This window comes from Streptomyces sp. 3214.6, assembly GCF_900129855.1.
Taxonomy (GTDB): domain Bacteria; phylum Actinomycetota; class Actinomycetes; order Streptomycetales; family Streptomycetaceae; genus Streptomyces; species Streptomyces soliscabiei.
In genome coordinates, this window is sequence record NZ_LT670819.1 from 8,058,019 (window position 1) to 8,115,689 (window position 57,671).

At 70.6% G+C, this 57,671-nt stretch carries 51 protein-coding genes, 1 tRNA gene and 1 pseudogene (2 of these 53 only partly in view); 45 read left to right on the top strand and 8 right to left on the bottom strand.

Features of this window, described 5'->3' with window-relative positions:
- Positions 1 to 1,944: the 3' portion of an exo-rhamnogalacturonan lyase family protein gene (locus B5557_RS36435; RefSeq protein WP_079663479.1), read on the top strand. 792 nt of this gene lie to the left of the window's left edge; only the last 1,944 of its 2,736 coding nucleotides appear in the window; its start codon lies beyond the left edge, outside the window; the stop codon is at positions 1,942 to 1,944.
- 7 nt (positions 1,945 to 1,951) lie between these two features.
- Here the strand turns inward: B5557_RS36435 and B5557_RS36440 are convergent, their stop codons facing one another.
- On the bottom strand, positions 1,952 to 4,357 hold the full coding sequence (locus B5557_RS36440; RefSeq protein ID WP_099937703.1) for an SCO7613 C-terminal domain-containing membrane protein: 2,406 nt from the start codon (positions 4,355 to 4,357) through the stop codon (positions 1,952 to 1,954).
- 66 nt (positions 4,358 to 4,423) lie between these two features.
- Here B5557_RS36440 and B5557_RS36445 point away from each other — a divergent pair, with 66 nt between their 5' ends.
- Together B5557_RS36445 and B5557_RS36450 are read left to right on the top strand one after the other, a co-directional pair.
- Positions 4,424 to 4,870, top strand: coding sequence for an SRPBCC family protein (locus B5557_RS36445; protein WP_079663481.1), 447 nt, complete (start codon positions 4,424 to 4,426; stop codon positions 4,868 to 4,870).
- 39 nt (positions 4,871 to 4,909) lie between these two features.
- Positions 4,910 to 4,981, top strand: a tRNA-Val gene (locus B5557_RS36450).
- A gap of 55 nt (positions 4,982 to 5,036) precedes the next feature.
- Here the strand turns inward: B5557_RS36450 and B5557_RS36455 are convergent.
- Entirely contained in the window at positions 5,037 to 5,762 is a 726-nt protein-coding gene (locus B5557_RS36455) for a 3'-5' exonuclease (protein ID WP_079663482.1), read from the bottom strand.
- A 168-nt stretch (positions 5,763 to 5,930) separates the two neighbouring features.
- On the opposite strand from B5557_RS36455, the gene B5557_RS36460 reads away from it, so the two are divergent.
- The 3 genes from B5557_RS36460 (at position 5,931) to thrS (ending at position 9,787) form a co-directional block, all read left to right on the top strand.
- Complete coding sequence (locus B5557_RS36460) at positions 5,931 to 6,497, top strand: DUF4365 domain-containing protein (RefSeq protein WP_079663483.1); 567 nt, start codon at positions 5,931 to 5,933, stop codon at positions 6,495 to 6,497.
- Positions 6,494 to 7,711, top strand: coding sequence for a hypothetical protein (locus tag B5557_RS36465; RefSeq protein WP_079663484.1), 1,218 nt, complete (start codon positions 6,494 to 6,496; stop codon positions 7,709 to 7,711). Before B5557_RS36460 ends, B5557_RS36465 begins: the two co-directional genes overlap by 4 nt.
- Before the next feature lie 99 nt (positions 7,712 to 7,810).
- Positions 7,811 to 9,787, top strand: coding sequence for a threonine--tRNA ligase (gene thrS, locus B5557_RS36470; RefSeq protein ID WP_079663485.1), 1,977 nt, complete (start codon positions 7,811 to 7,813; stop codon positions 9,785 to 9,787).
- Between the two features lie 75 nt (positions 9,788 to 9,862).
- On the opposite strand, the gene B5557_RS36475 is transcribed toward thrS, so the two are convergent.
- Positions 9,863 to 10,531, bottom strand: coding sequence for a potassium channel family protein (locus B5557_RS36475; RefSeq protein ID WP_079663486.1), 669 nt, complete (start codon positions 10,529 to 10,531; stop codon positions 9,863 to 9,865).
- A 67-nt stretch (positions 10,532 to 10,598) separates the two neighbouring features.
- On the opposite strand from B5557_RS36475, the gene B5557_RS36480 reads away from it, so the two are divergent.
- Positions 10,599 to 11,162, top strand: a complete 564-nt coding sequence (locus tag B5557_RS36480) for an HIT family protein (RefSeq protein WP_079663487.1) — start codon at positions 10,599 to 10,601, stop codon at positions 11,160 to 11,162.
- Between the two features lie 152 nt (positions 11,163 to 11,314).
- On the opposite strand, the gene B5557_RS36485 is transcribed toward B5557_RS36480, so the two are convergent.
- Positions 11,315 to 12,967 (bottom strand): hypothetical protein, encoded by a 1,653-nt coding sequence (locus B5557_RS36485; RefSeq protein WP_079663488.1) that lies wholly within the window; start codon positions 12,965 to 12,967, stop codon positions 11,315 to 11,317.
- Between the two features lie 186 nt (positions 12,968 to 13,153).
- Positions 13,154 to 15,349, bottom strand: a complete 2,196-nt coding sequence (locus tag B5557_RS36490) for an elongation factor G-like protein EF-G2 (protein WP_079663489.1) — start codon at positions 15,347 to 15,349, stop codon at positions 13,154 to 13,156.
- A 232-nt stretch (positions 15,350 to 15,581) separates the two neighbouring features.
- Here B5557_RS36490 and pgsA point away from each other — a divergent pair.
- The 15 genes and pseudogenes from pgsA (at position 15,582) to B5557_RS36570 (ending at position 30,953) form a co-directional block, all read left to right on the top strand.
- A pseudogene (gene pgsA / locus B5557_RS36495) lies at positions 15,582 to 16,341 on the top strand (phosphatidylinositol phosphate synthase).
- Positions 16,338 to 17,255: a phosphatidylinositol mannoside acyltransferase gene (locus B5557_RS36500; RefSeq protein ID WP_079663491.1), complete on the top strand. Its 918-nt coding sequence runs from the start codon at positions 16,338 to 16,340 to the stop codon at positions 17,253 to 17,255. Before pgsA ends, B5557_RS36500 begins: the two are co-directional and overlap by 4 nt.
- A complete protein-coding gene (locus tag B5557_RS36505; RefSeq protein WP_079663492.1) occupies positions 17,252 to 18,430 on the top strand; it encodes a glycosyltransferase family 4 protein in 1,179 nt (392 codons plus the stop codon). The genes B5557_RS36500 and B5557_RS36505 overlap by 4 nt, the downstream gene beginning before the upstream one ends.
- A 44-nt stretch (positions 18,431 to 18,474) precedes the next feature.
- Positions 18,475 to 19,017 (top strand): hypothetical protein, encoded by a 543-nt coding sequence (locus B5557_RS36510; RefSeq protein WP_079663493.1) that lies wholly within the window; start codon positions 18,475 to 18,477, stop codon positions 19,015 to 19,017.
- A 161-nt stretch (positions 19,018 to 19,178) separates the two neighbouring features.
- A complete protein-coding gene (gene pdxS / locus B5557_RS36515; RefSeq protein WP_079663494.1) occupies positions 19,179 to 20,090 on the top strand; it encodes a pyridoxal 5'-phosphate synthase lyase subunit PdxS in 912 nt (303 codons plus the stop codon).
- A gap of 8 nt (positions 20,091 to 20,098) precedes the next feature.
- Complete coding sequence (pdxT, locus tag B5557_RS36520) at positions 20,099 to 20,710, top strand: pyridoxal 5'-phosphate synthase glutaminase subunit PdxT (RefSeq protein ID WP_079663495.1); 612 nt, start codon at positions 20,099 to 20,101, stop codon at positions 20,708 to 20,710.
- Positions 20,711 to 20,758: 48 nt separating this feature from the next.
- A complete protein-coding gene (locus B5557_RS36525) occupies positions 20,759 to 21,511 on the top strand; it encodes a YebC/PmpR family DNA-binding transcriptional regulator (protein WP_079663496.1) in 753 nt (250 codons plus the stop codon).
- A gap of 126 nt (positions 21,512 to 21,637) precedes the next feature.
- A complete protein-coding gene (ruvC, locus tag B5557_RS36530) occupies positions 21,638 to 22,186 on the top strand; it encodes a crossover junction endodeoxyribonuclease RuvC (RefSeq protein ID WP_079663497.1) in 549 nt (182 codons plus the stop codon).
- Positions 22,183 to 22,788: a Holliday junction branch migration protein RuvA gene (gene ruvA, locus B5557_RS36535; RefSeq protein ID WP_079663498.1), complete on the top strand. Its 606-nt coding sequence runs from the start codon at positions 22,183 to 22,185 to the stop codon at positions 22,786 to 22,788. The genes ruvC and ruvA overlap by 4 nt, the downstream gene beginning before the upstream one ends.
- 10 nt (positions 22,789 to 22,798) lie before the next feature.
- Positions 22,799 to 23,893 (top strand): Holliday junction branch migration DNA helicase RuvB, encoded by a 1,095-nt coding sequence (ruvB, locus tag B5557_RS36540; RefSeq protein WP_079663499.1) that lies wholly within the window; start codon positions 22,799 to 22,801, stop codon positions 23,891 to 23,893.
- A 177-nt stretch (positions 23,894 to 24,070) separates the two neighbouring features.
- Positions 24,071 to 24,565, top strand: a complete 495-nt coding sequence (gene yajC / locus B5557_RS36545) for a preprotein translocase subunit YajC (protein WP_079663500.1) — start codon at positions 24,071 to 24,073, stop codon at positions 24,563 to 24,565.
- A gap of 136 nt (positions 24,566 to 24,701) precedes the next feature.
- Positions 24,702 to 26,504 carry a protein translocase subunit SecD gene (gene secD, locus B5557_RS36550; RefSeq protein WP_173877777.1) on the top strand — a complete coding sequence of 601 codons (1,803 nt, stop codon included), beginning with the start codon at positions 24,702 to 24,704 and terminating at the stop codon, positions 26,502 to 26,504.
- A gap of 2 nt (positions 26,505 to 26,506) precedes the next feature.
- On the top strand, positions 26,507 to 27,619 hold the full coding sequence (gene secF, locus B5557_RS36555) for a protein translocase subunit SecF (protein ID WP_079663501.1): 1,113 nt from the start codon (positions 26,507 to 26,509) through the stop codon (positions 27,617 to 27,619).
- Entirely contained in the window at positions 27,616 to 28,164 is a 549-nt protein-coding gene (locus tag B5557_RS36560; RefSeq protein ID WP_079663502.1) for an adenine phosphoribosyltransferase, read from the top strand. Before secF ends, B5557_RS36560 begins: the two co-directional genes overlap by 4 nt.
- Before the next feature lie 272 nt (positions 28,165 to 28,436).
- On the top strand, positions 28,437 to 30,953 hold the full coding sequence (locus B5557_RS36570; RefSeq protein WP_079663503.1) for a RelA/SpoT family protein: 2,517 nt from the start codon (positions 28,437 to 28,439) through the stop codon (positions 30,951 to 30,953).
- A 102-nt stretch (positions 30,954 to 31,055) separates the two neighbouring features.
- On the opposite strand, the gene B5557_RS36575 is transcribed toward B5557_RS36570, so the two are convergent.
- Positions 31,056 to 32,285 carry a DUF349 domain-containing protein gene (locus B5557_RS36575; RefSeq protein ID WP_079663504.1) on the bottom strand — a complete coding sequence of 410 codons (1,230 nt, stop codon included), beginning with the start codon at positions 32,283 to 32,285 and terminating at the stop codon, positions 31,056 to 31,058.
- 190 nt (positions 32,286 to 32,475) lie between these two features.
- On the bottom strand, positions 32,476 to 33,291 hold the full coding sequence (locus B5557_RS36580) for a peptidylprolyl isomerase (RefSeq protein WP_079663505.1): 816 nt from the start codon (positions 33,289 to 33,291) through the stop codon (positions 32,476 to 32,478).
- Positions 33,292 to 33,470: 179 nt separating this feature from the next.
- Here B5557_RS36580 and B5557_RS36585 point away from each other — a divergent pair, with 179 nt between their 5' ends.
- The 19 genes from B5557_RS36585 (at position 33,471) to B5557_RS36680 (ending at position 53,472) form a co-directional block, all read left to right on the top strand.
- Positions 33,471 to 34,187 carry an MBL fold metallo-hydrolase gene (locus tag B5557_RS36585; protein WP_079663506.1) on the top strand — a complete coding sequence of 239 codons (717 nt, stop codon included), beginning with the start codon at positions 33,471 to 33,473 and terminating at the stop codon, positions 34,185 to 34,187.
- A gap of 12 nt (positions 34,188 to 34,199) precedes the next feature.
- Positions 34,200 to 35,462, top strand: a complete 1,263-nt coding sequence (hisS, locus tag B5557_RS36590; protein WP_079663507.1) for a histidine--tRNA ligase — start codon at positions 34,200 to 34,202, stop codon at positions 35,460 to 35,462.
- Between the two features lie 201 nt (positions 35,463 to 35,663).
- Positions 35,664 to 36,323, top strand: a complete 660-nt coding sequence (locus tag B5557_RS36595; RefSeq protein WP_079663508.1) for a vitamin K epoxide reductase family protein — start codon at positions 35,664 to 35,666, stop codon at positions 36,321 to 36,323.
- A gap of 71 nt (positions 36,324 to 36,394) precedes the next feature.
- Positions 36,395 to 37,750, top strand: a complete 1,356-nt coding sequence (locus B5557_RS36600; protein WP_079663509.1) for a replication-associated recombination protein A — start codon at positions 36,395 to 36,397, stop codon at positions 37,748 to 37,750.
- Between the two features lie 311 nt (positions 37,751 to 38,061).
- On the top strand, positions 38,062 to 38,676 hold the full coding sequence (gene rpsD / locus B5557_RS36605; RefSeq protein ID WP_079663510.1) for a 30S ribosomal protein S4: 615 nt from the start codon (positions 38,062 to 38,064) through the stop codon (positions 38,674 to 38,676).
- 181 nt (positions 38,677 to 38,857) lie between these two features.
- Positions 38,858 to 39,298, top strand: coding sequence for a DUF948 domain-containing protein (locus B5557_RS36610; protein ID WP_079663511.1), 441 nt, complete (start codon positions 38,858 to 38,860; stop codon positions 39,296 to 39,298).
- A 9-nt stretch (positions 39,299 to 39,307) separates the two neighbouring features.
- Positions 39,308 to 39,661 carry a hypothetical protein gene (locus tag B5557_RS36615; protein ID WP_079663512.1) on the top strand — a complete coding sequence of 118 codons (354 nt, stop codon included), beginning with the start codon at positions 39,308 to 39,310 and terminating at the stop codon, positions 39,659 to 39,661.
- On the top strand, positions 39,661 to 42,333 hold the full coding sequence (gene alaS, locus B5557_RS36620) for an alanine--tRNA ligase (RefSeq protein WP_079663513.1): 2,673 nt from the start codon (positions 39,661 to 39,663) through the stop codon (positions 42,331 to 42,333). The genes B5557_RS36615 and alaS overlap by 1 nt, the downstream gene beginning before the upstream one ends.
- A gap of 8 nt (positions 42,334 to 42,341) precedes the next feature.
- A complete protein-coding gene (ruvX, locus tag B5557_RS36625; protein WP_079665190.1) occupies positions 42,342 to 42,806 on the top strand; it encodes a Holliday junction resolvase RuvX in 465 nt (154 codons plus the stop codon).
- Between the two features lie 123 nt (positions 42,807 to 42,929).
- Complete coding sequence (mltG, locus tag B5557_RS36635) at positions 42,930 to 44,696, top strand: endolytic transglycosylase MltG (RefSeq protein ID WP_079663515.1); 1,767 nt, start codon at positions 42,930 to 42,932, stop codon at positions 44,694 to 44,696.
- On the top strand, positions 44,677 to 45,534 hold the full coding sequence (locus B5557_RS36640) for a shikimate dehydrogenase (protein ID WP_079663516.1): 858 nt from the start codon (positions 44,677 to 44,679) through the stop codon (positions 45,532 to 45,534). Before mltG ends, B5557_RS36640 begins: the two co-directional genes overlap by 20 nt.
- A gap of 170 nt (positions 45,535 to 45,704) precedes the next feature.
- Entirely contained in the window at positions 45,705 to 46,889 is a 1,185-nt protein-coding gene (gene aroC / locus B5557_RS36645; RefSeq protein ID WP_079663517.1) for a chorismate synthase, read from the top strand.
- Positions 46,886 to 47,401 (top strand): shikimate kinase, encoded by a 516-nt coding sequence (locus tag B5557_RS36650; protein ID WP_079663518.1) that lies wholly within the window; start codon positions 46,886 to 46,888, stop codon positions 47,399 to 47,401. Before aroC ends, B5557_RS36650 begins: the two co-directional genes overlap by 4 nt.
- Complete coding sequence (gene aroB / locus B5557_RS36655; RefSeq protein WP_079663519.1) at positions 47,398 to 48,492, top strand: 3-dehydroquinate synthase; 1,095 nt, start codon at positions 47,398 to 47,400, stop codon at positions 48,490 to 48,492. The genes B5557_RS36650 and aroB overlap by 4 nt, the downstream gene beginning before the upstream one ends.
- 207 nt (positions 48,493 to 48,699) lie before the next feature.
- The gene (locus tag B5557_RS36660; RefSeq protein ID WP_079663520.1) at positions 48,700 to 49,599 is read left to right on the top strand and encodes a Pro-rich N-terminal domain-containing protein; all 900 of its coding nucleotides are present in this window, start codon (positions 48,700 to 48,702) and stop codon (positions 49,597 to 49,599) included.
- Positions 49,600 to 49,660: 61 nt separating this feature from the next.
- Complete coding sequence (locus B5557_RS36665; protein WP_079663521.1) at positions 49,661 to 50,767, top strand: aminopeptidase P family protein; 1,107 nt, start codon at positions 49,661 to 49,663, stop codon at positions 50,765 to 50,767.
- 51 nt (positions 50,768 to 50,818) lie between these two features.
- Positions 50,819 to 51,385 carry an elongation factor P gene (efp, locus tag B5557_RS36670; protein ID WP_020117452.1) on the top strand — a complete coding sequence of 189 codons (567 nt, stop codon included), beginning with the start codon at positions 50,819 to 50,821 and terminating at the stop codon, positions 51,383 to 51,385.
- A 2-nt stretch (positions 51,386 to 51,387) separates the two neighbouring features.
- Positions 51,388 to 51,822: a transcription antitermination factor NusB gene (nusB, locus tag B5557_RS36675; protein WP_079663522.1), complete on the top strand. Its 435-nt coding sequence runs from the start codon at positions 51,388 to 51,390 to the stop codon at positions 51,820 to 51,822.
- Between the two features lie 69 nt (positions 51,823 to 51,891).
- Positions 51,892 to 53,472 carry an IS1182 family transposase gene (locus tag B5557_RS36680; RefSeq protein ID WP_079657897.1) on the top strand — a complete coding sequence of 527 codons (1,581 nt, stop codon included), beginning with the start codon at positions 51,892 to 51,894 and terminating at the stop codon, positions 53,470 to 53,472.
- A 328-nt stretch (positions 53,473 to 53,800) separates the two neighbouring features.
- Here the strand turns inward: B5557_RS36680 and bldD are convergent, their stop codons facing one another.
- Positions 53,801 to 54,301 carry a transcriptional regulator BldD gene (bldD, locus tag B5557_RS36685; RefSeq protein ID WP_009313753.1) on the bottom strand — a complete coding sequence of 167 codons (501 nt, stop codon included), beginning with the start codon at positions 54,299 to 54,301 and terminating at the stop codon, positions 53,801 to 53,803.
- Positions 54,302 to 54,542: 241 nt separating this feature from the next.
- Here bldD and pyrR point away from each other — a divergent pair, with 241 nt between their 5' ends.
- From pyrR to B5557_RS36705, 4 genes are all read left to right on the top strand, one after another.
- Positions 54,543 to 55,127, top strand: coding sequence for a bifunctional pyr operon transcriptional regulator/uracil phosphoribosyltransferase PyrR (gene pyrR, locus B5557_RS36690; RefSeq protein WP_079663523.1), 585 nt, complete (start codon positions 54,543 to 54,545; stop codon positions 55,125 to 55,127).
- A gap of 94 nt (positions 55,128 to 55,221) precedes the next feature.
- Positions 55,222 to 56,220, top strand: coding sequence for an aspartate carbamoyltransferase catalytic subunit (locus B5557_RS36695; RefSeq protein ID WP_079663524.1), 999 nt, complete (start codon positions 55,222 to 55,224; stop codon positions 56,218 to 56,220).
- A 4-nt stretch (positions 56,221 to 56,224) separates the two neighbouring features.
- Positions 56,225 to 57,511: a dihydroorotase gene (locus tag B5557_RS36700; RefSeq protein WP_079663525.1), complete on the top strand. Its 1,287-nt coding sequence runs from the start codon at positions 56,225 to 56,227 to the stop codon at positions 57,509 to 57,511.
- Positions 57,508 to 57,671, top strand: partial view of a PH-like domain-containing protein gene (locus B5557_RS36705; protein WP_079663526.1) — the start only. The gene runs 415 nt beyond the window's last position; 164 of the gene's 579 nt are visible here — the first part of the coding sequence; its start codon is at positions 57,508 to 57,510; the stop codon falls past the right edge of the window. Before B5557_RS36700 ends, B5557_RS36705 begins: the two co-directional genes overlap by 4 nt.

Genomic DNA, 57,671 nt, shown 5'->3' on the forward strand with positions numbered 1-57,671 from the left:
TTCATCCGGGGCCTCGGCGTCCGCTTCACCGTCCCGATGCGCGACGAGTCCTACGACCGTCACATCCGCATCGGCGGCGAGGGCACCGGCCTGCTGCGCGAGGCCGTCAAGGGCATCACAGGACTGCGCCGCGACCCCGGCGCGGCAGTGCAGGCCGCCCAGTACGCGGGCCAGAAGCTGCCCGACCCGGCCACCTGGGACCAGCGGGTCACCACCCGCCTCCAATACATCCCCGAGTGGGGCGACTACACCCTCTCCCAGCTCTCCGCCGACGGCTTCACCCTGCGCAAGCGCACCAAGAAGGGCTACGGCTGGATCGGCGCAGGAGGCGGCAAGCGGGCCTCGGGCTTCGGCTACGTCGGCGGGGTCAGCGGCGGATTCTCCTTCGGCCTGCGGGACTTCTGGGAGAAGCACCCGAGCCAGCTCGACATCCGTGACGCCCACACCGACGAGGCCGAGGTCACCCTCTGGCTCTGGTCGCCCGAGGCACAGCCCATGGACCTGCGCTTCTACCACGACGGCATGGGCCAGGACACCTTCCCCGAGCAGCTCGAAGGCCTCAACATCACCTACGAGGACTACGAGCCCGGCTTCGGCACCCCCTACGGGATCGCCCGTACCTCCGAACTCCTCTTCTGGGCCAACGAGTCGACACCCGCCCCCGAGAAACTCGCCGAACAGGTCGAGGCCGTCCGGGTGCTGCCGCAGCTCGCCGCCCCGCCCAAGCAGCTCATCAAGGCCAAGGTCTTCGGCCCCGGCCTGTACTCCGAGCCCGACCGCTCCACCCCGGCCAAGGCGAAGATCGAGGACCACCTCGACTTCCTCTTCACCTACTACAAGGACCAGGTGGAGCAGCGCCGCTGGTACGGCTTCTGGGACTACGGCGACATCATGCACACCTACGACACCGTCCGGCACCAGTGGCGCTACGACATCGGCGGCTATGCCTGGGACAACTCCGAGCTGTCGCCCGACCTGTGGCTGTGGTTCGCCTACCTGCGCTCCGGCCGCTCGGACATCTTCCGCTTCGCCGAGGCGATGACCCGGCACACCGGCGAGGTCGACGTCTACCACCTCGGCCAGTGGGCGGGCCTGGGCACCCGGCACGGCGTCCAGCACTACGCCGACAGCGCCAAGCAGCAGCGCATCGCCAACACCACCTACCGCCGCTACTACTACTTCCTCACCGGCGACGAGCGGGTCGGCGACCTCATGCACGCCAACGTCGACTCCGACGAGACGTTCCTCGCCCTGGACCCGCTGCGCAAGATCCGCACCGAGCCCTACACACCCGACCGGCACGCCCTGTCGATCGGCTTCGGCACCGACTGGAGCGGTCTGGTGTCGGCGTGGCTGACCGAGTGGGAGCGCAAGGGCCCCAAGTGGGAGAAGGCCAAGGCCCGCGTCCTGTCCACCATGGAGACCATCGGCGCCCAGCCCAACGGCTTCGTACAGGGCAGTGGCCTGTACGACCTCGACACCGGCAGGTTCGCGGTTGCTTCCGGGCCCGTCGTCGGCGTCTCGCACCTGTCCGCCGTCTTCGGCCTCAACGAGCTGTGCGCCGAGCTCATCCACCTGGTCGACATGCCGAAGTTCAAGGAGGCCTACCTCGACTACTGCCGCTACTTCAACGCCACCAAGGCGGAACAGGCGGCCCGCTACGGCACCAACTTCGGCACCCTGCTGCTCTTCCAGGGCCACTCGCGCCTCGACGCGTACGCCGCCGTCCAGACCGGCGACGCTTCGCTCGCCAAGCGGGCGTGGACGAAGTTCTACAGCTCCGACGGCTACACGGAGTCCTCGCCGTGGAAGACGGAGAAGCTGAGCGGCCCCGCCACCCTGGTCGCGGGCAGCGAGGCCGCCTGGGTGTCCACCAACGACACCGCGCTCTACGGCCTCGCCGCCATCGAGAACCTCGCCCTCCTCGGCGACAAGATGCCGTAGCCGACCGTCAGTTCATCCTCCCCAGGACCTCCCGTGCCCTGCGGACGTTCCGCAGCCGCTGCTCGTACGTCGCCCCGAGTGCGAGCAGCAGCAGTCCGGCGAGGGCGGGAGGCACCCAGCGGGGGAGCGCGTCGGTCACCTGGACGAGATACGGGGCGAGCTCGTGCAGCGTGTCCAGGGTGAGCACCGAGCCGCCGAGCACGAGCGGCGCCTGCAGCCGGCGCCGGGCGCCCACCAGGGTGAGCAGCAGTGCGGCCGTCCCCAGCAGCAGGGGGCGGATCCACTCCGGGTCGCCCCAGGCCGCGGCGAGGCTCGGCAGGAGCGTGGCGGTGAGCCCGGGGCCGTACGCCGTCCAGGACGACGCGGCCGGGTCCCGCCGCCGGCGCAGGGCTCCGACGAGCAGCGCCGGCACCGTCACCGGCAGGGTGTACGCCTCCGGGACCCCGACGCGCCAGGCCGCCAGGCGCACCCACGCGGCCAGCACGAAGAGGGCGACGGCCACGTAGCCGACAGTGCGGCGTTTCGGGCGCAGCGCCGTGCCCGCGGCGATCACCGCGCACAGGGACAGCACCAGGGCGAGCAGCGGCAGGTCGAAGACCGCCAGGCCGATGGCGACCAGACCCGCCGCGGCTCCGGTCGCCTCGACCGCGATCGTCGTCGCGGGGTCGCCGACCACGGGCGCGACCAGGGCCGCCGCCACCGGAACCACCAGCACCAGCAGCGCGATGTGCTCCGGCCGCCAGCCGGCGGAGGCGCCGATGGCGCAGGCCAGGGCCGTGGCGTAGCCGAGAGCGGCGGCCGCCGACGCCGGTGCCAGGCGCTCACGCAGGGCCGCCACCGCGCACACCACGGTCAGCGCGGCGAGGACGGTCAGGGTGGCCGGTTCGGTGGCCAGGGAGAGGAAGGCGAGGCCGAGGGAGGTGGCCAGGGCGAGCCCGGTGGCCGCCCGCGACACCGGCACCAGGAGCGCCACCGTCGCCAGCCCCTGCACCCACAGGCCTACCGTGTAAGGGAGTTGCAGCGCCGTTGGGGTGACGAGGACCCCGGCCCAGGTCAAAGTCAGCGCGGCGGTCAGCGCCTGCGGGCGCCACTCCTCGTTCCGGACCGTCGTCGCGAGCACCGCGGCCACGGCGACGAGGATCAGGGGAGCCGTGACGGCGTACGGCGGCCAGAAGGCGTCCATCGTCGCCGCGGCGCGGGCGTCGGCCGGAACCCCGGACCACGGGTGCCGGAGCCATGCCGCCGGACCCAGCAGCGTGACACCGACGGCCGGCACCGCCCACAGCACCGCACCCGCCTGGACGGCGCCGGAGGCCCAGAGGACACCCCGGCGCGCCGCCTCCTGCCCCCGCACGGCGGCCAACAGGGCGATCCCGCACGCCAGATACGCCGGTACCGCCCAGTCGCCGGGCACCAGGACCCGCAGGACACCGCCGACGCCGACGACCATGCACAGGGCGCCGGCCGCGGCCGTCCCCGTCGCGAGCTCCGGGCGGAACCGGCCCGCGCCCAGGGCGATCGCCGCGGCGAGGGCGAGGAGCGCCGCCGCACGGGCGGCGGCGCCCGGACCGTCCGCGTTCACGGAGAGCAGGCCGGCCGTCAGCACACCCCAGCCGCCCGTGCCGAACGCGCACACCACGGCGACGAGCCGCACCGGCCGGTCGGCCGCCCGCAGCGCGACCGCCGCGTCGAACGCCGCCGTCGACAGCACCGCGGCCGTGACCGTGTACGCCCCGCCGCCGACCGCGATCGTCCAGAGCAGCAGCGGGAGTTGAGCGACCGTCAGGGCGGCCGGGCGGGGGAGCCGTACCGTGGCCGAGCCCGGCAGCGCGGCGAGCGCCGTGCCGTACGCGGCCCACAACACCGCCAACGCCGTCGACCCGGCCGCCGCGTACGTCGTACCGTCCGCCGCCGTGAACGCCACCTCGTACAAGGCGTACGCGTCCAGCACCGTCAGCGCGAGACCGAGACCGGCGACCGACTCGGCCGTCGACCGCAGCCCGCGCCGCAGCAGCGCCACCGGCGCCCCGAGCACCGCCAGCGTGACCGCGCCCAGCACCAGGGACCGGCCGACGATGCCCAGATGACCCCAGCTGACCAGCGTGAACACCATCGCCGCGATGGTGAGCAGCAGGCCACCGAGCAGGAGAAGGACGTTCTGCACGCCGGGCGCGGTCGCCTCGGGACGGGGGGACGGCGCCGAAGGCATCGGCGTCGGCCGGCTCGGCCACGCCGGCGGGGCCTGCCGTACCGCCTGCTGAAGCGCGGCGACCAGCCAGGCGCGGCGGGCCAGCAACTGGGCCCGGCGGGCGTCCAGTTGCTGTAGCTCGGTGTCGAGGAGGCGCAGCTCCTCGGCCGGGGACGGAAAATGCGTCATGTTCCGGAGTGTGGTTCGCGTCACGTGCGACGACATGAGCGCACATACTCAGAACGTACTCAAATGCCGCCGCCCGGACGCCCGTGCGGGCACACTCGGCCCATGGACTGGACCCGGTACCGCTTCCGCACCCTGTGGGACCTGCCCGCACCCCCCGCCCGCGTGTACGACACCCTGGAGCAGGCCGAGGACTACCCGCGCTGGTGGCCCCAGGTACGCGAGGTGAACCGGGTCGACGACACGAGCGGCGTCGTCCGCATCCGCTCCCTCCTCCCGTACGACCTGACCTTCACCGCACGGGAGGTGCGGCGCGATCCGGCCGCAGGCGTGCTGGAGATCGCGATGACGGGCGACCTCGACGGCTGGGCGCGCTGGACCCTCACCGCCCACGGCTCCGGCACCCTCGCCCGCTACGACCAGGTGGTCCAGGTGAACAAGCCGCTGCTGCGCCGGTTCGCCGTCCCCGGACGGCCGGTGTTCCGCCTGAACCACCGGCTGATGATGAGGTCCGGACGGCGCGGCCTCATGGCCCACCTGCAAGCGGTTTGAAGGAAGCGCGGGGGGACCTGTATGGTTCAGTGCGTTCCCGGGCGATTAGCTCAGTGGGAGAGCGCTTCGTTCACACCGAAGAGGTCACTGGTTCGAACCCAGTATCGCCCACCGGGAGAGGCCGGTCCGCAGCACGCGGACCGGCTTTTTCGTGTCCGCGCTCGCCTCAGGCCGCCGCCGGCAGTTCCGGGCGCAGGGGCCACGAGGTGTCCACCGTCTCCGGAGTGCCGCTGCGCGCGAACCAGGCCTGGAGCCCCCGCGCCTGAGCCGCGTGCCAGGCCGTCTGCAGGGCGTGCAGATCGGCCGGGGTCAGCCGCTCCAGACGCGTTGCGAACCGTCGGCCGAGCGCCCGGACGACCTCCAGCGCGGCCAGCGCGTCCGCCGCCGCGTCGTGCGCCTCGGACAGCGTCACGCCGTAGTGCGCGCACAGGTCGGTGAGCGTGCGCCGGCCCTTGCGGTAGCGGTCCAGGTGCTTGTCCAGGACCCGGGGGTCCAGCACCCGCAGCGGCGCCGCCTCCAGCCAGTGCTCCAGCGCCGAGGCGCGGTGCCTGCGCAGCTCACGGTCGAGCAGCGTCAGGTCGAACGGCGCGTTCATCACCACCAACGGGCGTGCCGCGGCGGCCTGCTCCGCGAGCAGCTCGGCTATCTCGAACATCACCGGCGACGGCCAACGGCCGTTGCGCTGCAGATGTTCGTCGGTCAGCCCGTGCACCTCCGTCGCCCCGGCCGGCACCGGCACGCCCGGGTTCACCAGCCAGCGGCTCACCCGCGGCCGCACCCCCGGCGCGTCCTGGACGACGAGGGCGGCCGACACGATCCGGTCGGTCTCCACGTCGACGCCCGTCGTCTCCGTGTCAAATGCGGCCAGCGGCCCCTCGTACCAGTACGTCATCCCTACCCAACCCCTCGTTCACCCATGGCAGCTGACGCACCGTCTTCTGCCTGTTTGGTGATACCCGGGCTGTTTGCGCCGTACGCCGGAAGGACACAACACGGGTACGGGTCTTTGCAGTTCAGCGGCCCGTCACGGGGACTGGCTTTGCGTGGAAGGCTGTTGGTCATGGCGATAGCGCAGCCCGAGCGGGGCGGGCTGCTGCCCGAGCACGCGGGGCTTCATCGCGGCACCCTCGCCACCACCGCCTGCATGGAGACACTGCAGGTGGGCTATCTGCACGCGGTCGCGGCGGCCGCGGGATGCTCGCTGTCCCAGCCGTTCCCGGACAACGGCATCGACTGGCATGTCAGCCACAGCGCGCCCAGCCACACCGTCGACGACGAGGTCACCATCAAGGTGCAGCTCAAGGCCACCTACCAGGTGCGGCCCAACCCACCGGGCCGCTTCTTCTCCTTCACGCTCGACAACGACCACCTGCGCAAGCTCGCCCGCAGCCCGGTCTCGGTGCACAAGATCCTCGTCGTGATGCTCGTGCCCAGATCCCAGGACGACTGGCTGCGCGCCAGCCACGACCGACTCGACCTGCGGCACTGCTGCTACTGGGTCAATCTCGCCGGCCACCCGATCACCGGCCGGACCCGGACCACCGTGCGGATACCGACCACACGCATCTTCGACGACCGGGCGCTGTGCGAGATCATGACGCGGGCCGGGACGGGAGGCAGACCATGATCCACCGCCCCCTCGACGAGCCGCTGCGGCCCGTACGACCGCACCCCGAGCCCCACTGGGACCAGGCCCCGCAGCCCGGCGAGGTCGACCCTGCCGTCCTGGGCGCCCTGCTCCGCCGGCACGGCTGGCAGCGGCGCGGCGGCGCCGCCGGACGCTACGGCCGCTGGACCCCGCCCGGCCCGGGCGGCGGCGGGACCAGCCTGCTCGTGCCCGAGAGCCGCGCCTTCCCCGACAGCGACGACCTGCTCGGCGAGGCGCTCCTCGCGCTCTCCCGCAGCGGCACGCCCTCCGCGCGCGAGGTGCTCGTCGGGCTCGCCGTGCCGAGCGACGAGATCCGCTGGTGGCGGGACGCGCCGAGCGGACCCGCCGGGGCCGCCTCCTGGACCGTCGAGGAACAACTGCGCGGGGCGGCCCGCCAGATGCTGCTCGCCGGCGCGCTCGCCACCCGCGCGCGTGCGGGCTACTACGGCGCCCGACATCGGCGCGCGGCCCTCGCCATCCTGGAGAGCGTCCTGGTCGGCTCCGCGGCCGGTGGACGCAGCCTGACGGCCTTCGCGCCCGTCGCGGGCGCCCGCGCCCTCGCCGTCCGCCTCCATCAGGCCCTGTACGCCGTCCGCGAGGCCATCGACTACCAACGGGCCACCGGCGGCATGGACGCCTTCGACGGTGCCGTGGAGGCCGGCGCCAGCCGCGAGCTCACCGAAGCGCTCATCGCCCTCGTGCGGGGTGCCGAGGGCGCCCGGATCGCCGTCGAGTGGTCGCCCGCCGCCGGAGTCCCCGAGGACTGCGCCGCGAGCGACGAGCCGGTCGAGTTCTCGCCCGGCGACCTGTCCGTGCTGCGCGAGGCCGGCGCCCGCTATCTGCGCGAGGAGCCCTCGGTGCCCGTGCGGGTCACCGGCACCGTGGTCCGGATGCGCAGGTCGGGGCCGCGCGGCGAGGGCAGCATCCGGCTGCGGGTGCTGGCCGGCGCCGAGATCCCGCACGTCCGCCTCACCCTCGACGAGGAGGACTACCGCATCGCCGGACAGGCCCACCTGGTCGGACTGCCGGTACGGGTGCAGGGCCGGCTGGAGAGCAGGGGCGGGTTCCGCAGGCTCACCGGCGCGAGCGGAGTCGTCCCCGTGCAGGTGGAGGAGGCCGAGCGTGACCGGCTGATGAAGTCCCTGCAGGAGAACCTGGACTTTTTCGAGGAGGCGTGCGGGGGCGAGGACTGAGGGTAACCGTTTCGCGGTCGGCGGGTGCGGGTCGGTACGATCCCCTATTGCGCGCGCTCACGGTATGGCGCCGCACCCACCTTCAGTCAGGAGAGACCGGTGTCAGACGTCCGTGTGATCATCCAACGCGATTCCGAGCGGGAAGAGCGCACGGTGACGACGGGCACCACGGCCGCCGACCTCTTCGCCGGCGAGCGCTCGATCATCGCCGCGCGCGTGGCCGGCGAGCTCAGGGACCTGTCGTACGTGCTCGCCGACGGCGAGGAGGTCGAGGGCGTGGAGATCTCCTCCGAGGACGGCCTGGCCATCCTGCGCCACTCCACCGCGCACGTGATGGCCCAGGCCGTGCAGGAGCTCTTCCCCGAGGCCAAGCTGGGCATCGGCCCGCCGGTCAAGGACGGCTTCTACTACGACTTCGACGTAGAGAAGCCGTTCACGCCCGAGGACCTCAAGGCCGTCGAGAAGAAGATGCAGGAGATCCAGAAGCGCGGGCAGAGGTTCGCGCGTCGTGTGGTCACCGACGAGGCCGCCCGCGAGGAGCTCGCCGACGAGCCCTACAAGCTGGAGCTGATCGGCCTCAAGGGCTCGGCCTCCAGCGACGACGGCGCGGACGTCGAGGTCGGCTCCGGCGAGCTGACCATCTACGACAACCTCGACGCCAGGACCGGCGACCTGTGCTGGAAGGACCTCTGCCGCGGTCCCCACCTGCCCACCACCCGCAACATCCCGGCGTTCAAGCTGATGCGCAACGCGGCCGCCTACTGGCGCGGCAGCGAGAAGAACCCCATGCTCCAGCGCATCTACGGCACCGCCTGGCCCTCCAAGGAGGAGCTGAAGGCGCACCTCGACTTCCTCGCCGAGGCCGAGAAGCGCGACCACCGCAAGCTCGGCTCCGAGCTCGACCTGTTCTCCATCCCGGAGCAGATCGGCTCCGGCCTCGCCGTCTTCCACCCCAAGGGCGGCGTCATCCGCCGGGTCATGGAGGACTACTCGCGCCGTCGGCACGAGGAGGAGGGCTACGAGTTCGTCTACACCCCGCACGCGACGAAGGGGAAGCTCTTCGAGACGTCCGGCCACCTGGACTGGTACGCCGACGGCATGTACCCGCCCATGCAGCTCGACGAGGGCGTCGACTACTACCTCAAGCCCATGAACTGCCCGATGCACAACCTGATCTTCGACGCGCGCGGCCGCTCCTACCGTGAACTGCCGCTGCGCCTCTTCGAGTTCGGGACCGTGTACCGGTACGAGAAGTCGGGCGTCGTGCACGGCCTCACGCGCGCGCGTGGCTTCACGCAGGACGACGCGCACATCTACTGCACCCGCGAGCAGATGTCGGAGGAGCTCGACAAGACGCTCACCTTCGTCCTGAACCTGCTGCGCGACTACGGCCTGACCGACTTCTACCTGGAGCTGTCCACCAAGGACCCGGAGAAGTTCGTCGGCACCGACGAGGTCTGGGAGGAGGCGACCGAAACGCTGCGCCAGGTCGCCGAGAAGCAGGGCCTCCCGCTCGTTCCCGACCCGGGCGGCGCCGCCTTCTACGGGCCGAAGATCTCCGTCCAGACCAAGGACGCCATCGGCCGCACCTGGCAGATGTCGACCATCCAGCTCGACTTCAACCTGCCCGAGCGCTTCGACCTGGAGTACACGGGACCGGACGGCGCCAAGCAGCGCCCGGTCATGATCCACCGCGCGTTGTTCGGCTCCATCGAGCGGTTCTTCGCGGTCCTCCTGGAGCACTACGCGGGCGCCTTCCCGGCGTGGCTGGCCCCGGTCCAGGCGATCGGCATCCCGATCGGCGACGGGCACGTGGAGTACCTGGAGAAGTTCGCCGCGGCCGCGAAGAAGCAGGGGCTGCGGGTCGAGGTCGACTCCTCCTCCGACCGCATGCAGAAGAAGATCCGCAACGCTCAGAAGCAGAAGGTGCCCTTCATGGTCATCGCGGGCGACGAGGACATGTCCGCCGGCTCGGTGTCCTTCCGCTACCGCGACGGCTCGCAGGAGAACGGCATCCCCTTCGACGAGGCCATCGCGAAGATCGCGAAGGTCGTCGAGGAGCGGACGCAGGTCTGATCCCTGCTGATCCGGTGCGATCCGGTTCGGTGCGATCCGGTGCGGTCCGGCCGTGCGAAGGGCCTCCGGGGAGATTCAGCTCCTCGGAGGCCCTTCGCCGTTGCGGCGTTCGCCCTCCAGCGAGAACACCTGCACCAGCCACGACGAGAACGAGCCCGTCACCGCGCCCAGCAGCGCCAGCCCGCACGCCATCAGGCCCACCGCGATCACCCGGCCCACGGACGTGACCGGGACGACATCGCCGTAGCCGACCGTGGTCAGCGTCGAGCACGCCCACCACAGGGCGTCCCCGAAGGTGTGCATGTGGGTGCCCGGCACCCCCCGCTCCTGGTCGTAGACGGCGAGTGAGCACGCGAAGCCGAGCAGGACCGTCGTCACCCCGGCATAGGTGATCACGCGCGCGTACAGCGACAGCCGGGGTTCACCGCGCCGGCGCTGGACGGCCTCGTACAGCCTGACCACCCGCAGCGGGCGCAGCAGCGGCAGGACGACGACCACGGTGTCCAGCTTGTGCGCGGGGACGAAGTGCAGTCCCTGTCCGCTGATCCGCCAGCGCACCGCGTAGTCGACCACGAACATCGACCAGGCGAGGCACATCACCGCCGTGCACAGGTCCCGCCACGCTTCCGGCAGGCCCTGGGCGAGGACCAGGACCGCGTACATGGCGAGGAACACCAGTGAGGCGAAGGCGAGCGGGATCTCGATGCGCTGCGCCCAGCGGGTCTGACGGCTGTCTTCGTCCATCGGCCCAGCTTGGCCCGCGTGGCTTTTCGCGGAACCCCGGCGACACGCCGCGAACGGGCGAAGCCATATGCTGCCTTGCATGACGAGTGAGCCGGAGCAGCAGATCGGAGTGGGGACGCAGGACGCGTTCCAGCGCCTGTGGACGCCCCACCGGATGGCGTACATCCAGGGCGAGAACAAGCCGACCGGCCCGGGGGCCGAGGACGGCTGCCCGTTCTGCTCGATCCCGGCGAAGTCCGACGAGGACGGGCTGATCGTCCGGCGCGGTGAGCATGTGTACGCGGTGCTGAACCTCTACCCGTACAACGGCGGCCACCTGATGACCGTCCCCTACCGGCACGTGGCCGACTACACCGATCTGACGGTGCCCGAGACCGCGGAGCTCGCCGAGCTGACCAAGCAGGCGATGACGGCCCTGCGCACCGCGTCCGGCGCGCAAGGTTTCAACATCGGCATGAACCAGGGGACCGTCGCGGGCGCCGGCATCGCCGCTCACCTCCACCAGCACATCGTGCCCCGCTGGGGCGGCGACACGAACTTCATGCCGGTGGTCGGCCACACCCGCGTACTGCCACAACTCCTCGCGGACACGAGGAAGATGCTGGCAGAGGCCTGGCCGACGGCTTCCTGACGGCGGTGCCTTTGCGGCCGAGGCCAACATCAGCAGCCCGTCCGGCGCTTGAGGACGAGGCCGCTTAAGGGCCGTAGGCGGGTCTGGGGCCACAGCCTCCAGGGCTGGTCACCCATCCCACCTGCACAAAAAGCGGCCCAACCGCCGGAGGCCTACGCGTCGTAGGTGTCCGCCTTCTTCGGAGACACATCCTGGACCGCCCCGCTCAGGGCCGCCGCCCGCGAGCTGAACTTGTCCACGTCGACGTCATGCTCGCGGAGCACCCTCAGCGTCGCCCTGTGCACCGCGCGCAGCACCGGCGTGGCCGCGCGCAGCGCGTCGTCGGCCATGAAGCGGTGCCTCCAGGGCTGGTCCGCCCAGGCGTGCCGCAGACCGAAGGGCTCGGGCAGGCCTATGGAGCCGCCGAGCCACTTCAGCACGGGCGGATACCAGCTGATCGTGGCGCGCGCGGCGAGCCGGACGACCTCGTCGGTGGTGACCAGCGGCAGCTTGACCTTCCGGGTCTCCCAGAAGCGGACGGTCTTGGCGACCTCCTTGGTGGGTGCCGTCGGCTTGGCGCTGAACAGTCCGTTGACCGGCCCCAGGGCATGCCCGGTGACCTCGATGCGCAGGGTCTCCTTGAGCACCGTCACGGTGATCATCAGGGTCAGGATCAGATTGCCGTTCCACAGGTGCGGCCACTGCACGCCCAGATAGTGGCGGTCACCGCTGTCGAACTGCTGGTTGTTGCAGATGTCCTCCACGGCCCTGGGCTTGACCTGGTAGGCCTCGACATCGGTCCCCTCGGGCCTGGACACCTCCTTGGCGCCCTCGCCCACATGCGTGACGATCCAGTGCCGTACCTGAGGCTCCGGGAAGCCGCCGGTCTTCAGACTCTGCCGGTGCAGCACACTCAGCTCGTCGTGGATCGCCCGGACCACGGTCCAGCTGCGGAACTCGTGGATGCCCTTGACGGGGTCGAGCGGCGCCAACTCCTCCGCGAGGTGCCAGGAGCCCCAGCGGGTGCCCATGCCGAGGATGCCCTTGGGACCGGCGTAGAAGACCGAGTTGGACTGCTGCTCGGCGCTGAGCCTGGCCAGGGACTGCCGCAGCTGCTCGGCCGCGGCCTGGTCGGGACTGGTCGGCACCGCCTCGGGCACCTTCGCCCCGACGGTGCCGCCGGAGAGCAGGCCGTCCCAGGCGTCGCGCAGGTCCTTCGCGGTGCTCTCGCAGACCCGCTTGGCCAGGAACCAGCCGGCCACGGGGGCCACGATGCACCCGCGCGCGTACCACCCGGCCAAGCCGCTGAACGGCATCCGGACCAGGAAGATCACGGCTAGGGCGCCGACGGCGACCAGCAGGCCGGTGCCGAGCCCGGATATCCGCTTGTTGTCCGTCCTGCCCATGGTGGCGCGGAGCTGGAAGACGAGCAGCCAGACCAGCAGGCCAGGCAGGAAGAGCACGCCGCACAGCAGCATCAGGCCGGTCAGCTTGGTGTCCCGCTCCCGGCGGATGCGGTTGGCCGCGAGGCAGTGCTCGACGACGACCTGGGGTTCGCTGCCGAAGGACTGGATGAGCGGCGCGCGGCCGACGCCCAGCATGCGGTCGATGACCGCCTGCGAGTACGCCTCACCGAAGTTGGGGCGGAAGATCTTCGCCCAATTCCGGCCGTCCTTGACCGTCGACTGGTGCCACTCGTTGTCGGCCTTCTTGATCTCCTCCATCGGGGTGTCCCGGTAGGCCGCCGAAGCCAGTGCGAACGTCGGGGCACCGCCCGCGCCGCCCGCCCGGGGCACCTGTGGCCCGAAGAAGTCCTCCACGGTCATTCCCGCCCCCACTCGCCGCCGTCCCGCTCCTGCGGCTTTCCCGACTTCCGTACTCCGCACACCTGTTGATCAGGTCATCAGGGTAGCCCCAGCCACTGACATGCGTCGGCGGACGACCGAAGCCGCCCGCCGATGCGGAGGATCATCTTCCACACGCGTCACTTGAGTGGGGACCAGCCCCAACCGTCAGCTGTCCTGCGCCTGTTGGCGGAGCTTCTCGGCCACCTGCGGCGGCATCGGCTCGTGCCGGGCGTAGGCGCGGTGGAAGCGGGCCGTGCCGTGCGAGAGGGAACGCAGATCGACGGCGTACCGGCCGATCTCGATCTCGGGGACCTCGGCCCGTACGAGCGTGCGCCCGCCGCTGGTCTGTTCCGTGCCCAGCACCCGGCCGCGCCGCCCCGACAGGTCGCTCATCACGGCGCCCACATAGGCGTCGCCGACCAGGACGGTCACCTCGGCCACCGGCTCGAGGAGATGGATCCGGGCGTCGGCGGCCGCTTCCCGCAGGGCGAGCGCGCCGGCCGTCTGGAACGCGGCGTCGGAGGAGTCCACCGAGTGCGCCTTGCCGTCGACCAGCGTGACCCGGACGTCGACCAGCGGATGCCCGGCCGCCAGCCCCTTCGCCGCCTGGGCCCGTACGCCCTTCTCGACGGACGGGATGAACTGGCGCGGCACCGCGCCGCCGACGACCTTGTCCACGAACTCGATGCCCGAGCCGCCCGGCAGCGGTTCCACCTCGATCTCGCAGATCGCGTACTGGCCGTGCCCGCCGGACTGCTTCACATGCCGTCCGCGCCCGGCGGACTTCGCCGCGAACGTCTCCCGCAGGGAGACCTTGTGCGGGACGACGTCGACCTGGACGCCGTAGCGGGAGCGCAGTCGCTCCAGGGCGACGTCCGAGTGGGCCTCGCCGAGGCACCACAGGACCACCTGGTGGGTGTGCTGGTTCTGCTCCAGGCGCATCGTCGGGTCCTCCGCGACCAGCCGGCCCAGACCCTGGGAGAGCTTGTCCTCGTCGGCCTTGCTGTGCGCCTGGATGGCGAGCGGAAGCAGCGGGTCGGGCATCTGCCAGGGCTCCATGAGGAGCGGGTCGTCCTTGGCGGAGAGCGTGTCGCCGGTCTCCGCGCGGCTGAGTTTCGCCACGCACGCGAGGTCGCCCGCGATGGCGTGTGTCAGGACCCGCTGCTGCTTTCCGAACGGCGCGGACAGCGCGCCGATGCGTTCGTCCACGTCGTGGTCCTCGTGTCCGCGGTCGGCCAGGCCGTGCCCGGAGACGTGGACGGTCTCGTCGGGGTGCAGGGTGCCGGAGAAGACACGCACGAGGGAGACGCGGCCGACGTAGGGGTCGGAGGAGGTCTTCACCACCTCCGCGACGAGCGGCCCGTCCGGATCGCAGCGCTTCAGCTCGCGCGGGGCGCCGTCGACGGTCGTCACGCGCGGCGCCTCGCGCTCCAGGGGCGTCGGGAAGCCCCTGGTGACCAGCTCCAGCAGCTCGACCGTGCCGAGTCCCTGGCGGGCGCCGTCGGTGGCGGGAGCGGCCGCCAGGACGGGGAAGAACGTGCCGCGCGCGACGGCCCGCTCCAGGTCCTCGATGAGCGTCTTGACGTCGATCTGCTCGCCGCCGAGGTAGCGGTCCATGAGGGTCTCGTCCTCGCTCTCGGCGATGATCCCCTCGATCAGCCGGTTGCGGGCCTCCTCGAGGTCCGGCAGCTGGTCCTCGCCCGGCTCGGCCTCCTCGCGTTCGCCGGAGGAGTAGTCGAACAGTTGCTGGGACAGCAGCCCGGTCAGCCCGGTAACGGACGCGTGCCCGTCCGGGCCCTCGGGTCCGCGCAGCGGCAGATACAGCGGCAGGACCGCGTCCGGATCGTCGCCGCCGAAGGCCTCCGCGCAGGTGCGGGTCATCTCCTCGAAGTCCGCGCGGGCGGCCTCCAGGTGCGTGACCACGATCGCGCGGGGCATGCCGACGGCCGCGCACTCGTCCCACACCATGCGGGTCGAGCCGTCCACGCCGTCCGACGCCGAGACGACGAAGAGGGCCGCGTCCGCCGCGCGCAGACCGGCCCTGAGTTCCCCGACGAAGTCGGCGTATCCGGGGGTGTCGAGAAGGTTGATCTTGACGCCGTCCCATTCGACGGGCACCAGGGAGAGCTGCACCGAGCGCTGCTGCCGGTGCTCGATCTCGTCGTAGTCGGAGACGGCGGTGCCGTCCTCCACGCGGCCCGCGCGGTTGACCGCTCCCGCCGTGAGCGCGAGAGCCTCCACCAAGGTCGTCTTGCCGGATCCGGAGTGGCCGACCAGCACCACATTCCGTACGGACGCGGGGTGGTCGGCCGCTGTAGCCCTGCCGGCGGCTCCGGGGTGTGTGTTCGCCTTGTCGCCCATTTCCTTGCCTCCCGTGCACGGTGAGGTCACTGGGGCGCGGGCACCACGGCCCCGCGTGCGATGGCGGCTCCGGCGACGCCCGCGGTCCTTCGAGCTTTCCACTCCCGTCACCCCGCGTCCATACGGCGGACGCGACCCGGCCGTGACCCGGATGCCGTCGGCCCGTGCCGCGGCAGTCCGTGACACGGGGGTCCGGGTGCCCGACCGTCGCACACACGCGCGCGTGGCTACGATGGGCCAGCCGGTGGCCAGCAGGGGCCGCGCGGCCACACCGAACCCTCGGGAAGGCCATGCTGAACAAGTACGCGCGTGCATTCTTCACGCGTGTCCTCACACCGTTCGCCGCGTTTCTCATCCGCCGGGGCGTGAGCCCGGACACGGTCACGCTCCTCGGTACCGCCGGAGTGATGGCGGGCGCGCTGGTCTTCTTCCCGCGGGGGGAGTTCTTCTGGGGCACGATCGTCATCACGCTCTTCGTGTTCTCCGACCTCGTCGACGGCAACATGGCCCGCCAGCTGGGCCGCACCAGCCGCTGGGGGGCCTTCCTGGACTCCACGCTGGACCGGGTCGCCGACGGCGCGATCTTCGGCGGCTTCGCGCTCTGGTATGCGGGCAACGGCGACGACAACGTCCTGTGTGCGGTGTCGATCTTCTGTCTGACCAGCGGCCAGGTGGTGTCGTACACGAAGGCGCGCGGCGAGTCGATCGGGCTGCCGGTCGCCGTCAACGGGCTCGTGGAGCGCGCGGAGCGTCTCGTGATCTCCCTGGTCGCGGCCGGTCTGGCGGGGCTGCACACGTTCGGCGTGCCCGGCATCCAGGTGCTGCTGCCGATCGCGCTGTGGATCGTCGCCGTCGGCAGCCTGGTCACGCTGATCCAGCGGGTGGTCACGGTGCGGCGGGAGTCGGCCGAGGCGGAGGCCGCCGCGGCGCAGGAGACCCAGGGACACGAGGCCCAGGGACACGAGGCCCAGGGGAGCGAGGCCGCGAAGTGAGCGCCCAGGAGCGCCTGACCGACGCGCTGTACGGCCTCGGCTGGAGCACCGTCAAGAAGCTCCCCGAGCCCGTCGCCGTACGTCTCGGACGCACCGTCGCCGACGCCGCGTGGAAGCGGCGCGGCAAGGGCGTGCGGCGGCTGGAGAGCAACTACGCGCGCGTGGTGCCGGACGCGAGCCCCGAGCGCCTCGCCGAGCTCTCGCGCGCGGGCATGCGCTCCTATCTGCGCTACTGGATGGAGTCCTTCCGGCTGCCGGCCTGGAGCGCGGAGCGCGTCCGCGGCGGCTTCGACCCCAAGGACGTGCACTACCTGACCGACGGCATCGCCTCCGACCGGGGCGTCGTCCTCGCGCTGCCGCACATGGGCAACTGGGACCTGGCCGGCGCCTGGGTCACCACCAAGTTGGAGACGCCGTTCACCACGGTCGCCGAACGCCTCAAGCCGGAGACGCTGTACGACCGGTTCGTCGCCTACCGGGAGGGCCTCGGCATGGAGGTGCTGCCGCACACCGGCGGCACCGCCTTCGGCATGCTGGCCCGGCGGCTGCGCGACGGCGGCCTGGTCTGTCTGGTCGCCGAGCGCGACCTGTCCGCCTCCGGCGTCGAGGTGGACTTCTTCGGGGACCGGACCCGGATGCCCGCCGGACCGGCCCTGCTCGCCCAGCAGACCGGCGCGCTGCTGCTGCCCGTCACCCTGTGGTACGACGACTCGCCCGTCATGCAGGGGCGCGTGCATCCCCCGATCGAGGTACCCGAGACAGGTACGCGGGCCGAGAAGACGTCTGTCATGACACAGGCGCTGGCAGACGCCTTCGCCACCGGCATCGCCGACCACCCGGAGGACTGGCACATGCTCCAGCGTTTGTGGCTCGCGGACCTGGAACCCCGCCCGTCGGACGGGGACCTCCGTTGAGAATCGGCATCGTCTGCCCGTACTCCTGGGACGTCCCGGGCGGCGTCCAGTTCCACATCCGCGACCTCGCCGAGTACTTCATCCGGCTCGGTCACGAGGTGTCCGTCCTGGCCCCCGCCGACGACGACACTCCGCTGCCGCCGTACGTCGTCTCGGCCGGCCGCGCGGTCCCGGTGCCGTACAACGGCTCGGTGGCCCGGCTCAACTTCGGCTTCCTGTCCGCCGCGCGCGTGCGGCGCTGGCTGCACGACGGCGGGTTCGACGTCGTGCACATCCATGAGCCGACCTCGCCGTCGCTCGGCCTGCTGACCTGCTGGGCGGCGTCGGGGCCGATCGTGGCCACCTTCCACACGTCCAACCCGCGCTCGCGCGCCATGATCGCCGCGTACTCGATCCTCCAGGCCGCCCTGGAGAAGATCAGCGCGCGGATCGCGGTCAGCGAGTACGCCCGGCGCACGCTGGTGGAGCACCTCGGCGGGGACGCCGTGGTCATCCCCAACGGCGTCGACGTCGACTTCTTCGCCCGGGCCGAGCCCAACCCCGCCTGGCAGGGCGACACGATCGGCTTCGTGGGGCGCATCGACGAGCCCCGCAAGGGCCTGCCGGTGCTGATGAAGGCCCTGCCGAGGATCTTCGCCGAGCGGCCGGCCGCCCGCCTGCTGGTCGCGGGCCGCGGCGACGAGGAGGAGGCGGTGGCCGACCTCCCCGAGGAGCTGCACGCGCGCGTGGAGTTCCTCGGCATGGTCAGCGACGAGGACAAGGCACGGTTCCTGCGCAGCGTCGATCTGTACGTGGCGCCCAACACCGGCGGCGAGAGCTTCGGCATCATCCTCGTCGAGGCCATGTCGGCGGGCGCTCCCGTGCTCGCCTCCGACCTCGACGCCTTCGCCCAGGTCCTCGACCAGGGGGCGGCGGGCGAGCTGTTCCCCAACGAGGACGCGGACGCGCTGGCCGAGGCGGCGGTACGGCTGCTGGGCGACCCCGCCCGGCGGGCCGAACTGCGGGAACGGGGCAGTGCCCATGTCCGGCGCTTCGACTGGTCGACCGTCGGTGCGGACATCCTGTCCGTGTACGAGACGGTGACGGCCGGCGCGGCGGCGGTGGCGGCCGACGACGACCGGGGAGCGGCGGGAACAGCCGGCCTGCGGGCCCGGCTCGGGCTGGCGCGGGACTGACCGCTGCCCCGGCGCCGTAGGGCGCCCCGGTAGCCTTGCCGCCCGTGACCGCAACCCTGATCTGGACCCTGGTCGTCCTCGTCGCCGTCGGCCTCTACCTGAGCTGGACGGCGGGGCGGCTGGACCGGCTGCACGCCCGTATCGACGCAGCCCGCGCCGCGCTGGACGCGCAACTGCTGCGCCGGGCGTCCGTGGCCCAGGAACTGGCCACCTCCAAGGTCCTGGACCCGGCCGCCTCGATCGTCCTGTACGAGGCCGCGCACGCCGCCCGGCAGGCCGAGGAGGAGCAGCGGGAGGTCGCCGAGAGCGAGCTCAGCCAGGCCCTGCGGGCCGTCTTCGCGGACGCGCGGCAACTGGACGTCGTACGCGAGGCGCCCGGGGGAGACGCGGCGGCCCGCGAGCTCGCGGAGGCCGTCCGCCGGGTCCCCATGGCCCGCCGCTTCCACAACGACGCGGTGGGCGCGGCCCGCCGCCTGCGCGAACACCGCAAGGTCCGCTGGTTCCGCCTGGCCGGCCACGCCCCGTTCCCGATGGCCTTCGAAATGGACGACGAACCCCCGCCGGCCCTGTCCGACCGCGCGAGCTGACCCGGACCGGGACCGGGAGAACACCGGCCGGGTGAGCGCCGGGTTCGGCGGGAGTCAGCGAAAAGGATCCACCGGGTGTTCATTGGCCCTTGCTGTGGACTGGTCCATTCGCGTTTCCTCGGTGGTGCAGAAATCCTCTTTTCAACGAGTGAGGTCACCCCGTGTCCAGCACGATCTCCGAAAACCAGACCCCCGAGACCGGCACCGCGCGCGTGAAGCGCGGGATGGCCGAGCAGCTCAAGGGCGGCGTGATCATGGACGTCGTCACGCCGGAGCAGGCGAAGATCGCCGAGGACGCGGGCGCCGTCGCCGTCATGGCGCTGGAGCGGGTCCCGGCCGACATCCGCAAGGACGGCGGCGTGGCCCGGATGTCCGACCCGGACATGATCGAGGGCATCATCGAGGCCGTGTCCATCCCGGTGATGGCCAAGTCCCGCATCGGTCACTTCGTCGAGGCGCAGGTGCTGCAGTCCCTCGGCGTCGACTACATCGACGAGTCCGAGGTCCTCACCCCGGCCGACGAGGTCAACCACTCCGACAAGTGGGCCTTCACGACCCCCTTCGTCTGTGGCGCCACCAACCTGGGCGAGGCCCTGCGCCGCATCGCCGAGGGCGCCGCGATGATCCGCTCCAAGGGCGAGGCCGGCACCGGCAACGTCGTCGAGGCCGTCCGTCACCTGCGCCAGATCAAGAACGAGATCGCCCGCCTGCGCGGCTACGACAACAACGAGCTGTACGCCGCCGCCAAGGACCTGCGCGCCCCCTACGAGCTGGTCAAGGAGGTCGCCGAGCTCGGCAAGCTCCCGGTGGTGCTGTTCTCCGCCGGTGGCGTCGCCACCCCGGCAGACGCCGCGCTGATGCGCCAGCTCGGCGCCGAGGGCGTCTTCGTCGGCTCCGGCATCTTCAAGTCCGGCGACCCGGCCAAGCGCGCCGCCGCCATCGTGAAGGCCACCACCTTCTACGACGACCCGAAGATCATCGCGGACGCCTCCCGCAACCTGGGCGAGGCCATGGTCGGCATCAACTGCGACACCCTGCCCGAGGCCGAGCGCTACGCCAACCGCGGCTGGTAATCGCCCCCATGAGCAACGAAGCCCCTGTCATAGGCGTCCTGGCCCTCCAGGGCGACGTACGGGAGCACCTCATCGCCCTGGCCGCGGCCGACGCCGTGGCCAGGCCGGTCAGGCGTCCCGAGGAACTCACCGAGGTCGACGGTCTCGTCATCCCCGGCGGGGAGTCCACCACCATCTCCAAGCTGGCCGTCCTCTTCGGCGTGATGGAGCCCCTACGCGCGCGCGTGCGCAGCGGCATGCCCGTCTACGGCACCTGCGCGGGCATGATCATGCTCGCCGACAAGATCCTCGACCCGCGCTCGGGCCAGGAGACCATCGGCGGCATCGACATGATCGTGCGGCGCAACGCCTTCGGCCGCCAGAACGAGTCCTTCGAGGCCGCACTCGACGTGCGCGGCATCACCGGCGATCCTGTGGAGGGCGTCTTCATCCGCGCCCCCTGGGTCGAGTCCGTGGGCGCCAGGACCGAGGTGCTCGCCGAGCACGACGGTCACATCGTCGCGGTGCGTCAGGGCAACGCGCTCGCCACGTCGTTCCACCCGGAGCTGACCGGCGACCACCGCGTGCACGCCCTGTTCGTCGACATGGTGCGCGCGAACCGGGCGGCGGAGTCCTTGTAGGATCTCTGGGGTTCGTTCATCGATGGGTTACGCGAAGGAGACAGGCAGATGTCCGGCCACTCTAAATGGGCTACGACGAAGCACAAGAAGGCCGTGATCGACGCCAAGCGCGGCAAGCTCTTCGCGAAGCTGATCAAGAACATCGAGGTCGCGGCCCGGATGGGCGGCGTCGACATCGAGGGCAACCCGACGCTCTACGACGCCATCCAGAAGGCGAAGAAGCAGTCGGTTCCGAACAAGAACATCGACTCCGCGGTCAAGCGCGGCGGCGGTCTCGAGGCCGGCGGCGCCGACTACGAGACGATCATGTACGAGGGCTACGGCCCCAACGGCGTCGCGGTGCTCATCGAGTGCCTCACCGACAACCGCAACCGCGCCGCCTCCGACGTCCGCGTGGCCATGACCCGCAACGGCGGCTCCATGGCCGACCCGGGCTCGGTGTCCTACCTCTTCAACCGCAAGGGCGTCGTCATCGTCCCCAAGGGCGAGCTGACCGAGGACGACGTGCTCGGCGCGGTCCTCGACGCGGGCGCCGAGGAGGTCAACGACCTCGGTGAGTCCTTCGAGGTCATCAGCGAGGCCACCGACATGGTCGCGGTCCGCACCGCCCTCCAGGAGGCAGGCGTCGACTACGACTCCGCCGAGGCCAACTTCGTCCCGACCATGCAGGTCGAGCTGGACGAGGAGGGCGCGAAGAAGATCTTCAAGCTGATCGACGCGCTCGAGGACAGCGACGACGTGCAGAACGTCTTCGCCAACTTCGACGTCAGCGACGAGGTCATGGAGAAGGTCGACGCGTAGCGCTGCCGCGAACTGAGCGGATCCGTCGGGCCGGTGGGGACACGTCCTACCGGCCCGACGTCGTTGTCAGTGCCGGCGGATAGCCTGGCGACCATCGGAGATCTTCAGCTGCGAAAGGGTGGGGGCGTGCGCGTACTCGGGGTGGACCCCGGACTGACGCGGTGCGGTGTCGGCGTCGTCGATGGGGTCGCGGGCCGACCGCTCACCATGCTCGGCGTCGGTGTCGTACGCACGCCCGCGGACGCCGAGTTGAGTCAGCGCCTGGTCGCCGTGGAGCAGGGCATCGAAAGCTGGCTGGACGAGTACCGGCCCGAATTCGTCGCCGTGGAGCGGGTGTTCAGCCAGCACAACGTGCGCACGGTCATGGGCACCGCCCAGGCCAGCGCCGTCGCCATGCTGTGCGCCGCCCGCCGAGGCATCCCCGTCGCCCTGCACACCCCCAGCGAGGTCAAGGCCGCCGTCACCGGTAGCGGGCGCGCGGACAAGGCGCAGGTCGGCGCCATGGTCACGCGTCTGCTCCGGCTCGACGCCCCGCCCAAGCCGGCCGACGCCGCCGACGCCCTGGCGCTCGCCATCTGCCACATCTGGCGCGCCCCCGCGCAGAACCGACTCCAGCAGGCCGTCGCCCTGCACGCAGCCAAAGCATCGACGACATCGAAAGGCCGTACGGCATGATCGCCTTCGTCAGCGGCACGGTCGCCGCACTCGCTCCCGACCTCGCGGTGGTCGAGGTGGGCGGTGTGGGCATGGCCGTCCAGTGCACCCCGAACACGCTGTCCACCCTCCGGCTCGGCCGGCCGGCCAAGCTCGCCACCTCCCTCGTCGTACGGGAGGACTCGCTGACCCTGTACGGCTTCGTGGACGACGACGAACGTCAGGTCTTCGAGCTGCTGCAGACCGCGAGCGGGGTCGGCCCCCGGCTGGCCCAGGCCATGCTGGCGGTGCACACCCCGGACGCCCTGCGCCGAGCGGTGGCCGCGGGGGACGAGAAGGCGCTCATGGCGGTCCCGGGCATCGGCAAGAAGGGCGCGCAGAAGCTGCTGCTGGAGTTCAAGGACCGGCTGGGCGCGCCGGTGGGTGCCCCCGCGGTCGGCGCCCCGGTCACCAGCGGCTGGCGCGACCAGTTGCACGCCGCCCTGATCGGCCTCGGGTACGCCACCCGCGAGGCCGACGAGGCGGTCGCCGCCGTGACCCCGCAGGCCGAGGCCGCCGAGGGCGCGCCGCAGGTGGGCCACCTGCTGAGGGCCGCCCTGCAGACCCTGAACCGCGCCCGCTAGGAGAACAGCAGTGAACTGGGACGACACGACCGACGAGAGTGCCCCCGAGCGGCTCGCCGGCCCCGCCGCGGACCGGCTGGTGGGCTCTGTCGCCGACGGTGAGGACCAGGCCGTCGAGGCCGCCCTGCGCCCCAAGGACCTGGGCGAGTTCATCGGCCAGGAGAAGGTCCGCGAACAGCTCGACCTGGTCCTGCGCGCCGCACGCGCGCGGGGTGCGACCGCCGACCACGTGCTGCTCTCCGGCGCCCCCGGCCTCGGCAAGACCACCCTCTCGATGATCATCGCCGCCGAGATGGGCGCCCCGATCCGCATCACCTCCGGTCCCGCCATCCAGCACGCCGGCGACCTCGCCGCGATCCTCTCCTCCCTCCAGGAGGGCGAGGTCCTCTTCCTCGACGAGATCCACCGCATGTCGCGGCCCGCCGAGGAGATGCTCTACATGGCGATGGAGGACTTCCGCGTCGACGTCATCGTCGGCAAGGGGCCCGGCGCCACCGCCATCCCCCTCGAACTGCCCCCCTTCACCCTGGTCGGCGCCACCACGCGCGCGGGCCTGCTGCCGCCCCCGCTGCGCGACCGCTTCGGCTTCACCGCGCACATGGAGTTCTACGAGCCGGCCGAACTGGAGCGCGTCATCCACCGCTCCGCGAACCTCCTCGACGTCGAGATCGACGCCGACGGCGCCGCCGAGATCGCCGGCCGCTCCCGCGGCACCCCCCGGATCGCCAACCGTCTGCTGCGCCGCGTCCGCGACTACGCGCAGGTCAAGGCCGACGGGATCATCACCCGCGAGATCGCGGAGGCCGCCCTGAAGGTCTACGAGGTGGACGGCCGCGGTCTGGACCGGCTGGACCGCGCGGTCCTCCAGGCCCTGCTCAAGCTGTTCGGCGGCGGCCCGGTCGGCCTGTCCACCCTCGCCGTCGCGGTGGGGGAGGAGCGCGAGACCGTGGAGGAGGTCGCCGAACCGTTCCTCGTGCGGGAGGGGCTACTGGCGCGTACGCCGCGCGGGCGGGTGGCGACCCCGGCCGCGTGGACGCACCTCGGCCTCACCCCGCCCCGCACCGCGGCCCAGGGAAGTGGACAACAGGACCTGTTCGGTCCGTGAGACGCAGGGCTACGGGCGGGGCATTGGCCGGGTCAGGAACCCAGGTGCGATGCTGAGCGTTGTTCCATGCACGCGGACTCGCTTAGACTCCGCCGATGCCGCCGTTGTCGGCAGCACACAACCCCCATCCATCAGGCCGCTCAAACCATCGCGGTCGTTTGAAGGAAGTTCCGTCCCGTGAGTCCTGTGACCCTCCTCCCGTTCATCGTGCTCATCGGGGCCATGTTCCTGATGACCCGGTCGGCCAAGAAGAAGCAGCAACAGGCCGCCAACATGCGTAACGAATTGCAGCCCGGCAGTGGTGTCCGCACCATCGGGGGCATGTACGCGACGGTCAAGGAGGTCAACGACGACACGATCCTCCTCGATGCGGGACCGGGCGTGGAACTGCTCTTCGCGAAGAACGCGATCGGCGCCGTCCTGACCGACGACGAGTACAACCGCATCGTCCACGGCGTCGAGCACGACCTGAAGTCCGACTCCGACATCGTCCCGGACGACGCCTCCTCCCTCACCGAGACCGACGAGTCCGCCGACGAAGCTGCCGCCGCCTCCGACGACAAGCCCGTCGACCTCGGTAAGAATGACGAGCCCGAAGAGGCCGAGGAGAAGGCCGCCAAGGCCGACGAAGAGCCGAAGAAGACCGACGGCGACTCCGACGCGAAGAAGTAGCCACGTCCCCGGCGCATACACGGGTCGCACCCGTCCGTGCCGGGGCGCGCGCATCTCGCCAGGGGATCCCGACACCATGTCATGGCCGCCGCCGCGCTGACCCGGCGCGAGGCGGCCCGAGAGGGAGTACGAGAAGGTGGCAGCACCTAAGAAGGGCCGGAGCGCGAGCGCCCAGAGCAAGCCAGGGCGCTCGCTGGCCCTGATCCTGATCGCCATCGTGGGGCTCACCGGAGGCATGTTCATCTCCGGTCACACCACTCCGCGTCTCGGCATCGACCTTGCCGGCGGTACCAGCATCACGCTGGAGGCGAAGCCCGAACCGGGATCCGCGATCAACAAGGCCAACATGAACACCGCGGTCGAGATCATGAACCGCCGTGTCAACGGGCTGGGCGTCTCCGAGGCGGAGGTGCAGACCCAGGGCGACCGCAACATCATCGTGAACATCCCCAAGGGCACCAACTCCGAGGAAGCCCGCCAGCAGGTCGGCACCACCGCCAAGCTGTACTTCCGTCCGGTCCTGGCCCAGGAGGCCACCGGCTCCGCCGCCACCCCCGCACCGAGCGCGTCCCCGAGCGCCTCCGCGAGCGGCGCGGCAGGCGCCTCGCCGAGCTCGTCGGCGAGCCCTTCGGCGACCGCCTCCGGCAGCGGTGAGAAGGCGACCTCCTCGACGTCCCCGTCGGCCACGGCCACCTCGCAGGGCCGCGCCGTCACCGACGCGCTGAAGGCGGACGCCACCCCGTCGGCCTCCGCCGGCACCAAGGCGAACGCCTCCCCCACCCCGTCGGCCCCCGCGAGCGGCGGCGCCACCACGCCCCAGGACGCCGCGCTCCAGGCCAAGTACGCGGCCCTGAACTGCTCCGACGAGGCGGTCCGCACCAAGACCGGCGAAGGCGTCAAGCCCGGCGAAGCGACCGTGGCCTGCGGTGAGATCGACAAGGTCTGGTACAAGTACCTCCTCGGCCCGGCCGCCGTCGACGGCACCGACGTCAAGAAGGCCCAGGCCGTCTTCGACACGCAGGGCGCCGCCGGCTGGCAGGTCACCATGGACTTCACGTCCAAGGGTTCCAAGAAGTTCGCCACCATCACGGGGCAGCTCGCACAGAACACCCAGCCGCAGAACGAGTTCGCCATCGTGCTCGACGGCAACGTCGTCTCCAGCCCGTTCGTGCAGAACGCGATCACCGGCGGTCAGGCCCAGATCTCCGGCAGCTTCCAGCAGGAGGAGGCCCAGGGCCTCGCCAACATGCTGTCCTACGGCGCGCTTCCGCTCTCCTTCAAGGAGCAGAGCGTGACCACGGTGACCGCTGCGCTCGGCGGTGACCAGCTGCACGCCGGTCTGCTCGCCGGTGCCATCGGCCTCGCCCTGGTCGTCATCTACCTGGTGGCGTACTACCGGGGTCTCGCGCTCGTCGCGCTCGCCTCGCTGCTGGTCTCCGCAGCTCTCACCTACGTCCTCATGGCCCTGCTCGGCCCGGCCATCGGCTTCGCGCTGAACCTCCCGGCCGTCTGTGGCGCCATCGTCGCCATCGGCATCACAGCGGACTCGTTCATCGTGTACTTCGAACGCGTCCGGGACGAGATCCGCGAGGGCCGCACCCTGCGTCCCGCCGTGGAGAGGGCCTGGCCGCGCGCCCGGCGCACCATCCTGGTCTCCGACTTCGTGTCGTTCCTCGCCGCCGCCGTGCTGTTCATCGTCACCGTCGGCAAGGTCCAGGGCTTCGCGTTCACGCTGGGTCTGACCACCGTGCTCGACGTGGTCGTGGTCTTCTTCTTCACCAAGCCGCTGATGACGCTCATCGCCCGCCGCAAGTTCTTCGCGAACGGCCACAAGTGGTCCGGGCTCGACCCGAAGAGCCTCGGCGCCCAGCCGCCGATTCGCCGCACCCGCCGTCCCGCCGGTCCTGCCGCCGGCCCCGTCGAGACGAAGGAGGCGTGAGCGTGTCGAAACTCGGCAACCTCGGCGCCCGACTGCACCGTGGCGAGGTCAGCTACGACTTCATCGGCCACCGCAAGCTCTGGTACGGCATCTCGATCCTGATCACCATCACGGCCATCCTCGGCCTGACGGTGCGCGGCCTGAACATGGGCATCGACTTCCAGGGCGGCGCCGTCTTCACCACCGAGAAGACCAGCGTCTCCGTCTCCCAGGCGGAGGACTACGCGAAGTCGGCGTCCGGCCATGACGCGGTCGTGCAGAAGCTCGGCAACGGCACGCTGCGCATCCAGATCGCCGGCATGGACATCAAGCAGTCCACCGCGATCAAGAACGACCTGGCCAAGGACTTCAAGGCCGACCCGGAGACGATCACCGCCGAGCTGGTCGGTCCCAGCTGGGGCGACCAGATCGCCAACAAGGCCTGGCAGGGCCTGGCGATCTTCATGGTCCTCGTCGTGATCTACCTGGCGATCGCCTTCGAGTGGCGCATGGCCATCGCGGCGCTCGTCGCCCTGATCCACGACATCACCATCACCGTCGGCATCTACGCCCTCGTCGGCTTCGAGGTCACGCCCGGCACGGTGATCGGTCTGCTGACGATCCTCGGCTACTCGCTGTACGACACGGTCGTCGTCTTCGACTCCCTCAAGGAACAGACGAAGGACCTCACCAAGCAGACCCGCTTCACCTACAGCGAGATCGCCAACCGCTCGATCAACGGCACCCTGGTCCGGTCCATCAACACCACCGTCGTGGCGCTGCTGCCGGTCGCGGGCCTGCTGTTCATCGGCGGCGGCTTCCTCGGCGCAGGCACACTCAACGACATCTCGCTGTCGCTGTTCGTCGGCCTCGCGGCCGGCGCCTACTCCTCGATCTTCATCGCCACGCCGCTCGTCGCCGACCTCAAGGAGCGCGAGCCGCAGGTCAAGGCGCTGAAGAAGCGGATCCTCGCCAAGCGCGCCCAGGCGACCGCGGAGGAGCAGCTCGCCGACGCCCGGGGCGACGACGCCTACGACGACGACCGGGAGGACGCCGCTCCCGCGGTCGTCGGCCCGCGCAGTCAGCCCGCGTCCCGTGGTCGGGGCCGTGGCCGTCCGTCGGGGAAGCGCCGATGACCGAGGTCACCGACATCACGACCCTGCTGCTCAGCCGCATCCGTGATGTGGCCGACCACCCGGAGCCGGGCGTGATGTTCAAGGACATCACCCCGCTCCTGGCGGACCCGGCTGCGTTCACCGCGCTCACCGACGCGTTCGCCGAGATCGCCGAGCGCACCGGCGCCACCAAGGTCGTCGGCCTGGAGGCCCGGGGCTTCATCCTGGGCGCCCCGGTCGCGGTCCGGGCCGGCATCGGCTTCATCCCCGTACGCAAGGCGGGCAAGCTCCCCGGAGCGACCCTCGCCCAGGCCTACGACCTGGAGTACGGCTCGGCCGAGATCGAGGTGCACGCCGAGGATCTGACGCCCGACGACCGGATCCTGATCATCGACGACGTGCTCGCCACCGGCGGCACCGCCGAGGCGTCGATCCAGCTCATCCATCGAGCGGGCGCCGAGGTCGCGGGCCTGGCGGTTCTGATGGAACTCAGCTTCCTGGGCGGCCGCACCCGCCTGGAACCGGCCCTGGCCGGAGCCCCGCTGGAGTCCCTCCTGGTGGTCTGAGCGCGATATGAAAACGGCCGTCCCAGTACAACTGGGGCGGCCGTCTCGCGCCCCATAGGGGCGCGGGGAACTGCGCGATCAGCCACCACGGCGCAGCAGTCAGCAACGGGCCTTGCCCCCCAGTACCGCCTCCGGAATGCCGGCGGCAGCCCCACGCGTTTCTCCGGTAGACGGCCCTCACATCGGCCTGGAGGCGATCCCGGAGCCCAGGATCGCTACGATGGGTGCTCCGGAGCCTGACCGGGGACCCGGATCGCGCACGAGGAGTCCTCTTGCCAGACGAGGCCCAGCACCTGACCGCCGCCAAGCCCGAGTCCGCCTCGGCGCCCGCGGCCATGCCCGCGACGAGCGACGCGCGCGGGCCGGTCGAGCACGACCGTTCCGCGCCCGTCGACAAGCCGGCCGAGCAGCCCCGCCCCAAGCCGGCCCCGGCCGAGCGCCCCTCGGCCACGCCCGTCGGCCGCCCGGCCGCCGCCCAGCCGACCGCGCGCTCCGGCTCCTCCAACCGCGTCCGCGCCCGCCTCGCCCGGCTCGGCGTCCAGCGCGCGAACCCCTACAACCCGGTCCTGGAACCGCTGCTGCGGATAGTGCGCAGCAACGACCCCAAGATCGAGACCGCCACCCTGCGCCAGATCGAGAAGTCCTACCAGGTCGCCGAGCGCTGGCACCGCGGTCAGAAACGCAAGAGCGGCGACCCGTACATCACGCACCCGCTCGCGGTCACCACGATCCTCGCCGAACTCGGCATGGACCCGGCCACCCTCATGGCGGGCCTGCTGCACGACACCGTCGAGGACACCGAGTACGGCCTGGAGGACCTGCGCCGCGACTTCGGCGACCAGGTCGCCCTGCTCGTCGACGGCGTCACCAAGCTGGACAAGGTCAAGTTCGGCGAGGCCGCGCAGGCGGAGACCGTGCGCAAGATGGTCGTCGCCATGGCCAAGGACCCGCGCGTCCTGGTCATCAAGCTCGCCGACCGCCTGCACAACATGCGCACCATGCGCTACCTCAAGCGCGAGAAGCAGGAGAAGAAGGCGCGCGAGACCCTGGAGATCTACGCGCCGCTCGCCCACCGCCTCGGCATGAACACCATCAAGTGGGAACTGGAGGACCTCGCCTTCGCGATCCTCTACCCCAAGATGTACGACGAGATCGTACGGCTGGTGGCCGAGAGGGCACCGAAGCGTGACGAGTATCTGGCCATAGTGACCGACGAGGTCCAGGCCGACCTGCGCGCCGCCCGCATCAAGGCGACCGTCACCGGCCGCCCGAAGCACTACTACAGCGTCTACCAGAAGATGATCGTCCGCGGCCGTGACTTCGCGGAGATCTACGACCTGGTGGGCATCCGTGTCCTCGTCGACACCGTCCGCGACTGCTACGCGGCCCTCGGCACCGTGCACGCGCGATGGAACCCGGTCCCCGGCCGGTTCAAGGACTACATCGCGATGCCCAAGTTCAACATGTACCAGTCGCTGCACACGACGGTCATCGGCCCCAACGGCAAGCCGGTCGAACTCCAGATCCGCACGTTCGACATGCACCGCCGCGCCGAGTACGGCATCGCCGCGCACTGGAAGTACAAGCAGGAGGCCGTCGCCGGCGCCTCCAAGGTGCGCTCGGACCAGCCGCGGACCACCGGCAAGGACGACCACCTCAACGACATGGCGTGGCTGCGCCAGCTCCTGGACTGGCAGAAGGAGACGGAGGACCCCGGCGAGTTCCTGGAGTCCCTGCGCTTCGACCTGTCACGCAACGAGGTCTTCGTCTTCACGCCCAAGGGTGACGTGATAGCGCTGCCGGCCGGTGCCACGCCCGTGGACTTCTCCTACGCGGTGCACACCGAGGTGGGACACCGCACCATAGGAGCCCGGGTCAACGGCCGTCTCGTGCCGCTGGAGTCGACCCTGGACAACGGCGACCTGGTGGAGGTCTTCACCTCCAAGGCGGCCGGCGCCGGGCCGTCCCGGGACTGGCTGAACTTCGTGAAGTCGCCGCGCGCCCGCAACAAGATCCGGGCCTGGTTCTCCAAGGAGCGCCGCGACGAGGCCATCGAGCAGGGCAAGGACGCCATCGCGCGCGCGATGCGCAAGCAGAACCTGCCGATCCAGCGCATCCTCACCGGGGACTCGCTGGTCACGCTGGCCCACGAGATGCGCTACCCGGACATCTCCTCGCTGTACGCGGCGATCGGCGAGGGCCACGTGGCCGCGCAGAACGTCGTGCAGAAGCTGGTGCAGGCCCTCGGCGGCGAGGAGGCGGCCACCGAGGAGATCGACGAGGCGGTTCCGCCGTCCCGTACCCGTGGCCGCAAGCGGCGCAGCAACCAGGACCCGGGTGTGGTCGTCAAGGGCGTCGACGACGTGTGGGTCAAGCTGGCCAGGTGTTGTACGCCCGTGCCCGGCGACCCGATCATCGGATTCGTCACACGCGGTAGTGGCGTATCGGTTCATCGCAGCGACTGCGTCAACGTGGAGTCACTGTCCCGCGAGCCGGAGCGGATCCTCGACGTCGAGTGGGCGCCGACGCAGTCCTCGGTCTTCCTGGTCGCCATCCAGGTCGAGGCTCTGGACCGCTCCCGTCTGCTGTCGGACGTCACGCGGGTCCTGTCCGACCAGCACGTCAACATCCTGTCCGCGGCCGTCCAGACCTCCCGTGACCGGGTGGCCACCTCCCGCTTCACGTTCGAGATGGGCGACCCCAAGCACCTGGGGCATGTCCTGAAGGCCGTCCGCGGGGTCGAGGGCGTCTACGACGTGTACCGGGTGACGTCGGCACGCAGGCCCTGACGCGAGCGCCGGGAGCATCCCAGGAGAAGGCGACGCGAAACGGCCCGGCGGTGGTCTCCCACCGCCGGGCCGTTTCGCGTCGAAGTGAACTCGACCGAGGTACTAGCCGCCGAACTCGTGCAGGCCCTTCAGCGCCTGGTCCAGCAGCGCCTGGCGACCCTCCAGCTCCCGCTCCAGCTTGTCGGCCTTCGCCGAGTTGCCCTGGGCGCGAGCCTGCTCGATCTGCGTCCGCAGCTTGTCCACGGCGGCCTGGAGCTGACCGGTCAGACCCTCGGCACGCGCGCGTGCCTCCGGGTTCGTCCGGCGCCACTCGGCCTCCTCGGACTCCTGGATCGCCCGCTCCACCGCGTGCATCCGGCCCTCGACCTTCGGCCGTGCGTCGCGCGGGACGTGGCCGATGGCCTCCCAGCGTTCGTTGATCGAGCGGAACGCGGCCCGCGTCGCCTTCAGGTCCCCGATCGGCAGCAGCTTCTCGGCCTCCTCGGCCAGCTCCTCCTTGAGTTTCAGGTTCTCCGTCTGCTCCGCGTCCCGCTCGGCGAAGACCGAGCTGCGGGCGGCGAAGAAGACGTCCTGGGCGCCGCGGAAGCGGTTCCACAGGTCGTCCTCGTGCTCGCGCTGGGCGCGGCCCGCCGCCTTCCACTCCGCCATCAGCTCGCGGTAGCGCGCGGCCGTCGGACCCCAGTCCGTCGAACCGGACAGCCCCTCGGCCTCGGAGACCAGCCGCTCCTTGATCCGGCGGGCGTCCTCGCGCTGCGCGTCCAACTGCGCGAAGTGCGCCTTGCGGCGCTTGGAGAACGCCGAACGCGCGTGCGAGAACCGGTGCCACAGCTCGTCGTCGGACTTGCGGTCCAGCCGCGGCAGACCCTTCCAGGTGTCCACCAGGGAGCGCAGCCGCTCACCGGCGGCCCGCCACTGGTCGGACTGCGCGAGCTGCTCCGCCTCGATGACCAGGTCCTCCTTGGCCTTGCGGGCCTCGTCGGACTGCTTGGCGCGCTGCTGCTTGCGCTCCTCGCGCCGCGACTCGACGGTCGCCACCAGCTTGTCCAGCCGGTGCCGGAGGGCCTGGAGATCGCCGACCGCGTGGTGCGCGTCCACCTGCTCGCGGATGTGGTCGATGGCGACCTGCGCGTCCTTCGCCGACAGATCCGTGGTCTGTACACGCTTCTCGAGGAGGCCGATCTCGACAACCAGGCCCTCGTACTTGCGCTCGAAGTAGGCCAGGGCTTCCTCGGGGGAGCCTGCCTGCCAGGAACCGACCACCTGCTCGCCGTCGGCCGTACGCACGTACACGGTGCCCGTCTCGTCGACGCGGCCCCACGGGTCGCTGCTCACAGCGCCTCCTCCACATGATGCCTCCGAGGGGCTTCAGCGTCCCTGGGCATCGTCCACAGTTTCGTCACGGCCAACATAGGCGACCGGCGGGCCGCCTGTCCGCATCCAGCGCGACCGAAATTGCGCAGTTGACCGCGCCTTAGTCGTCGCGTTGTCGTCGGGTTGTCGTCGGGTTGTCGTCAGTTCGGCGTCAGGATTTCGTGACCGTCGCCTTGTTGATCACGACCGTCGCGTTCGGGGCCCCGTCCCCGGCGCCCGTGTTCTCGCCCGCGGCGGCGATCTTCCGCAGCACCTTCATGCCGTCGGCCGACACCGTACCGAACGGCGTGTAGCTGGGCGGCAGCTGACTGTCCTGGTAGACGAGGAAGAACTGGCTGCCGCCGGTGTGCGCCTGACCGGTGTTGGCCATCGCGACCGTGCCCGCCGGGTAGGTGTTCGCCTTGAGGCCGGCATCCTTCAGGTTCTCGTCCGGAATGGTGTAGCCGGGGCCGCCGCTGCCCTGGCCCGTCGGGTCGCCGCACTGCAGCACGTAGATGCCCTTGGTGGTGAGCCGGTGGCACTTGGTGTGATCGAAGTAGCCCTTGCCGGCGAGGAAGTCGAACGAGTTCACCGTGTGCGGCGCGGCCTTGGCCTTCAGCGCTATGCCGATGTCACCGCACGTCGTCGCGAGCGTCATCGTGTACTTCGCCGACGTGTCGATCGTGACTGCCGGCTCCTTCTTCCAGGTCTGCGTCTTGATCGAGCCCGCGGCCGGCTTCTCGCACGGGTCCTTCGCGGCGCTGGGCGACGCGGAGGGCGTGGTCTCGGAGCTCGCGTTCGTCTTGTCGTCGTCCTTCAGGACGCCGGTCGTGTACAGCGCCAGGCTGCCGATGATGATCACGCCGAGCACCGACGCGATCACCGAGTTGCGCATGCGCGCCTTGCGCCGGGCGGAGGTGCGCCGCTGCTGCTGCCGCAAGAACTTCTCCCGGGCGAGCTGACGCTTCCGCTGTTCCTGGGTGACCACCGCGTTCTCTCCTCGTGCGTCTCGTACGTCGACTGGGGCGCGTGCGTCTTGTGAGCCGACCGCCTGCGTGTGCCCCGTACCGTATATGGGTTCGCTGAGGAAACGGCAGCGCCGGTAGGCTCTGACCACTGGCGCAGCCGTCAGAAGCCCACGCGTATCGACACAAACGAAGGACGATCGTGCTCATTGCCGGGTTCCCCGCCGGGGCCTGGGGGACGAACTGTTATCTCGTCGCCCCCGCCGCCGGTGAGGAGTGCGTGATCATCGACCCGGGCCACCAGGCGGCCCCCGGAGTCGAGGAAGCGCTCAGGAAGCATCGGCTCAAGCCCGTCGCCGTCGTCCTCACCCACGGCCACATCGACCATGTGGCCTCGGTCGTCCCGGTGTGCGGCGCGCACGACGTACCGGCCTGGATCCACCCCGAGGACCGGTACATGATGAGTGACCCCGAGAAGGCGCTCGGCCGGTCCTTCGGGATGCCGCTGATGGGTGAGCTGACCGTGGGGGAGCCGGACGACGTCCGGGAGCTGACCGACGGCGTGCGGCTGGACCTGGCGGGTCTGGAGTTCTCCGTCGCGCACGCGCCGGGCCATACCAAGGGGTCGGTGACCTTCCGGATGCCCGAGACGGCCGAGATCCCGTCGGTCTTCTTCTCCGGGGATCTGCTGTTCGCCGGCTCCATCGGACGCACCGACATGCCCGGCGGCGACATGGCCGAGATGCTCGACTCGCTGGCCCGTGTGTGCCTGCCGCTCGACGACTCGACCGTGGTGCTGTCCGGCCACGGCCCCCAGACGACCATCGGCCAGGAGCGCGCCACCAACCAGTATCTGCGGCAGGTGGCGGCCGCCGGCCAGGGAGAGGGCCCTTCGGCTCCTCCCCGACGAGGAATGTGACGAGAGACTTCCGTGAGCACCTTTCAGGCCCCCAAGGGCACGTACGACCTGATCCCGCCGCGTTCGGCGAAGTTCCTCGCGGTGCGCGAGGCCATCGCCGCGCCGCTCAGGAACTCGGGCTACGGCTATGTCGAGACGCCCGGCTTCGAGAACGTGGAGCTCTTCGCGCGCGGTGTGGGCGAGTCCACCGACATCGTGACGAAGGAGATGTACGCCTTCGAGACCAAGGGCGGCGACAAGCTGGCCCTGCGCCCCGAGGGAACCGCCTCCGTGCTGCGCGCCGCGCTGGAGGCGAACCTGCACCGGCAGGGCAACCTCCCGGTCAAGCTCTGGTACTCCGGCTCCTACTACCGCTACGAGCAGCCGCAGGCGGGCCGCTACAGGCACTTCTCCCAGGTCGGCGCCGAGGCGATCGGCGCGGAGGACCCGGCGCTGGACGCCGAGCTGATCATCCTCGCGGACCAGGCGTACCGCTCCCTGGGGCTGCGGGACTTCCGCATCCTGCTGAACAGCCTGGGCGACAAGGAGTGCCGTCCGGTGTACCGCGCGGCGCTGCAGGACTTCCTGCGCGGCCTGGACCTGGACGAGGACACCCTGCGCCGCGCGGAGATCAACCCGCTGCGCGTCCTCGACGACAAGCGCGAGTCGGTGCAGAAGCAGCTCGGGGACGCGCCTCTGCTGCGGGACTACCTGTGCGACGCCTGCAAGGCGTACCACGAGGAGGTCCGTGAGCTGATCAGCGCGGCGGGCGTGGCGTTCGAGGACGACCCGAAGCTGGTGCGCGGCCTCGACTACTACACCCGGACGACCTTCGAGTTCGTCCACGACGGTCTGGGCTCCCAGTCCGCGGTGGGCGGCGGCGGCCGCTACGACGGTCTGTCGGAGATGATCGGCGGCCCCGCGCTGCCGTCCGTCGGCTGGGCCCTCGGCGTCGACCGCACGGTCCTCGCCCTGGAGGCGGAGGGCGTCGAGCTCGAACTCCCCTCCACGACCAGCGTGTTCGCGGTGCCGCTGGGCGAGGAGGCCCGCCGGGTCCTGTTCGCCAAGGTCACCGAGCTTCGCAAGGTCGGCATCGCGGCCGACTTCTCCTACGGCGGCAAGGGGCTCAAGGGCGCCATGAAGAACGCCAACCGCAGCGGGGCCCGCTACGCGATCGTCGCCGGTGAACGCGACCTCGCCGAGGGCGTCGTCCAGCTCAAGCACATGGAGACCGGTGAGCAGACGGCGGTCGGCGTGAACGAGATCGTGGCAGAACTGGAGTCGAGGCTCGGTTAGTTCCCACGAGGGTGCCGGATCGTCCGGTCCGGCACCCTTCGCTCGGGTGTGCTGCCCCGGCTCGTCCATCGGCCGAAACCGAACGCCCAGGGGCGCCCGCGCGTACTTCCTTATGTCCACTGAACGGTGGACACGCGGCCCCGTGCGGCACAATGGCCCCTGCCCGAAGATGGTCCAACTCTCAAGTGACGGATCGGCGTGATGAGCAAGACGACAGTCAAAGACGTCTCCACGGAGTCCGAGCCCGAGCGCGTCGCCGCGACCGTGCCCCGGACGGTGGGCGGCAGCCGTGCGTTCGCGATCCTGCTGCTGATCACCGGTGCGGCCGGTCTGCTCGCCGCCTGGGTCATCACGTTCGACAAGTTCAAGATCCTCGAAGGCAAGGTGGACGGCAAGACGTTCACCCCCAGCTGCAGCATCAACCCGATCGTGTCCTGCGGCAGCGTCATGGAAAGCAAGCAGGCCGCCGTCTTCGGCTTCCCCAACCCGATGCTCGGCCTCGTCGCCTACGGCATCGTCATCTGTGTCGGCATGAGCCTGCTGGCCCGGGCGAGCTTCCCCCGCTGGTACTGGCTGACCTTCAACTTCGGCACGCTCTTCGGCGTGTCCTTCTGCACCTGGCTGCAGTACCAGTCCCTGTACGAGATCAACGCCTTGTGCCTGTGGTGCTCGCTGGCCTGGGTCGCGACGATCACCATGTTCTGGTACGTCACCTCGTTCAACGTGCGCAACGGCCTGCTGCCCGCACCGGGCTGGCTGAAGCGGTTCTGCGGCGAGTTCACCTGGGTCGTGCCGGCCACCCACGTCGGCATCATCGCCATGCTGATCCTGACCCGCTGGGGCACCGACCTCTGGGCCTGAGCCCGGCCGCGGACCGGCCCCTGACCCGGCCCCGGACAGGACTGTCGGACCCCTGACGTAGGCTCCGATGTGTGGAGCCCGACCTGTTCACCGCCGCAGCAGAAGACCGCCAGGAGAAGGACCCCGCGGGGAGCCCCCTGGCGGTCCGGATGCGTCCGCGCACGCTCGACGAGGTGGTGGGCCAGCAGCACCTGCTGAAGCCGGGCTCACCCCTGCGCCGCCTGGTCGGCGACGGCGCCAAGGGCCCGGCGGGCCCGTCGTCCGTGATCCTCTGGGGGCCGCCCGGCACGGGGAAGACGACTCTGGCGTACGTCGTCTCCAAGGCCACCAACAAGCGGTTCGTGGAGCTGTCGGCCATCACCGCGGGCGTCAAGGAGGTCCGCTCGGTCATCGACGGCGCCCGCCGCGCCATCGGCGGCTACGGCAAGGAGACCGTCCTCTTCCTCGACGAGATCCACCGCTTCAGCAAGGCCCAGCAGGACTCCCTCCTCCCGGCCGTCGAGAACCGCTGGGTGACGCTGATCGCGGCGACGACGGAGAACCCGTACTTCTCGGTCATCTCCCCGCTCCTGTCCCGCTCCCTCCTGCTGACCCTCGAACCCCTCACCGACGACGACCTCCGCGATCTCGTCAAGCGCGCACTGGCCGACGACCGCGGTCTCAAGGGCGCCGTCACCCTCCCCGAGGACACTGAGGCGCACCTCCTGCGCATCGCCGGCGGTGACGCCCGCCGCGCCCTGACCGCGTTGGAGGCCGCCGCCGGCGCCGCCCTCGACCAGGACGAGACCGAGATCAGCCTGCAGACCCTGGAGCAGACGGTCGACCGCGCGGCCGTGAAGTACGACCGCGACGGCGACCAGCACTACGACGTCGCCAGTGCGCTGATCAAGTCCATCCGGGGCTCGGACGTCGACGCCGCCCTGCACTACCTGGCCCGCATGATCGAGGCCGGTGAGGACCCCCGCTTCATCGCCCGCCGCCTGATGATCTCCGCCAGCGAGGACATCGGCCTCGCCGATCCGGGCGCACTGCCGATCGCGGTCGCCGCCGCCCAGGCCGTCGCCATGATCGGCTTCCCCGAGGCCGCCCTGACCCTCAGCCACGCCACCATCGCTCTCGCGCTTGCCCCCAAGTCCAACGCCGCGACGACCGCGATCGGCGCCGCCCTGGACGACGTACGCAAGGGGCTGGCAGGGCCCGTTCCGCCGCATCTGCGCGACGGGCACTACAAGGGCGCCGCCAAGCTGGGGCACGCGCAGGGGTACGTGTATCCGCACGACCTGCCCGAGGGCATCGCCGCCCAGCAGTACGCCCCGGACGCGATCCACGGCCGGGAGTACTACGCGCCCACCCGGCACGGCGCCGAGGCCCGCTACGCGGACGCGGTCGAGTGGACCAGACAGCACCTCGGTCGCAAGGGGTCGTGAGCACCCTGTAGACTCGCCCGAAGTGCTGCGTCCCGTGCAGTCAGAACGGGACAGTCAGCCGGAGCCCCGGTCCTTCTGGGATCGGATCGGCTCCAGGAGCGTCGCGCACCGTTGAACGGTGTCGCGGGCAGCCCACCACCACCCGAAGTTCCGGGAACGGTCGGTGGGCCACTCGCGTGCTGCACGTATGTGCCCAGACCAGGGGAGCGGCTGCCCGGCAGGTTCCGAGCGGACCCGGCGGGTTTCCCCGGCTGCGGATGCGACCTCCCTCAACTCTGACAAGCCGGAAAACTAGGAAAGAGACACAGACAGTGGCGAATCAGTCCCGCCCCAAGGTCAAGAAGTCGCGTGCCCTCGGCATCGCGCTGACCCCGAAGGCCGTCAAGTACTTCGAGGCCCGTCCCTACCCGCCGGGCGAGCACGGCCGTGGCCGCAAGCAGAACTCGGACTACAAGGTCCGTCTGCTCGAGAAGCAGCGTCTGCGCGCGCAGTACGACGTGTCCGAGCGTCAGCTCGTCCGCGCCTACGAGCGTGCCTCCAAGGTCCAGGGCAAGACCGGTGAGGCCCTGATCATCGAGCTCGAGCGCCGCCTCGACGCGCTGGTCCTGCGTTCGGGCATCGCCCGCACGATCTACCAGGCCCGCCAGATGGTCGTCCACGGCCACATCGAGGTCAACGGCCAGAAGGTCGACAAGCCGTCCTTCCGCGTCCGTCCCGACGACGTCGTGATGGTCCGCGAGCGCAGCCGCGAGAAGACCCTCTTCGCGATCGCCCGCGAGGGCGGCTTCGCCCCCGACGGCGAGACCCCGCGCTACCTCCAGGTGAACCTCCGCTCCCTGGCGTTCCGCCTGGACCGTGAGCCGAACCGCAAGGAGATCCCGGTGATCTGCGACGAGCAGCTCGTCGTCGAGTACTACGCCCGCTGATCCTTTCCCGGATCGTTCCGCGGTCGTAGGACTTCTGCGCCCAGGCCCGTCGTCTCCCTGCCTACCCGGCAGGCGGGGCGGCGGGCCTTCGCACACCCCTAATCCGGTACGGAACGGCAGCGACGGCGCGATAGGCTCGGAACCCAATCGATTTCGCCGAAGAGCGGAAAGCAGGTGCACGGTGTCCGGTGGTGAGGTGGCCGGAATCCTGGTGGCCGTCTTCTGGGCGATCCTGGTCTCCTTCCTCGCCGTCGCGTTGGCAAGGCTGGCCCAGACGCTCAGGGCGACCACCCGGCTGGTCGCGGACGTGACCGAGCAGGCCGTCCCGCTGCTGGCCGACGCCTCCGCGGCGGTGCGCTCCGCGCAGACCCAGATCGACCGGGTCGACGCGATCGCCACCGACGTCCAGGAAGTCACGTCGAACGCCTCCGCGCTCTCGACGACCGTCGCCTCCACCTTCGGCGGCCCCCTGGTCAAGGTCGCCGCCTTCGGGTACGGGGTGCGCCGGGCCCTCGGCGGCCGCAAGGAAGCCGCGCCCGCCGGCAAGTCCCGGCGTACCGTGATCGTGGGCCGCACGGTCTCCCGGCGGGAGAAGCGGAACGCCCGTGGAAAGAGGGACTGAGAGCCAGCCATGTTCCGCCGTACCTTCTGGTTCACCACGGGCGTAGCCGCCGGTGTCTGGGCCACCACCAAGGTCAACCGCAAGCTGAGGCAGCTGACCCCCGAGAGCCTCGCCGCGACCGCGGCCAACAAGGCGCTCGAGACGGGAGCGCGTCTCAAGGACCGCGCGGTGGGCTTCGCCCTCGACGTCCGCGACAACATGGCCCAGCGGGAGGCCGAGCTGGGGGAGGCGCTGGGGATCCACGAGGACCCCGCACTCCCCGCACCCAGGCGGTACGCCGCCATCGAGAACAGCAGCACACCGAAGAACGCCAAGTACATCGAGAACACGACGTACTCGTACAACCGGAATGAGGACCACTGATGGAGTCGGCCGAGATTCGCCGCCGCTGGCTGAGCTTCTTCGAGGAGCGCGGGCACACCGTCGTCCCTTCGGCGTCGCTCATCGCGGACGACCCGACTCTGCTCCTCGTCCCGGCCGGCATGGTGCCCTTCAAGCCCTACTTCCTGGGTGAGGTCAAGCCGCCCTTCGCGCGCGCCACCAGCGTGCAGAAGTGCGTGCGCACGCCCGACATCGAAGAGGTCGGCAAGACCACCCGCCACGGCACGTTCTTCCAGATGTGCGGCAACTTCTCCTTCGGCGACTACTTCAAGGAAGGCGCCATCAGCTACGCCTGGGAGCTGCTCACCACGCCCCAGGACAAGGGTGGTTACGGCCTGGAGCCGGAGAAGCTCTGGATCACCGTCTACAAGGACGACGACGAGGCCGAGCGCATCTGGCACGAGGTCGTCGGCGTGCCCAAGGAGCGCATCCAGCGCCTCGGCATGAAGGACAACTACTGGTCCATGGGCGTCCCCGGACCCTGCGGCCCCTGTTCCGAGATCAACTACGACCGCGGCCCCGAGTTCGGCGTCGAGGGCGGCCCCGCCGTCAACGACGAGCGGTACGTGGAGATCTGGAACCTCGTCTTCATGCAGTACGAGCGCGGCGAGGGCATCGGCAAGGACAACTTCGAGATCCTGGGCGACCTGCCGAGCAAGAACATCGACACGGGCCTCGGCATGGAGCGCCTCGCCATGATTCTGCAGGGTGTGCAGAACATGTACGAGATCGACACCTCCATGGCCGTCATCAAGAAGGCCACCGAGCTGACCGGCGTCGAGTACGGCGACACCCACGACTCGGACGTCTCCCTGCGCGTGGTCACCGACCACATGCGCACCTCGGTGATGCTCATCGGCGACGGCGTGACCCCCGGCAACGAGGGCCGCGGTTACGTGCTGCGCCGCATCATGCGCCGCGCCATCCGCAACATGCGCCTGCTCGGCGCCACGGGTCCGGTAGTCAAGGACCTCATCGACACGGTCATCGAGATGATGGGCCAGCAGTACCCCGAGCTGGTCACCGACCGCGAGCGCATCGAGAAGGTGGCCCTCGCCGAGGAGAACGCCTTCCTCAAGACGCTGAAGGCCGGCACCAACATCCTCGACACGGCCGTCACCGAGACCAAGCAGTCCGGCGGCACGGTCCTCGCCGGCGACAAGGCGTTCCTGCTCCACGACACCTGGGGCTTCCCGATCGACCTCACCCTGGAGATGGCCGCCGAACAGGGCCTCTCCGTGGACGAGGACGGCTTCCGCCGTCTGATGAAGGAACAGCGGGAGCGCGCCAAGGCCGACGCCCAGGCCAAGAAGACCGGCCACGCCGGCGCCGGCGCCTACCGCGAGATCGCCGACCAGGCCGGTGAGACCGAGTTCATCGGCTACTCCGACACCGAGGGCGAGTCCACGATCGTCGGCATCCTCGTGGACGGCGCCTCCTCCCCGGCCGCCACCGAGGGCGACGAGGTCGAGATCGTCCTCGACCGCACCCCGTTCTACGCCGAGGGCGGCGGCCAGATCGGCGACACCGGCCGGATCAAGGTCGACACCGGCGCCGTCATCGAGATCCGCGACTGCCAGAAGCCGGTTCCGGGCGTCTACGTCCACAAGGGCGTGGTCCAGTTCGGCGAGGTGACGGTCGGCGCCAAGGCCCACGCCGCCATCGACAACCGTCGCCGTACGGCCATCGCCCGCGCCCACTCGGCCACCCACCTCACCCACCAGGCCCTGCGCGACGCCCTCGGCCCGACGGCCGCCCAGGCCGGTTCCGAGAACCAGCCCGGCCGGTTCCGCTTCGACTTCGGCTCCCCGTCCGCCGTCCCCACGACCGTGATGACCGACGTCGAGCAGCAGATCAACGAGGTGCTCGCCCGCGACCTCGACGTGCGCGCCGACATCATGGGCATCGACGAGGCCAAGAAGCAGGGCGCCATCGCCGAGTTCGGCGAGAAGTACGGCGAGCGGGTCCGCGTCGTGACCATCGGCGACTTCTCCAAGGAGCTGTGCGGCGGCACCCATGTGCACAACACCTCCCAGCTGGGCCTGGTGAAGCTGCTCGGCGAGTCGTCGATCGGCTCGGGTGTGCGCCGGATCGAGGCCCTCGTAGGCGTCGACGCCTACAACTTCCTGGCCCGTGAGCACACCGTCGTCGCCCAGCTCCAGGAGCTGATCAAGGGCCGTCCCGAGGAGCTCCCGGAGAAGGTCTCCGCCATGCTCGGCAAGCTGAAGGACGCCGAGAAGGAGATCGAGAAGTTCCGCGCGGAGAAGGTGCTCCAGGCCGCCGCCGGTCTCGTCGAGTCGGCCAAGGACGTGCGCGGTGTCGCCGTCGTCACCGGTCAGGTGCCGGACGGCACGACCTCGGACGACCTGCGCAAGCTGGTCCTCGACGTGCGCGGCCGGATCCAGGGCGGACGCGCCGCCGTGGTCGCCCTGTTCACGGTCAACAACGGCAAGCCGCTGACGGTCATCGCCACCAACGAGGCCGCCCGCGAGCGCGGTCTCAAGGCCGGCGAGCTGGTCCGTACGGCCGCGGGGACCCTCGGCGGCGGCGGTGGCGGCAAGCCGGACGTCGCCCAGGGCGGCGGCCAGAACCCGGCCGCGATCGGCGACGCCGTCGACGCCGTCGAGCGGCTCGTGGTGGAAACGGCCAAGTGAGCCATCCGATGCGGAAGGGCCGTCGACTCGCGATCGACGTCGGGGACGCCCGGATCGGGGTCGCCTCGTGCGACCCCGACGGGATCCTCGCCACCCCGGTCGAGACGGTCCCCGGCCGGGACCTCCCGGCGGCTCACCGCCGCCTCGGACAACTGGTCGAGGAGTACGAGCCGATCGAGGTCGTCGTCGGTCTCCCTCGCTCCCTCAAGGGGGGCGAGGGGCCGGCCGCGGTAAAGGTTCGCGGCTTCGCCCAGGAGCTGGCCAAGGGCATCGCCCCCGTCCCGGTCCGGCTCGTCGACGAGCGGATGACGACGGTGACGGCCAGTCAGGGACTGCGCGCCTCCGGGGTGAAGTCGAAGAAGGGCCGGTCGGTGATCGACCAGGCAGCCGCTGTGATCATCCTTCAGCAGGCGCTGGAATCCGAACGGGTGTCAGGTAAAGCACCGGGCGAGGGCGTCGAAGTGGTCATCTGATCGCGATACGGTAACGTTCCGCGCGATGCGGCGGTGTTCGAACAGCTGCCGCACAGAGAGAGGCGGAACGGTGACGGGCCTGCAAAAGCCGCGTGATCGCCGCCTCGCGGCTCTAGGGGATCGATGACTGAGTATGGCCGGGGCCCAGGCTCCGAACCGTGGCATCCGGAGGACCCGTTGTACGGGGACGGCGGATGGGAAGGGCAGCAGGCCCACGTGGGTCATCAGCCTGCCTACGGCGGCCAGCAGCAGCACCACTACCCGCAGCAGCCGCAGCAGGAGTACGGCGACTGGGGCCAAGGACAGGCGCAGCAGTACGACCAGCAGCAGTACGACCCGCAGTACCAGGGCTACGACCAGCAGCAGTACGCCGACCAGAGCCCGCAGCAGTACGCCCATCAGAATCAGCAGAACCACCAGAACCACCAGGGCTATCAAGAGGGTTATCAGGAGGGCGGCTGGGACGGCACGGGCACGCATGCCCATGTCCCGTACGCGGCCGACCCCGGTGACCCCTACGGCCAGCAGGCCGCGGCCTACGGCGCGGAGCAGCCCGACTTCTACGGCACTCCGGACGCGTATCCGCCGCCGGAGCCGCCCGCCCGGCGACGCCCCGAACCCGAACCGGCTCAGCCGGAGCCGGAGCCGGAGCCCGAACAGAAGCCCGACTGGGATCCCGGCCCCGACCAGGGCGAGCACGCCTTCTTCGCAGGGGGCGGTGCCGAGGACGACGAGGACGACGACGAGCCCGAGGGCCGCGGGAATCGACGGGGCCGAGGCGACAAGGGCGCCAAAGGGGCGAAGAGCAAGAAGAGCCGCAACGGTTTCGCCTGCCTGGTCGTCGTATTGGTGTTCGCCGGTGGCATCGGCGGCGTCGGCTATTTCGGCTACCACTACTACAAGAATCGTTACGGCGCGGCTCCGGACTACGCGGGCGGCGGCACCGCCCAGAGTGTGAGCGTCGAGGTTCCCAGGGGATCCGGCGGCGCGGCCATCGGCCGACTGCTGAAGGAAGCCGGCGTCGTCAAGAGCGTGGACGCGTTCGTCTCCGCGTTCACGAGCAATCCCCAGGCGGGCAGCATCCAGGCGGGCGCGTACATCCTCAAAAAGGAGATGTCCGCGAAGAACGCCGTCGCGATGATGCTCGACCCGAAGAGCCAGGCCAATGTGGTGGTCGCGCCGGGCCAGCGGAACGTGGGCGTTTACAAGCTCATCGACACAAAGCTCGGTCTTGCCTCCGGAGCCACCAGGAAGGTGGCGGAAACCGAGTTCAAGAAGCTCGGGCTGCCCAGCTGGGCGAACGACAACAGCAACATCAAGGACCCGCTGGAAGGCTTCCTGTTCCCGGGCACCTATCCCGCGGCCAAGGGCATGAAGCCGGAGGCCATCCTGAAGGCGATGGTCGCCCACGCCAACGAGGTGTACGGCGGCTACAACCTCGACGCCAAGGCCAAGGCGCTCAAGCTGGAGAGTCCGCTGCAGGTCATCACGGTCGCCAGCCTCGTCCAGGCCGAGGGCAAGACGCACGAGGACTACCGCAAGATGGCGGAGGTCGTCTACAACCGGCTCAAGCCCACGAACGACCAGACCAACCAACTGCTGCAGTTCGACTCATCCTTCAATTACCTGAAGGGCGAGAGCAAGATCCATATCAGCGCGGCCGAGATCAACAGCAACAAGGACCCGTACAACACGTACACCAACAAGGGTCTGCCGCCCGGTCCGATCGGCAATCCCGGCGACGACGCGCTGAAGGCCACCCTGAATCCGACCGCCGACGGCTGGATCTATTTCGTGGCCACCGACGGTGAGAGCAACACCGAATTCGCCAAGACCTTCGCGGAATTCCAGAAACTCAAGGACAAGTTCGATGCCAGCACGGGCAACTGACGCCCGCCGGGCCGCGGTACTCGGCAGCCCGATCGCCCACTCCCTCTCCCCGGCGCTCCACCGCGCCGCGTACGAGGCGCTGGAGCTCACCGGCTGGACGTACGACCGCTTCGAGGTCGACGAGGCGGCCCTGCCCGCCTTCGTCGACGGGCTCGGCGCCGAGTGGGCCGGGCTGTCGCTGACCATGCCGCTGAAGCGTGCGGTCATCCCGTTGCTCGACGAGGTCAGCGAGACGGCGGCCTCCGTCGACGCGGTCAACACCCTGGTGTTCACCGAGGACGGCCGCCGCCTCGGCGACAACACCGACATCCCCGGCATGGTCGCCGCCCTGCGCGAGCACGGCGTCGAACAGGTCGACTCGGCCGCGATCCTCGGCGCCGGCGCCACCGCGTCCTCCGCGCTGGCGGCCCTGGCCCGGGTCTGCACCGGCGAGATCGTCGCCTACGTCCGCAGCGAGGCCCGCGCCGCAGAGATGCGGCAGTGGGGCGAGCGGCTCGACGTCGGGGTCCGGATCGCCGACTGGGCGGACGCCGCCGACGCCCTGCACTTCCCGCTGGTCGTGGCGACCACCCCGGCCCGCGTCACGGACGCCCTCGCCGTCTCGGTGCCGGAGCGCCCGGCCACCCTCTTCGACGTGCTCTACGACCCCTGGCCGACAGAACTGGCCGCCCGGTGGTCCATGTTCGGCGGCGCCGTTGTCAGCGGCCTCGACCTGCTCGTGCACCAGGCGGTGTTCCAGGTGGAGCAGATGACCGGCCGCGCTCCGGCTCCCGTGGAGGCCATGCGCAAGGCGGGCGAACACGCTCTCGCCGCACGTCGGGCATCGCACAGTCGCTGACCCGTCCCCCGCCGCTCCGTCCGCTGGATGGACCGGCGACCGTGTCCGGGGCCCGGACGTGGGAGGATCGGAGGTGGCGGGCCCGGGCCGCGCACCCGGTCACGCCGACGACGTACGCAAGGACGCGCGTGCGGCACGGCATAACGGGGCGCGAGACTTGAGGAGCATCGTTGAGCAGGCTGCGTTGGCTGACCGCGGGGGAGTCCCACGGTCCCGCACTTGTCGCCACGCTGGAGGGCCTTCCCGCCGGCGTGCCGATCACCACGGACATGGTGGCCGACCACCTGGCGCGACGGCGGCTCGGTTACGGGCGTGGCGCGCGGATGAAGTTCGAGCGCGACGAGGTCACCTTCCTCGGCGGTGTCCGGCACGGTCTCACCCTGGGTTCCCCGGTGGCGGTCATGGTGGGCAACACCGAGTGGCCGAAGTGGGAGCAGGTCATGGCGGCCGACCCGGTCGACCCGGAGATCCTGGCCGGTCTTGCCCGCAACGCCCCGCTCACCCGCCCGCGGCCCGGCCACGCCGACCTCGCCGGGATGCAGAAGTACGGCTTCGACGAGGCCAGGCCGATCCTGGAACGCGCCTCGGCGCGGGAGACGGCCGCCCGGGTGGCGCTCGGCGCGGTGGCCCGGTCGTACCTGAAGGAGACGGCCGGTATCGAGATCGTCTCGCACGTCGTGGAGCTGGCCGCGGCCAAGGCGCCCTACGGCGTCGTGCCGACCCCGGCCGACGTCGAGAAGCTGGACGCCGACCCGGTGCGCTGTCTGGACGCGGACGCGTCGAAGGCGATGGTCGCGGAGATCGACCAGGCTCACAAGGACGGCGACACCCTCGGTGGCGTCGTCGAGGTGCTGGCCTACGACGTCCCGGTCGGGCTGGGCTCACACGTGCACTGGGACCGCCGCCTGGACGCCAGGCTGGCCGCGGCCCTGATGGGCATCCAGGCGATCAAGGGCGTCGAGGTCGGCGACGGCTTCGGCCTCGCGCGCGTGCCGGGTTCGAAGGCGCACGACGAGATCGTCACCACGCCCGAGGGCATCCGCCGCTCGACCGGTCGCTCCGGCGGCACCGAGGGCGGTCTGACCACGGGCGAGCTGCTGCGGGTGCGGGCGGCGATGAAGCCGATCGCGACGGTGCCCCGGGCGCTGCAGACGGTGGACGTGGCCACGGGCGAGGCGACGCAGGCGCATCACCAGCGCTCCGACGTGTGCGCGGTGCCGGCGGCCGGGATCGTGGCCGAGGCGATGGTCGCCCTCGTCCTGGCGGACGCGGTGGCCGAGAAGTTCGGCGGCGACTCGGTGCCCGAGACCCGCCGCAACGTCCGGTCGTACCTCGACAACCTGCACATCCGATGAGCGGGCCGCTGGTCGTCCTGGTCGGCCCGATGGGCGTCGGCAAGTCCACCGTCGCGCAGCTGCTGGCCGAACGGCTGGGCGCCGGCTACCGGGACACCGACGACGACATCGTCGCCGAGCAGGGTCGCAGCATCGCGGAGATCTTCGTCGACGAAGGCGAGGAGGCCTTCCGCGCCATCGAGAAGCAGGCAGTGCACCGTGCGCTCGCCGAGCACGACGGCATCCTCGCGCTCGGCGGCGGCTCGATCCTGGACGCCGACACGCGCGGCCTGCTGGCCGGGCAGCGCGTGGTCTACCTCGCGATGGACGTCGAGGAAGCCGTCAAGCGCACCGGTCTCAACGCGGCCCGCCCGCTGCTCGCCGTCAACCCGCGCAAGCAGTGGCGCGAGCTGATGGAGGCCCGCCGTCACCTGTACGAGGGCGTTGCCACGGCGGTGGTCGCGACGGACGGTCGCACGCCCGAAGAGGTCGCCCAAGCAGCCCTGGACGCTTTGGAGTTGAAGGAAGCATGAGCAGCGAGTCCGTGACGCGGATCCGGGTCGGCGGCAGCGCGGGATCGGAACCCTACGAGGTTCTGGTCGGCCGTCAGCTGTTGGGGGAGCTCGGCGGGCTGATCGGTGACCGCGTCAAGCGGGTCGCGGTGATCCATCCCGAGGCGCTGGCGGAGACTGGGGACGCGCTCCGCGCCGACCTGGCCGGGCAGGGCTTCGAGGCCGTCGCCATTCAGGTGCCCAACGCGGAGGAGGCCAAGACCGCGGAGGTCGCCGCCTACTGCTGGAAGGCGTTGGGCCAGTCCGGGTTCACGCGCACGGACGTCGTGGTGGGCGTGGGCGGCGGTGCGACCACCGACCTCGCGGGGTTCGTCGCGGCGACCTGGCTGCGCGGGGTGCGCTGGATCGCCGTGCCGACCACCGTGCTGGCCATGGTCGACGCGGCCGTCGGCGGCAAGACCGGCATCAACACCGCCGAGGGCAAGAACCTCGTCGGTTCCTTCCACCCGCCGGCCGGCGTGCTGTGCGATCTGGCGGCGCTGGACTCCCTCCCGGTCAACGACTACGTGTCGGGTCTGGCGGAGATCATCAAGGCCGGTTTCATCGCCGACCCGGTGATCCTTGACCTGATCGAGTCCGACCCCGAGTCCGCCCGCACCCCGGCGGGCCCGCACACCGCCGAACTGATCGAGCGCTCCATCAGGGTCAAGGCGGACGTGGTGTCGTCCGACCTGAAGGAGTCGGGCCTGCGGGAGATCCTCAACTACGGTCACACCCTCGCGCACGCCATCGAGAAGAACGAGCGCTACAAGTGGCGGCATGGCGCGGCCGTGTCCGTGGGCATGCACTTCGCCGCCGAACTGGGCCGCCTGGCGGGCCGGTTGGACGAGGCCACGGCCGACCGCCACCGCACGGTTCTGGAGTCGGTGGGCCTGCCGCTGCACTACCGGTACGACCAGTGGCCCAAGCTGCTGGAGACGATGAAGGTCGACAAGAAGTCCCGCGGCGACCTGCTGCGCTTCATCGTCCTGGACGGTCTGGCCAAGCCCACCGTGCTGGAAGGACCCGACCCGGCCGTTCTGCTCGCCGCGTACGGCGAGGTGGGCGAGTAGGACCGCGGGACGAGCCAGGTGGACCGCAGGATGGCCGAGTAAGTCCGCCCGCTCCCCTTCCGCCCGATTCGCCTTCCACACTGGGCACTTCGGACCGCCCCCGGCCGTTCACCAATCGACGGCCGGGGGCGGTACCGTTCAGTGGCGAAGAGGGTTCGCACCCCCACAACCAGCGCCCATTGCCTGTACGAGACGGAGTGGCACCGGATGCAGCACGCAGTGGGTTCTCCGCTGCCGCCGCCCCACCAGCCGGGGCACGGTCCGGCCCCCGGCTGGTCGCCGGGCTCGGGACACCCGGGTCCGCACCAGCCCGGCAGCACCCCCCAGCCGCAGCCCGGATACCTCGGCGCCCCCTCGGGCCCGGTCCCGCCCGCGCCCCAGCCGCCGGTGCCGCCCGTGGCGCCGCCCCCGGCCCCGCAGCACGCCCCCGTTCCGCAGCACGCCCCCGTTCCGCAGGGCGTCGACACGACGGGGCACGTCCCACTGCCGCCCGGCGGCCCCGTCGCCATGCCCAGCGCGCCGCCCGCCCCGACGGTCCCGGACCCGACGGCCACGACGCTCGCGGTCCTGCTGATCGGTCCCGCGGGCGCCGGCAAGACCAGCGTCGCCAAGTACTGGGCCGACCACCGCCGGGTGCCCACCGCCCACGTCAGCCTCGACGACGTACGCGAATGGGTCCGCTCGGGCTTCGCCGACCCGCAGTCCGGATGGAACGACCACTCCGAGGCCCAGTACCGCCTCGCCCGCCGCACCTGCGGCTTCGCCGCGCGCAACTTCCTCGCCAACGGCATCTCGTGCATCCTGGACGACGCGATCTTCCCCGACCGCCCGGCCGTGGGCCTGGGTGGCTGGAAACGGCATGTGGGACCGGGCCTCCTGCCCGTCGTCCTCCTCCCCGGCCTGGAAGTCGTCCTGGAACGCAACGCCGAACGCTCCGGCAACCGCCGCCTCACCGACGAGGAGGTCGCCCGCATCCACGGCCGCATGGCCGGCTGGTACGGCTCGGGCCTCCCCATCATCGACAACTCCCAACTGGACGTCCCCACAACGGCACGGGTCCTGAACGACGTACTGGCCCGTGCCATCGCCAGCCCCCCGAAGTGGTAACGGCGTCCCCCGAACGCTTCTCCAACCAGCACAATCCGGCCACCCCTCCTACGCTCGTCTCATGTCAGAGGTGCACGAGGTTCGCCGATCCCGCCTACGGGAGCGCTGCAACGCGGCCGGCAGCGTGGCAGCGCTGGTCACTCGCCCCGCCAACGTGAGATACCTCGCGGGCGCGGCCCCGCACGGTGCCGTCCTGTTGCTGGGCAGACGCGAGGACCTCCTCGTGTGCGTCGGCCCGCTCGACGACCGTCCGGGCGAGGGGCGACCGGACGACGCCCTGCGCGTCCACTCCCTCTCCCACGCCGGAGGCGATCCGGCGGTCGCCGCCGCCGACCTCCTCATGGCCCAGGGCGGAGACTCCCTCGCGGTCGAGGAACACCACCTCACGGTGGCCCGGCACCGGGAACTCCGCTCGGTCGCCCCGCGCCTGCGCCTGGCGGACCTGGGCGGCGCGGTGGAACAGCTCCGCGTCGTGAAGGACGAGGAGGAGATCTCCTGTCTCCGCATCGGCGCCGAGATCGCCGACCAGGCCCTCGGGGAGCTGCTGGAGTCCATCCTGGTCGGGCGGACGGAACGGCATCTCGCCCTCGAACTGGAGCGGCGCCTCGTCGACCACGGCGCCGACGGCCCCGCCTTCGCCACATCCGTCGCCACCGGACCGAATTCCGGCCGGCGCGGACACCGACCGTCCGACCGACGCGTCGAGGAGGGCGACTTCCTCACCGTCTGCCTGGGCGCGGCCTACCGCGGCTACCGCTGCGAGATCGGCCGAACCTTCGTGATCGGCACGTCCCCGGCGGACTGGCAGGTAGAGCTGTACGACCTCGTCTTCGCCGCTCAGCGGGCCGGACGCGAGGCCCTGACGCCCGGCGCCGCCTACCGTGACGTGGACCGCGCGGCACGCCAGGTGCTGGACTCCGCGGGGTACTCCGAGGGCCTCCCGGCGATCATCGGGCACGGCGTCGGACTCGAAAACGAAGAGGACCCGCAGTTGACTCCCGCGGCCATGGGTAAACTGGACGCTTGCGTGCCGGTCACCGTCGAACCGGGGGTCCACCTCCCGGGCCGGGGCGGTGTCCGGATCGATGACACGCTCGTCGTGCGCCCCGAGGCGGACGGCGGACCCGAGCTACTCACCATCACGACCAAGGAGCTGCTCGCCCTCTAGGCAGGTGCGTGCCCCGGGGTCGTCCACGTCAGTCCAGGAGATTCCGCAACCGTGGCTTCCACGAACGACCTCAAGAACGGCCTGGTGCTCAAGCTCGAAGGCGGCCAGCTCTGGTCCGTCGTCGAGTTCCAGCACGTCAAGCCCGGCAAGGGCCCGGCCTTCGTGCGCACCAAGCTCAAGAACGTGCTTTCCGGCAAGGTCGTCGACAAGACGTTCAACGCCGGCGTCAAGGTCGAGACGGCCACTGTCGACAAGCGCGACATGCAGTTCTCCTACATGGACGGCGAGTACTTCGTCTTCATGGACATGGAGACCTACGACCAGCTCATGGTCGACCGCAAGGCCGTCGGCGACGCCGCCAACTTCCTGATCGAGGGCTTCACCGCCACCGTCGCGCAGCACGAGGGCGAGGTGCTCTTCGTCGAGCTGCCGGCCGCCGTCGAGCTCGTCGTCCAGGAGACCGAGCCGGGCCTGCAGGGCGACCGCTCCACGGGTGGCACCAAGCCCGCGACCCTGGAGACCGGCCACCAGATCCAGGTCCCGCTCTTCATCACCACCGGTGAGAAGATCAAGGTCGACACCCGCACCAGCGACTACCTCGGCCGGGTGAACAGCTAACCGTGGCTGCCCGCAACACGGCCCGCAAGCGCGCCTTCCAGATCCTCTTCGAGGGCGACCAGCGTGGAGCCGACGTCCTGACCGTCCTCGCGGACTGGGTCCGGCTCTCCCGAGCCGACACCCGGCAGCCGCCGGTGAGCGAGTACACGATGCAGCTGGTGGAGGGCTACGCGCAGCACGCGCGGCGCATCGACGAGCTGATCTCCCAGTACTCGGTCGGCTGGACGCTGGACCGGATGCCGGTCGTCGACCGCAACATCCTTCGTCTCGGCGCCTACGAGCTGATCTGGGCCGACGAGACGCCGGACGCGGTCGTCCTCGACGAGATGGTGCAGCTGGCGAAGGAGTTCTCCACGGACGAGTCGCCCTCGTTCGTGAACGGCCTGCTCGGCCGCCTCAAGGAGCTCAAGCCGACCCTGCGCAGGGACGACGCCTAGAAGGCTCATGAAGATCTTGGGGTTCTGGCCCCGCCGCGTGAGCGGTGGGGCCAGACTCGTTTCGTGGTGATGGGGGAATGGGCCGGGGACACGGTCGGGCCGGATGTGTGGGAGACGTGCCGGGAGTTGATTCCGGCGGGGAGTGTGTTCGCGTTTCTGGCCGAGCACCGTGGTGCTCTGTTCCCGGCTCATATGTTCGCGGACATGTACCCGTCGGCGAATGGACGGCCGAGCATGCCGCCGCAGATCCTGGCTGCGGCGATCACGCTGCAGGCCCTGCACGGGCTGTCGGACTTCGAGACGGTGCAGGAGCTGCGGTGTGACCTGCGGTGGAAGGCCGCGTGCGGGCTGGGCCTGAACGACCTGGCGTTTGACCCGTCTCTGCTGGCCTACTTCCGCCGCCGTCTGGCCTGCTCGGCCCGGCCCAACCGCGTCTTCGAGGCCGTGCGCGAGGTGGTGAAGGCCACCGGTGTCCTGGGCGGCAAGCACCGGCGGGCCTTGGACTCGACGGTGCTGGACGACGCGGTGGCCACCCAGGACACCGTCACCCAGCTGATCGCCGCCGTCCGTGCGGTGATCCGCGAAGTCCCCGGCGCCGCCGAGGTCGCGGCCGTGCAGTGCACCGCGCACGACTACACCGATCCCGGCAAACCCCGCATCGCCTGGAACGACGAGCAGGCCCGCGCGGAACTCGTCGACGCCCTGGTCACCGATGTGCTGCGGCTGCTGGGCCACCTGCCCGACCAGCAGCTGGACGAGAAGGCCGCGAACGCCCTCGGCATCCTGGCGCTGGTCGCAGGACAAGACGTGGAGCCGGCCGAGGACTCCGACGGCCGCGACGGACGCTGGCGCATCAGCAAGGGGACCGCTCCGGGCCGCGTCGTGTCCACCGTCGACCCTGAAGCCCGCCACATCCACAAGACCCGCACCCACCAGCAGGACGGATACAAAGCCCACCTGGCCATCGAGCCCGAGACCGGCTTATACACGGCCGTGGCTCTGCGGCCCGGCGCCGGAGCCGAGCACCACGAGGCCACCGTCGGCCTGGATCTGCTGGCCGACGAGGAGAGTCCGGTGGACGCCTTCGGCGACACCGCCTACTCCGCCGGCGACATGCGCCAAGCCCTGCACCAGGCGGGGCACCGGCTGTTCTTCAAGCCCGCCCCACTGCGGCCCGCCGTCCCCGGCGGCTTCACCCTGGACGACTTCGCCATCGACACCGCCGCCTCCGCGGTCACCTGCCCCGCCGGGCATACGGTTGCCCTGTCGGGCCCCGGCGGACAGCACAACCAGCGCAAGGCGGCCTTCGGGAACCTGTGCACCGGATGCCCCCTCCGCGAGCGGTGCACCAAGGCCAAGGCCGGCCGCATCCTGACCATCCGCCCCCACCACGACCTGCAAGCGGCCGCCCGCCGCCAGGCCGCCACCGACCCGGACTGGCAAGCCGACTACCGCCGCTGGCGACCACCAGTCGAACGCGCCGTCGCCTGGCTCGTCCAGCACGGCAACCGCAGACTCCGCTACCGCGGAACCATCAACAACAACACCTGGCTTCACACCCGAGCCGCCGCCCTCAACCTCCGCCGACTGATCAACCTCGGACTCACCCACACTGGCGGCCGCTGGCGACTCACCCCGGCCACCACATAGCGAACAGGGGCTGCCCGGCCTCCGGCCGGACAGCCCCTCACCAAGATCTTCATGAGCCTTCTAGGCCGTGTCCGCGAAGTAGCGCCGTCTGCCCGCGAGCCGGGCGGGACTTTGCGGACACGACCCAAGACCTGCGCGGCCGATCAAGTGGCCCGACAGGTGCTTGAGCGGTACGACACGCCCGAGGGCCCGCAGCGGTGACGCTGCGGGCCCTCCGGCATCCGGGTACCCCTCGGGCCCCACAGGCCCGTAGAACGCCGTCGGGGTGGCCGGAACCGCTGGGTTCCGGCCACCCCGAGGGTACGTTTCTGCTCAACCGCGGAGCGGCTCAGCTCTCCTCGTGGGAGACCGCGCGACGCGCGTCCGCGTCCAGGACGCCCCAGCTGATCAGCTGTTCGGTCAGGACCGACGGCGACTGGTCGTAGATGACGGCGAGGGTGCGCAGGTCGTCCTGGCGGATCGACAGCACCTTGCCGTTGTAGTCACCACGCTGCGACTGGATCGTGGCGGCGTACCGCTGCAAAGGACCGGCCTTCTCGACCGGCACATGGGCCAGCCGCTCCAGGTCCAGGACCAGCTTCGGCGGGGGCTCGGCCGCCCCGCCCGGGGTGGTGCCCGGCAGCAGTTCCTGCACGGGAACGCCGTAGAAATCCGCCAGCTCGGCAAGGCGCTGCACGGTCACGGCGCGGTCGCCGCGCTCGTACGAACCGACCACGACCGCCTTCCAGCGGCCCTGGGACTTCTCCTCGACACCGTGGAGGGAAAGGCCCTGCTGGGTGCGGATCGCCCGGAGTTTGGCCCCGAGTTGTTTGGCGTATTCGCTGGACATATAGCTCCCCGGCACTGGGTCGACGCGGCAGCAGCCGCGTGCTGGTAACTCACTGTGAGGTTACGCAGCGTGATTCTTCTGCGTCAAGCCGAATGGTCCACACCGACTCTTCCGTGGTATCCGTGGCCGATTACGCCAAGGGGGTGATCCTGGGTGTCCTCCCGGCCTGCTACCGTTGATGGCGCAAATCCGACGTCCTTTAAGGTCCGTCCCGTGAGGCGGAGAAGGAGGTCCGTTTCTTATGGACAAGCAGGACACCCCGCAGGATTCCCGGCAAACCGATGCGCGGCCCGTTCTCGAAGGCCCCGACATCGCGCGCGTGCTGACGCGCATCGCCCACGAGATCGTCGAACGCGCCAAGGGCGCCGACGACGTGGTGCTCCTCGGCATCCCGACCCGCGGCGTCTTCCTCGCCCAGCGGCTCGCCGCCAAGCTGGAGCAGATCACCGACCGCGGCATCCCGGTCGGCTCCCTGGACATCACGATGTACCGCGACGACCTGCGCATGCACCCGCCGCGTGCGCTGGCCCGCACCGAGATCCCCGGTGACGGCCTCGACGGCAGACTGGTCGTCCTCGTCGACGACGTGCTCTTCTCGGGCCGCACCATCCGCGCCGCCCTCGACGCCCTGAACGACATCGGGCGCCCGCGCGCGGTCCAGCTCGCGGTCCTCGTCGACCGCGGTCACCGGGAACTGCCCATCCGCGCCGACTACGTCGGCAAGAACCTCCCCACGTCGCTGCGGGAGACGGTCAAGGTCCTGCTCGCCGAGGAGGACGGTCGCGACACCGTGCTGCTCGGCGTGAAGCAGACCGCCCAGCAGTAGCACGCGCGCGTGCGGCCCGATGTGCCGTACGCCCCGCCGCCGTGCCCCTGCCTGCCCGAATCCTCCCCATGAACTGCCTTACGGAGCCTGACAGATGCAGCGTCATCTCATCTCGGCCGCCGACCTCACCCGCGACGACGCCGTCCAGATCCTCGACACCGCCGAGGAGATGGCCCGGGTCGCCGACCGGCCCATCAAGAAACTGCCGACCCTGCGCGGCCGCACGATCGTCAACCTGTTCTTCGAGGACTCCACGCGTACGCGCATCTCCTTCGAAGCCGCCGAGAAGCGCCTGTCCGCGGACGTCATCAACTTCTCCGCCAAGGGCTCCTCGGTGTCCAAGGGCGAGTCCCTGAAGGACACCGCTCAGACGCTGGAGGCCATGGGCGTCGACGCCGTCGTCATCCGGCACGGCGCTTCCGGAGCGCCGTACCGCCTGGCCACCTCCGGGTGGATCGACGCGGCCGTCGTCAACGCCGGCGACGGCACCCACCAGCACCCCACCCAGGCCCTCCTGGACGCCTTCACCATGCGCCGCCGGCTCGTCGGCCGGGACGCCGGCATCGGGCAGGACCTCGCCGGCAAGCGCATCACGATCGTCGGCGACGTCCTGCACAGCCGGGTCGCCCGCTCCAACGTCGACCTGCTGCACACCCTCGGCGCCGAGGTCACCCTGGTCGCCCCGCCCACCCTCGTCCCGGTCGGCATCGAGGCCTGGCCCTGCGAGGTGTCGTACGACCTCGACAGCACGCTGCCCAAGTCCGACGCGGTGATGATGCTGCGGGTGCAGCGGGAGCGGATGAACGCCGCGTTCTTCCCCACCGAGCGCGAGTACTCGCGGCGCTACGGCCTCGACGGCGACCGCATGGCGAAGATGCCCGAGCACGCCATCGTGATGCACCCCGGCCCGATGGTCCGCGGCATGGAGATCACCGCCGAGGTCGCCGACTCCGAGCGCTGCACCGTCGTCGAGCAGGTCGCCAACGGCGTCTCCATCCGGATGGCCGTCCTCTACCTGCTCCTGGGCGGCGCCGTGTTCAGTCCCAAAGACGTGCCCGCCGTCGGCCACGCCCGTACCACCGAGGAGAAGTAAGAACATGAGCAAGATCCTGATCCGTGGTGCGAAGGTGCTCGGCGGGGAGCCGCAGGACGTCCTCATCGACGGCGAGGTCATCGAGGCCGTCGGCACGGGCCTGTCCGAGGAGGGCGCGACGGTCGTCGACGCCGCCGGCAAGGTGCTGCTGCCGGGGCTGGTCGACCTGCACACGCATCTGCGCGAGCCCGGCCGCGAGGACTCCGAGACCGTGCTGACGGGTACGCGTGCCGCGGCCTGTGGCGGTTACACGGCCGTCTTCGCCATGGCCAACACCTTCCCCGTCGCCGACACCGCCGGCGTCGTCGAGCAGGTCTGGCGACTGGGCCGCGAGCACGGCTACTGCGATGTGCAGCCCATCGGCGCCGTCACCGTCGGCCTGGAAGGCAAGAAGCTCGCCGAACTGGGCGCCATGCACGAGTCGGCCGCAGGGGTCACCGTCTTCTCCGACGACGGCAAGTGCGTCGACGACGCGGTGATCATGCGCCGAGCCCTGGAGTACGTGAAGGCCTTCGGCGGGGTCGTCGCCCAGCACGCGCAGGAACCGCGACTGACCGAGGGCGCCCAGATGAACGAGGGCGTCGTCTCCGCCGAGCTGGGGCTCGGCGGCTGGCCCGCGGTGGCCGAGGAGTCGATCATCGCCCGGGACGTGCTGCTTGCCGAGCACGTCGGCTCCCGCGTCCACATCTGCCACCTCTCCACCGCCGGCTCGGTCGAGATCGTCCGCTGGGCCAAGTCCCGCGGCATCGACGTCACCGCCGAGGTCACCCCGCACCACCTGCTCCTCACGGATGAGCTGGTCCGGTCCTACAACCCGGTCTACAAGGTCAACCCGCCGCTGCGCACCGAACGCGATGTGCTCGCCCTGCGCGAGGCGCTCGCCGACGGCACCATCGACATCGTGGCCACCGACCACGCCCCGCACCCGCACGAGGACAAGGACTGCGAGTGGGCCGCGGCCGCCATGGGCATGGTCGGCCTGGAGACCGCGTTGTCAGTGGTCCAGGAGACGATGGTGGAGACCGGGCTCCTCGACTGGGCCGGGGTCGCCGACCGCATGTCCCGCACGCCCGCCCGCATCGGGCGGGCCACGGGGCACGGCCGCCCCGTCTCGGCAGGTGAGCCCGCCAACCTCACGCTCGTCGACACGGAATACCGTGGGTCCGTGGACCCCGCGGGCTTCGCCTCGCGCAGCCGCAACACCCCGTACGAGGGGCGTGAGCTGCCGGGCCGTGTCACGCACACGTGGCTCCGGGGCAAGGCCACGCTCGTCGACGGGAAGCTCACGTGACATCTGCTGCACTACTCCTCGCGGCCGAGAAGGAATCCGCCGCGGTGACCGACTGGGCCGCGCGCATCGGCTGGGTGGTCGGCCTCGGCCTGTTCGTCGCGCTCGTGTACTGGCTGATGCGCGAGGGCTGGAAGTGGCGCGGCACGCTCCAGGGCGACCT

Bases quoted from the DNA above. Each gene is read 5' to 3' on its own strand.
- B5557_RS36440 (WP_099937703.1), bottom strand. From the start codon at position 4,357: ATGTCGTCGCACGTGACGCGAACCACACTCCGGAACATGACGCATTTT.
- B5557_RS36445 (WP_079663481.1), top strand. From the start codon at position 4,424: ATGGACTGGACCCGGTACCGCTTCCGCACCCTGTGGGACCTGCCCGCA.
- B5557_RS36455 (WP_079663482.1), bottom strand. From the start codon at position 5,762: ATGACGTACTGGTACGAGGGGCCGCTGGCCGCATTTGACACGGAGACG.
- B5557_RS36460 (WP_079663483.1), top strand. From the start codon at position 5,931: ATGGCGATAGCGCAGCCCGAGCGGGGCGGGCTGCTGCCCGAGCACGCG.
- B5557_RS36465 (WP_079663484.1), top strand. From the start codon at position 6,494: ATGATCCACCGCCCCCTCGACGAGCCGCTGCGGCCCGTACGACCGCAC.
- B5557_RS36475 (WP_079663486.1), bottom strand. From the start codon at position 10,531: ATGGACGAAGACAGCCGTCAGACCCGCTGGGCGCAGCGCATCGAGATC.
- B5557_RS36480 (WP_079663487.1), top strand. From the start codon at position 10,599: ATGCTGCCTTGCATGACGAGTGAGCCGGAGCAGCAGATCGGAGTGGGG.
- B5557_RS36485 (WP_079663488.1), bottom strand. From the start codon at position 12,967: ATGACCGTGGAGGACTTCTTCGGGCCACAGGTGCCCCGGGCGGGCGGC.
- B5557_RS36490 (WP_079663489.1), bottom strand. From the start codon at position 15,349: ATGGGCGACAAGGCGAACACACACCCCGGAGCCGCCGGCAGGGCTACA.
- pdxT (WP_079663495.1), top strand. From the start codon at position 20,099: ATGAGCAACGAAGCCCCTGTCATAGGCGTCCTGGCCCTCCAGGGCGAC.
- B5557_RS36525 (WP_079663496.1), top strand. From the start codon at position 20,759: ATGTCCGGCCACTCTAAATGGGCTACGACGAAGCACAAGAAGGCCGTG.
- ruvA (WP_079663498.1), top strand. From the start codon at position 22,183: ATGATCGCCTTCGTCAGCGGCACGGTCGCCGCACTCGCTCCCGACCTC.
- B5557_RS36560 (WP_079663502.1), top strand. From the start codon at position 27,616: ATGACCGAGGTCACCGACATCACGACCCTGCTGCTCAGCCGCATCCGT.
- B5557_RS36595 (WP_079663508.1), top strand. From the start codon at position 35,664: ATGAGCAAGACGACAGTCAAAGACGTCTCCACGGAGTCCGAGCCCGAG.
- B5557_RS36615 (WP_079663512.1), top strand. From the start codon at position 39,308: ATGTTCCGCCGTACCTTCTGGTTCACCACGGGCGTAGCCGCCGGTGTC.
- alaS (WP_079663513.1), top strand. From the start codon at position 39,661: ATGGAGTCGGCCGAGATTCGCCGCCGCTGGCTGAGCTTCTTCGAGGAG.
- ruvX (WP_079665190.1), top strand. From the start codon at position 42,342: ATGCGGAAGGGCCGTCGACTCGCGATCGACGTCGGGGACGCCCGGATC.
- mltG (WP_079663515.1), top strand. From the start codon at position 42,930: ATGACTGAGTATGGCCGGGGCCCAGGCTCCGAACCGTGGCATCCGGAG.
- B5557_RS36640 (WP_079663516.1), top strand. From the start codon at position 44,677: ATGCCAGCACGGGCAACTGACGCCCGCCGGGCCGCGGTACTCGGCAGC.
- B5557_RS36650 (WP_079663518.1), top strand. From the start codon at position 46,886: ATGAGCGGGCCGCTGGTCGTCCTGGTCGGCCCGATGGGCGTCGGCAAG.
- aroB (WP_079663519.1), top strand. From the start codon at position 47,398: ATGAGCAGCGAGTCCGTGACGCGGATCCGGGTCGGCGGCAGCGCGGGA.
- B5557_RS36660 (WP_079663520.1), top strand. From the start codon at position 48,700: ATGCAGCACGCAGTGGGTTCTCCGCTGCCGCCGCCCCACCAGCCGGGG.
- B5557_RS36665 (WP_079663521.1), top strand. From the start codon at position 49,661: ATGTCAGAGGTGCACGAGGTTCGCCGATCCCGCCTACGGGAGCGCTGC.
- B5557_RS36680 (WP_079657897.1), top strand. From the start codon at position 51,892: ATGGGGGAATGGGCCGGGGACACGGTCGGGCCGGATGTGTGGGAGACG.
- bldD (WP_009313753.1), bottom strand. From the start codon at position 54,301: ATGTCCAGCGAATACGCCAAACAACTCGGGGCCAAACTCCGGGCGATC.
- pyrR (WP_079663523.1), top strand. From the start codon at position 54,543: ATGGACAAGCAGGACACCCCGCAGGATTCCCGGCAAACCGATGCGCGG.
- B5557_RS36695 (WP_079663524.1), top strand. From the start codon at position 55,222: ATGCAGCGTCATCTCATCTCGGCCGCCGACCTCACCCGCGACGACGCC.
- B5557_RS36700 (WP_079663525.1), top strand. From the start codon at position 56,225: ATGAGCAAGATCCTGATCCGTGGTGCGAAGGTGCTCGGCGGGGAGCCG.